Below are 56,741 nucleotides of genomic sequence, written 5' to 3'. Positions count from 1 at the left end.
GAGCCGGATCTGGGCACGGGCAATCGCCATGAGGCCCGCCTTGCTGTCCTTGAAGCCGCCGCCGACCACGATCCGCTCCGTGCCTTTCCAGGCCTCCTCCCTGAGATAGCGCGCAAGAATGCCGGCAAGTTCCGTCGCAAAGTCGTCGATTGCCGCCAGCACCAGGGAAGCGGCCTCCGTTTCCCCCTCTTCAAGCAGCGCGTCGATCTCCTTCTTGGAAAGACCGTCCGTCGGCACGTCGCCCAGCGGATCCGGGCCGCCGGTGCGGACCCGTTTGCGCCACGCCTCGATCGTGTTGCGGAAGGCGGCCTTGTTGGCCTTGTCGCCGATGAAGCCGTCCTTGTTGCGCAGTTCGAGATTGTAGCTCGTCACCCTGACGACCGGCAGGTCATCGGCTCCATGAGCGACGGGGGCGCTGTTTTCTTCGATCGGTCGCGGCTTCTTCTTCTGATTGTTCATGTCGGCTCCTCTGCCTGGTGCGAGGGCACAATGCGCCGGGGAAAGACTTGTTCCGGTCGCCGTTTAGGCGTCAGCCCTTGCCTCGCGGCGGTTGCGATCTACTTGCTTGCCGATGAACGAACTGGAGAAATTGCGGCCTTCGGATGTCGCAACCCGTCATCTTGTCCGCCGCCTCATCGACGAGCCCGAGCGCTGGGCGCTTTTCCTCGATATTGACGGGACGCTGCTCGACCTTGCCGCGACACCCGATGCCATTCAGGTCCCCCTGTCGCTGCCGGCGGACCTTGATGCCGTATCCGCCCGCCTTGGCGGCGCGCTGGCGCTGGTCACCGGGCGAAGCCTTCCCTTCGCCGATGGATTGTTTGCACCCTTCCGCTTTCCCATCGCCGGCCTGCATGGTGCGGAGTTCAGAGGCGCGGACGGAGCGACGTCGGTCGTCTCCGCGACACCGGCCTTCGCTGCGCTGAAGCAACGGCTCGTCGAGCAGACGGCGTGGATGGAGGGCGTGCTCATCGAGGACAAGGGCGCTGCCGTCGCGGCCCATTACCGGCTTGCGCCGGCCTATGACACGGCGCTCGAAAGGATCATGCGCGACTTTGCCGAGGAGGCGGGTTGCGCCTGGGTGCTGCAGCCCGGCAAGATGGTCTTCGAGATCCGTCCTTCGCGTGCCGACAAGGGAGAAGCTGTTGCCAGCTACCTGGAACAGCCTGCCTTTGCGGGGCGCCTGCCCATCGCGATCGGCGACGACCTCACGGATGAGAGCATGTTCGCGCTTGCCAATGCCCGTGGGGGCCAATCGATCCGCGTCGGCTCGCTCGCCACGGCCACCTGTGCGCTGGCAAAGGCATCGTCGCCATCGGCCATCCGCTCGGCGCTGACCACCATTGCCGGTGCAGGCAGGGACCGCAAGGCGGCGGCCACCTCCTGACCGTGCAGAAGGCAAGGGCGCTTGGGGCTGAAGGTGGCGGGGGACAATGATGACGAACTTCCGGCGAAGGATGTCGGCAGGCCGCTGCGTTTGAAGCAAGGCATGCCGCTCATCTGGCACGCTATGGGCGCAAATCGGTATCCCGGCACGGCCTGGGTGGTTATATCGACTCAACTGTTGAGTGAGATATTCATAAATAAGGAATAAATCCTGCAAAACATCTGTGAAGCTCTGTTCCTCTATTGTCGGAGGGCGCATCCCGGATAGTTTTCTCCTTCGTTAGGTGGGCGAGGGGAGAGCGGGTTCGCGGATGCACTACAATATTCGGTCGTTGCAGGTGTTCGAATGTGTCTACCGGCATGCCTCGCTGGCGGGCGCGGCACGGGAGCTGGGCATAACCTCGAGTGCGATCAGCCATCAGCTGCGCAGTCTCAGGGAGCAGATCGGCGAGGAGCTTTTCGTCAAGCAGGGCCGCAGCATCGCCTTCACCGATCGGGGGCGGCAGATCGCCGAAAGCCTGAAATATGCTTTCTCGGAGATCGATTCTTCCGTCCGAAACGGTATTGCAGCTTCCAGTCGCTTCCTGCGGGTCACCATGTGCAGCTGCTTCGGGCTCGGTTGGTTCATTCCGCGGCTGGAGGGCTCGGCACAGGCCGGCTGGCGCAACCATCTGCGGATCAAGATGGATGCGGAAGACGTGGATCTCAGCGACCGCATCGCGGACGTGTTCTTTTCGACCACTCCGCTGAAATCGGGTTACTGGTCCTGCAAGCTGTTTGACGAGACGTTGATCGCGGTTTCCCCCGAGCACGGGAGAGGAAGTCAGCTCATCACGCATGATGTCGAGGAGGCGGTCTTTGGAGACGACTGGCTGGCCTTTTCCCGCACGGCCGGCAATCTCTGGCCGACACCCGTGGATCGATCCACGTTCATCGGCTCCAGCCACTATGTCTTCGGGCTGGAAATGGCGATGGCCGGGGTTGGTAGCGCGCTGGTTCCGGATTTTCTCGCGGAACGGGCACTGGAAAAGGGACGGGTCGTGCTCGCCTCCCGCCACCGCATGCCCTCGGGACGGGCCTACTACATGAACATCAAACACGCCCGGCGTCATGAGCCGCTGATCGACGGGTTTTGCTCCTGGGTTCTCAAGACTGCACGCCGGTAGCGTCCCCACTCTGTATTCCCTGTAGAGGCGCGGTTGATACCCTTCATTCCCTCTTTTCGGGAATATGAGGTCGATTTTGATCGCATTGGTAGTGGAAACGGACAAAATGCGTGTATTTCTACAATAAATGCAATCCTAGGAAGTAAATTCCTGTTCTATACCGGTGAATTTGGTTCAGGTGAATGAGATAAACTCAATGTTCAATGAGATGTACAGTTAAATTTTTGCAATCTATGGTATTTTCCGAGTAATATTTCCTGTTTAAGCCCGAATTAACAAATGGATGTAATATTTTTCCTAGTCGATTACCCCATCTGCTCAGTCGGAGTTCCACATTTCCCGAAAACAATGTGGCATTGGTTGCCTGCCCGCGATGGGCCGGGCGGCTCGTTGATGCGCGGATGAGGCGGTTGCACCACCGTTTTTCCATCCTCGCGAGGCACTCATGTCCTTTCTGCAGAATGCCAAGATCATAACGAAAGTGCTGGTTCCAGTCGTCGCGCTAAGCGCGATCGTCATTGCCAGCGTTGCTTACCTGTCCTGGAGTTACCATCGCGCCGATGAGAGTTACAGCGCGTTTGTCTCGAGCGACAACCGTGCGACCCTGCTCCTGTCGCGGGCCAATACGAGTGTGCACACCGCGGCCTATGTCGCCTACAAGGTCCTCGCTTACGATGCGAAGGCACCGGAAATGCAGCAACTCCTCGGCAGTTTTGCAGACAGTTCGAAGCAGGCGATCGAGCGCTTCGAGGCAGCCAAGCAGCGCCTGCCGGAAGCGGCGACCGCTATTGATGGCATGATTGGCAAGGCTCAGGCGATTTTTGCAGAGTTGAGCAAGGCCGTTGAGTTCGGTTCGCGCAATGAGAATGACGCGGCCCGCCCCATCCTCGCCCAGCAGGACGTCGCGATTATCGAGCTTCGCAAGATGCTCGGCACATTCATCGATGAGAACACCGCATCCATTGATGCGCAGACCGAAGTCCTGGCGAATGGAACGGATTTCACGATCAAGTCGTCGCTCATAGCGCTCGGTTTCGTCCTGGTGGCCGCACTGGCCGCATCGCTCGCAATAACCATCTACGGCATTACCCGGCCGGTGGATGCCCTTCGTCAGCGCATGCTGGGCCTTGCCAAGGGAGAAACGGAAGCGCCGGTTTCGGGGCTTGGCCGCAAGGACGAAGTCGGCCAGATGGCCGCCGCCGTTGCGGTGTTCCGCGACAACGCCGTCGAGCGCATCCGGCTTGAGCAGGAAGCGGCATCGAACCGCAGCCTCTCGGAAAACGAGCGGCTGGAGCGCGAGGCCCAGAAGGCACGCGAGGCCGCCGCCATCCAGGCCGCCGTGGACGCGCTCGCCACGGGCCTCGAACAGCTGTCCAACGGCAATCTGACCCACCGCGCCCACGAGCCCTTCGGTTTCAATCTCGATGGCTTGCGCACCAACTTCAACGACTCGATGGTCAAGCTGCAGAACACCTTGAAGCGGGTCGAGGAAAGCACCCGCAGCATCAATGCCGGTGCAAACGAGATGCGCTCGGGCGCGGACGATCTCGCCCGCCGGACTGAGCAGCAGGCCGCATCCGTCGAGGAGACGGCGGCCGCGCTGGAGGAAATCACGACCGCGGTGAAGGATTCGGCCCGTCGAGCGGAAGAGGCCGGCACACTCGTGGCCCGCACCCGGGAAGGGGCGGAGCGCTCCGCCATCGTGGTGCGCGACGCGATCGAGGCGATGCAGCTGATCGAGAAATCCTCCGGCGAGATCACCAACATCATCAGCGTGATCGACGAGATCGCCTTCCAGACGAACCTCCTGGCGCTCAATGCCGGCGTCGAGGCTGCCCGAGCCGGGGAAGCCGGCAAGGGCTTTGCAGTGGTCGCGCAGGAAGTGCGTGAACTCGCCCAGCGTTCGGCGGCGGCTGCCAAGGATATCAAGAACCTCATTGGCGCTTCCAGCCAGCAGGTGCAGGCTGGCGTGCAGAAGGTCCGCGAAACGGGTGCCGCGCTTGGCACGATCGCGACGGAGGTACAGGAAATCAACCGCAATGTCGTCGCCATCGTCGAGGCGGCGCGTGAGCAGTCGATCGGACTTTCGGAAATCAACACGGCCGTCAATTCCATGGACCAGGGCACGCAGCAGAATGCGGCCATGGTTGAACAGACGACGGCGGCAACGCACAGCCTCTCCAGCGATGTCACTGCTCTTTCTCAGCTGTTGGCCCAGTTCAAGCTGCACGAGCGGGAGCATGCTCCGGTTGCCGTCGTTCCCTCTTCCGGGAGTTCTCCCGTCCGGGCGCTGACCCGCAAGGTCGCAAGTGCGTTCTCCGGCTCTGCCGCCCTCGCCCATGCTCCACAGGGCGATCAGTGGCAGGAGTTCTGAGATGTCCGGGACCGGCAAGCCCGAAAGGGATGCCGGTCCCGGGCTTCGTTGCAGGCCGCATCAGGCAGCGGATTGCCGGTTGGTGTCACCTCGAGCATGCACAGGATGGAGTTTTAGCGAATGTTGACGGTATATGGCTGCCTCGTGAACGAGCACGATCTGCGGCTCGTGCTCCTCGCCGGGCTGGTTTGCACCCTGGCCTCCTTCGCTGCGATCAGCCTCCTGCACCATGTGCTGCGTACGCAGGGGCCGCTTCGGACGATCTGGCTGTGGGTTGCCGCGACGGCGACGGGTTTCGGCATCTGGGCCACGCACTTCATCGCAATGCTCGCCTTCTCCCCGGCCATGCCGACCGGCTACAACATCGCGCTCACGGCGGTCTCGCTGCTGGATGCGATCCTGCTGACGCGCCTCGGGCTTTCGGTCGCGCTGGCCCGTATCCGGTTCGCGCGCTGGCTGGGCGGGGCCGTTGTCGGCGGCGGCATCGCGGTGATGCACTACACGGGCATGGCCGCCTTCGAAATTCCCGGCCGCATCGAGTGGGACCCGATGCTGGTCGCCGCCTCAATCATACTCGGTACGGTGATCGGGGCCTGTGCCCTGCCGGTCGGTCTGCGCGAGCGCAGCAAGGCGGCACTCGCCGGGGGAGCGTTGTTGTTGACCCTTGCCATCGTCAGCCATCATTTCACGGCCATGGGCGCGGCGGCGATCGTTCCCGATCCACGCTATCAAGTCTCCCCGCTGGCTATCCCGACGGGCTGGCTGGCCGTGCTGGTCTCGATCGCGGCATTCACCATCCTGCTTCTGACCTTCGCCGCGCTCGCGCTCGACATTCGCGACCGCCGGCTTGCCGAGCGGGAATCGGAGCGCATGCGGGCCCTGGCCAATGCCGCCTTCGAAGGCCTTCTGGTCTGCCGGCAGGGGGTGGTCGTTTCGGCCAATGCCAGCTTCGAGACACTCGTCGCCTGCCCGCAGGAGCAGGTGATCGGCGCCGCGCTTGCGACATTCCTGCCCGATGCGGCGGCCCGTCGCCAGCTCGCGGACAGGCCGAACACGGCTTTCGAAACGCGGCTGCGCGCGATTGACGGGGCAATGATCGATGTCGAGGTGGTTTCCCGGCCGATCGGCTTTGCCAACGCGCCGCACAGCGCCATCGCCGTCAGGGACCTGCGTGCCCGCAAGAAGGCGGAAAACAACATCCACTTCCTTGCCCACCACGATACCCTGACGGGCCTTGCCAACCGAAACAGCTTCAACAGCGAGCTCGACGAGCAGATCGCCGCCCATCAGCCGAACGGGCGTCTGGGCGGGTCGCATCTGGCGGTGCTCTGCCTTGATCTCGATCGCTTCAAGGAGGTCAACGATCTCTTCGGCCATGCCGCTGGCGACAAGCTGCTACAGAAGGTGGCGCAGTCGGCTTCAAGGGTTCTGCGCAAGGGCCAGCTGATGGCAAGGCTTGGCGGTGACGAATTCGCCATCATCGCGCCTGGTCTGAGCAATCCCATGCAGGCGGGGCGGATCGCCGAGAGCGTGCTTGATGCATTGCGGACGGAAAATGAGAATGCTTCCGCCACGGACGGCCTGATCTCGACGAGCATCGGTATCGCGCTCTTTCCGGCGGACGCGGCCGACCGGACGTCGCTCATGAGCCATGCCGACACTGCACTCTATCGCGCAAAGGCGGACGGGCGCGGCATCTACCGTTTCTTCGAGAGCGCCATGGGCGAGCAGGTGCGCGAACGTCGCCGCATCGAACACGACCTGCGGCACGCCATCGTGCGGGGCGAGCTCTCTCTCGTCTACCAGCCGCAGGCCCGTACCGCGGACCGGGAGGTCGTCGGCTTCGAGGCGCTGCTGCGCTGGAACAGCCGCGAGCGGGGTCGTATCGGACCGGACGTGTTCATTCCCATCGCGGAGGAATGCGGGCTCATCCTGCCGATCGGCGAATGGGTGCTGCGTGAGGCCTGCCGGGAGGCGGCGGGCTGGGCGCATCCGCTCGGCATTGCCGTCAATGTCTCGCCGATCCAGCTCCACAGTGCCCATTTCGCCCAGCTGGTGCACGAAACGCTGCTCCAGACAGGCCTTGCGCCCCATCGCCTGGAACTGGAAATCACCGAAACCGCTCTCATCCGTGACTTCAACCGGGCCCTTGCGACGCTACGCCAGTTGAAGGCCCTCGGGGTCCGGATCGCCATGGACGATTTCGGAACCGGCTATTCCTCGCTTTCCAACCTGCGGGCGTTTCCCTTCGACAAGATCAAGATCGACGCATCGTTCATCCGCTCGGTCGACGGAAACGGGCAGGCGGCGGCGATCGTGAAGGCCGTGCTCGGCCTTGGCCGCGGCCTCGACTTGCCGGTCCTTGCGGAAGGCGTGGAGACGGCGGAAGAACTCGCCTTCCTCAGCGCCGAAGATTGCCAGGAGGTGCAGGGCTATCTCGTCGGCCGGCCGCGACCGATCGGCGAGTTCTCCAAGCATACCGGCTCGATGCCGGCCGTGCGCGGGCCTGCCTATGCCGAAAAAGGTGCAAACACCTGACGAGGCCGTCTATCGAGACAACTGTCCACTTGGACAGAGCGGGGCGACGTCGGCACCCGGCCCTGCACAGGCGGCCGCTGCCTGCTGTTCCCGCAGGAAGGTCGAGATACGTTTCAGCCCTTCCGCCAGCACCGTGCCGTTGTTGGTGAAGCCGATCCGTACATAACCTTCCATGTCCATGGCGCTTCCGGGCGTCAGCATCACGCCGGTGCGCGCCAGCAGCCCTTCACAGAACTCCACGGAGGAGAGAGGCAGGTGGTACTTCAGGAGGGCGGTTGTGCCGGATTTCGGCTTGATCCAGGAGACCAGCGGCTCGCCGTCGACCCAGGCCGCAAGTGTTGCGAGGTTGCTGCGGGTGATGGCGCGGCTGCGGGCAAGGATCTTGTCGCGGTTCTCCAGCGCGATGGCGGCGAAGTGGTCGTCCAGCATCCCGACGCTGATCGTGTTGTAGTCGCGGTGGATCGAGACGGCGTGCAGCAGGTCCACCGGTCCGGCGATCCAGCCGAGACGCAGACCCGCAAGCGCGAAGGTCTTCGACATGCTGGCAGTGCTGATGCCCTTTTCGTAGAGATCGGCGATCGAGGCGGTCATGCCGTCGCCCTCCTGGTCCGTGCCGCGATAGACCTCGTCACAGAGGATCCAGGCGCCGGCGGCCCGGGCGATCTCGACGACCTTCTCCAGATAGGCGCGATCCATCAGCGCGCCGGTGGGATTGTTGGGGTTGTTGATGGCGATGAGCTTCGTGCCCGGCGCCGCCAGCCGCTTCAGTTCCTCAAGATCGGGTAGGAAACCGGTCGCCTCCGTCAGCCGGAGGATCTGCACGTCGGCGCCGATGCTCTCCGGGATGGAATAGTGCTGCTGGTAGGTCGGCAGCACGGAGATGACGCGGTCGCCGCGCTCGACGAGCGTGCCGTGCACCAACGCGTTCGCGCCGATCGCACCATGCGTGATGACGACGTTTTCCAGCGCCTGCTTCTCGTAGAGGGTGGCGACCAGCTTGCGCAGGCGCTCGCTGCCCTCGATTGCCCCGTAGGTCAGCTTCATCGGCAGAAGCTCGGAGAGGATCGTGTCGGTCTTGCCCGCCATCTCCAGGAGCTCGGCGACGGTCAGAGATTCGACACAGGTCTCGGCGATGTTCAGTTCGCAATTGTTTTCATGGCGGTTCATCCAGATTTCAACGCCGAAATCACGAATCTTCATGGGGCAACTCCTTTGGTGTCTCGGACATCGGCAGCAGGCGATGGAGAGCGTGCGGTTTGCTGTCTTCAGGACAGGGATGATTACACAGGATATTATGAGCAGTATATTGCTCAGTCAAGGATGCCCGATGTCTTCGCCCCGTTTCAGACGCCCGTCTTTGGTCGCGAGCCATCCTCTATCGGGACGGACCGGCACCGCCGCGCGCGAGCATCCTTGGCAGGTCGTACCCGCCTGCGGCCTTTTCTTGGAAAAGGTCACGTCTGTCGCAAAACCTGGATCAGCGCGCCATCAGCTGCAAGGCGTCCTGAAGGCCCGGCATGGCGATGCCTGCGCCCTTGCGCGTCACGGCGACGGCGCCGAAGGCGTTGGCGAGGCGGCAGCAGTCGGGGCCGCTGAGGCCGGTGAGGCTGCCGTGGATATGGCCGGCGGCGAAGGCATCGCCGGCGCCGGTCGTGTCCACTGCCGCGGTGGAAAACCACGGGGCACTGTCGGTGCCCTCGCGTCGGCAGAGGCGTGATGCGGCTCCATCCCCCTTGAGCGCGATGTGTCGCACGCCACCCGCCAGCAGCGCGGCGAGCATCGGCTCAAGGTCGCTCCCCTGCGGCCGATGCAGGAGGCGGGGAAGGTCGGCGCCGTCGAGCAGGATCATGTCCAGCTTCGGCAGAAGGCTCAGCACCTTGCCGGCGATTGTCGAGGCGACGCCGCCGGGCACGTCGAGGCTGACGGGGATGCTCCGCGCTGCTGCAATATCGATGGCGCGGCAGGCGGCCTGCGATTGCGGGGCTTGAAGCAGCGCATAGCCGGAGAGATGGAACAGCGCGGCGCCTTCGAAGGCGCTTTCGGCAATGTCGTCCGGCACGAGATGGGCATTGGCGCCACGATAGGCGAACATGGTGCGTTCGCCGCTCGCACCCACCGTCACCACGTTGATCTGCGTCGGCTCGGCCGGATCCTCGCCGATCCAGCGGGTCGCAACGCCGGCTCCGACAAGATCCGAAAGCGCCTGCCGGCCCCAGGCATCCGCACCGATACGCCCGATCAGGCGGGCCTCGTGGCCGGAGCGGGCAAGGGCAATCGCCGTGTTGGTGGCCGAACCGCCGAGTGCCACGGTCTGGTGCGTGGCGATGCCTTCCCCGCCCTCGGGCGGGTAGAAGGGAATATCGAGCACGAGGTCGATATTGATATCGCCGAGCAGGACGACCGCGGCCATCGGGCGGCCTCAGAGATCGACGTGCATCAACGCGATCGCCTGATCCACATCGGCGATGATGTCGTCGATATGTTCGATGCCGACCGAGAAGCGCACCAGGCCGTCGACCACGCCCATCGCCTCGCGTTCCTGGCTTGGAATGTCGAGGAAGGCCATGGTGGCGGGAACCTGCGTGGTGGTGCGAAGGCCGCCGAGGCTGGCTGCGAAGGAGCACAGTTTCAGCCGCTTGAGGAGGCGTGCGCCGGAGGCTTCGTCGGCGACCTGGAAGGAGAGCATCGCGCCGCCGCCCTGCAACTGCTCGCTGGCTGCAGCGTAGTTCGGATGCGAGGGCAGGCCGGGATAGAAGACACGCTTGACGCGCGGATGAGCCTCCAGGTGCTTTGCCAGCGCCAGCGCGTTGGCGCATTGCTTTTCGAGGCGCAGCGACAGGGTCTGGGCGCCGCGCAGAAGCAGCCAGGCGTTGAAGGGAGAGAGCGGCGCGCCGAGCTTGTTCAGCGTGTTCCAGCGCACATCCTCCAGCCAGTCGGCGGGCAGGATGTCCGATTTCAGTGTGATGACGCCGCCGACGGCGTCGTTGTGGCCGCCGATGAACTTGGTGGCGCTTTCGACGACGACGTCGACGCCGAATTCATGCGGGCGGCAGACGGCGGGGGAGGCGAAGGTGTTGTCGCAGATGACGACGATGCCGCGGGCATGGGCGATCTCGACCAGCTTTCTGAGCGGCGGCACCTTCATCGTCGGGTTGGCGATGGCCTCGACATAGAGGACCTTGGTTTCGGCGGTGAAGGCGTTCTCGACGGCACGAACATCCGTGCAATCGACGAGGCTGACCTTCAGGCCGAAATCCTGGGCGCGGTGGTCGAAGAATTCATGGGTCGAGGAATAGGTGGTGAGGTCGGCGACGATATGATCGCCGGCCTTCAGGATGCCGAAGAGCGCATGCGAGATCGCTGCCATGCCGGATGCCGTGGCAAGGCAGCCGGTGCCGCCTGTGAGCTGCGCGATATGCTCTTCGAACTTGTACTCTGTCGGATTGCCGCAGCGCGAATAGATGTTCACTTCCTTGCGCGCGCCGGCCACGATCTGGTCGTAGATGTCGCCGGCATACTGGAAGTTTGCCGACATGTAGATCGGGTAGCTGATCGACTGGGAGTGTTCCTCCGGCTCGTAGAAGACGGCGCGGCTGGCGAACTGGTAATCCTTGGCAGACATTGTGTTACTCCTTCACGGCGCCGCCGATGAGGGCGGCCGTGATCTGGCGTTCGAAATAGACAAAGAGGATGAGCGGGGCGATGGCCGCGATCAGGATCGCCGCCAGCATCACCGGATAGTTGGTGATGTGCTCGCCGACGAAATCGGTAAGACCGACGGGCAGGGTCTTGCGCGCCGGATTGTTGATGAAGACGACGGGGAAGAGGAAGTCGTTCCACACCCAGATCATGTTGACGATGGCGACGGTGAACATGGCCGGCCTTGCGATGGGCAGGGCGACCTTGCGAAAGATCTGCCATTCGGAAGCGCCGTCGACGCGGCCGGCGTCGAAGAGTTCGCGCGGCAGCGTGTTGAAGAAGGCCTGCATGATGAAGATCGATACGGGCACGTTGAACGCCGCCGTCGGCAGGATGACGCCGAGATGGGTGTCCAGCAGGCCGGCTCCGCGCAGCATCACGACGAGCGGCACCAGCGCCACATAGGCGGGGATCGCCATGGCGGCGGTGAGGGACAGTTCCACCGCCGGCATCCAGCGGGGCCGGTAGATGGCGAGCGCGTAGCCCGCGAGCGTCGAAACGAGGACGGTGATCAGTGTCGCGCCGGCCATGACGATCAGCGAATTGACGGCGTAGCCGCCGAGCGCCCCGCCGCTCCACGCCCCGATATAGGCGTCGAAATTGAGGCTGGTCGGGAAGGACCAGACGGAGCGCATGAATTCCTTGTTCGTCTTGAAGGTGCTGTAGATCATCCAGATGAAGGGGAAGATTACCATCAGCACATGCAGGGTGAGGAGCGCGAGCACGACGCTGTTCGTGCGGTTCCAGCGGTGGACGACCGTCGTCATGCGTCCCCCTTGCGCTTCATGTAGCGGAAGATGATCCAGGCGGCGAGGGCCGTCAGCACCATCTGGGCGAAGCCGATGGTTGCGGCATAGCCCATCTCGAAGCTGCCGAAGCCCATCTTGTAGAGGTAGGTGGAAACGACCTCGCTGGCGTGGCTCGGCCCGCCATTGGTGAGCACGAACACCAGAGAGAAGGTTTTGAGCGAGCCGATGATGGCGAGCAGTGAGTTGGCGCGCACGGCATCCCAGACCATCGGGATGGTGATCGAGACGAACTTGCGCAGATGGCCCGCGCCGTCGATCTCCGCCGCCTCGTAGACGCTTTCCGGCACGGAACGCACGGCCGCGGTGAAGAGCAGCACATAGAGCCCGAGATAGGTGAAGCTCATGACCACGACGACGGCGAGGAAGGCGGTGTCGGATTCGCCGAGCCAGCCGCGCTTCAGGCTGTCGAGGCCCACCACTTTCAACGCCGCGTTCACCAGCCCGAAATAGGGATTGTACATGAAGCGCCAGAGCAGGCCGATGCAGATCTCGCTGACCATGACGGGCACGAGATAGAAGAACAGGAAGATGCGGCTGAAGGCCGGCACGATGCGCACCAGGCAATAGGCGATGACCAGCGCCAGAAAGACCTGGAAGACGATGGCCGAGAGCGCGACGAGCAGGTTGCGGCCGAGCGAGGCCCAGAAGATCGGGTCGGCGGCAAGCCTGAGGACATTGCCGGCGCCGACGAAGAGCGGCGGGGAGGCGCCGTCCCACTGGAACATCGACAACCAGCCGGCATAGACGACGGGATAGGCGACGAAGGCGAAGACGAAGACGAGAGCCGGCGCCAGGAAGACCAGCGCCGCCCGATTGTGTCTCTTCGCAAAGCCGATGTCAGCGCGCATCATCCCGCCGGTTTCCTGGAGGTATCGGCCCGCCGACGTTGAAGCGCCGGCGGGCTGTTTTTCCTACTTGTTCGCCTTCAGCGCCTCTTCGAGGCGCTTGGTACCGTCGGCGGGCGCAACGGAACCGTCGAGCACGCCCTGCAGCGTCGTGTAGTAGATGTTCGTCGCAGCCGGCGGCATGGCCGTATCGTAGAAGGAATCGAGATGGCCGGCGGCGTTCATCAGGTCGTTGCTGATGCCGTAGAGCACGGGACCGGCAGCGGCCTCGGTGGTGGCGCCCTTGACGGTCACCATCGTCTTGCGCAGCTCGACATATTTGGTCATCACCTCGGGCGAGGAGAGGAACTTCAACAGCGTGACCGCGTCGGCCTTGTTGTCCGTCTTCTCCGAAATGCCGAAGGAGGCGGCAACACCAGCCAGCACGTCCGTCTGGTCTCCCGCGCCGCCGGAAACGCTCGGGAAGGCGAAGTAGCCAAGCTCGAAACCCTCGGGCGCATCGGCCGATGCGCCGATCTGCCAGGTACCGTTGAGCAGCATGGCGGCCTGGCCGTTGAGGAAGAGCATGTTGGCCTCCTGGTCGCTCATGCCGTTGAAGCCGATCGGGAAATACTCCTTCTTGGCGATCTCGGCGACCGTCTGGAAGGCCTTCTCGCCCTCCGCGCCGAGCGTCGCAGCGGCGTCGCCATTGACGAAGGACGCGACGACACCGGAGCCCTTCAGGCGCATTTCCATGTACTGGAACCAGAAGGTGGCCGGCCAGGAATCCTTGTTGCCGAGCGAGAAGGGCACGAGGCCCTCTCCCTTGACCTTCTCGGCGAGCGCCATCAGCTCGTCATAGGTCTTCGGAACGGTCCAGCCCTTTTCGGCGAACAGCGCCTTGTCGTACCAGAAGACGACGGAATCGACGTCGACGGGCACGGCATAGGTCTTGCCGTCCTTGCTGGTCTGGGCGATGGCGCTTTCCAGGAAGCTGTCGCGCCAGCCGTCCTTGGCAAGATCGGCATCGAGCGCATACATCTGGCCGCCCTTTACGAAGGCATTCAGGAAGCCGCCGGGCAGGGTGTAGAAGACGTCCGGCGGGTTGCCGGACGCCATGGCGGTGTTGAGCTTCGTCTTGTAGGCCGATTGCTCGGCCGCGACGACATCCAGCGTAATGTCGGGATGTTTCTTGGCGAATTCGTCGAGCGCGAAGGTGATGAAATCGATCTTGTCCTGCTGCCCGGCATAGGCATGCCAGAAGGAAAGCTCGCCGGCCGCGGCCGGAAGTGCGGTGAGCGCAAGCGCGGCGCCGGCAATGAGAAGACGTTTCAGCTTCACGATATCCTCCCGAAACGATGGGGCAGCGCCCTCCGCCGCCATATGAAGTGATGCCACAACAAAAACTAGCTGTCCATAGTGACACCACAACATGCCCATGCTAGCGTCACCGCTATCGACCGTGTCAGACCGCGAAAGAGCCGCCATGACCGTTGACCTGCGTGGTCCGTCCAATCCCGCGAGCAGCCGGCTGCGCAGCGTGCTGCCGAAACTGTCGGACTCCGAGCGTCGCGTTGCGCTCTGGGTGCTCGACAATGTCGAGGCGACCATCCGCAATTCCATGTCGGCCATCGCCCAGGCGGTGGACGTCAGCGACACGACCGTGCTGCGCATGTGTCGCACCGCCGGCTTCGAGGGCTTCACCGATCTAAAGCTGGCCTTGGCCCAGGAGCCGCGCCAGAACCAGGACACGAACGCCAGCGAGCCCCATGCGAGCGACCTTCAGGCTGCCGGCCGCTTGTTCCGCGCCGTGGCGCAGGCGATCAACGATACGCAGGGCGTGCTTTCCGAGGCGACCTTTGCCGGCGCGCTCGATCTCATCGCCGGCGCGCGCCATATCCTTGTCGGCGGCGTCGGCGGATCAGGCATCGTCGCGCAGGCTTTCTATCAGCGCTGCATCCGGCTCGGTCTCCGGTGCGATGCACCCGTCGATTCCCAGTTGCAGATCATGCATTCGGCGCTGACCGGGCCGGAAGACCTCGTCGTCGTCATCTCCTACTCTGGCATCACCAGCGATCCGGTGCTCGTGCTTCAGGAAGCGAAGTCGCGCGAGGCAAAGACGCTCTGCATCACCGGCAACAGCGCCTCGCCGCTGGCGCGGCTTGCCGATGTCGTCCTCGTCAGCGTCTCGCACGAGCAGGGCAGCGAGCCGATGGCCGCACAGATCGCCCAGATGGCGCTGATCGACGCGCTCTATTCCGCCCTCGTCGCGCGCAATGCCGAGCGGGCCCAGCTCACCGAGGAGCGGATGGTCAACGCCATCCTTCCCAAGTCCATCTAGTTCCAAGACAGGGAATGCCGTGAAAATTCAGATCTACACCATGCAGACCGTTTCCGAGGCGATCGCCGCGGCAGAGGCGGGCGTCGACTATCTCGGCCTGACCCCCTCCAATCGCGGCCTGCCGGGCGAAATCAGCTTCGCGACGGCGCGCGAGATCGCCGATGCGCTGAAGGGCCGGGCGTCGCGCGTCGCGCTGTCGGTGGAGAGCGATCTTGGCGCCATCGCCGACATGGTCGCCGCCGTCCGGCCGGACGTGCTGCATCTGTGCGGCGACATCACGCTTGTGACGCCGGATCATGTACGCCAGCTCCGCGAAACCCTGCTGCCGCTCTATCCGGACCTCGGCATCCTGCAGGCCATCCCGATGACCGGGCCGGAAGCGCTTGATCATGCCGCCGCCTTCGAGCCCTATTGCGACAGCTTCATCCTGGATTCCGTCGCCGCCCATATCGGCGGCATCGGTGCGGCGGGCGTCACCCATGACTGGTCGCTGAGCCGCGCGATCGTCGAGCGCAGCAAGCTGCCGGTCATTCTTGCCGGGGGGCTCGGACCGGACAATGTCGCGGCCGCCATCGCCGCCGTCAAACCCTGGGCCGTGGATTCGCTGACCCACACCAACAAGCCGCTGCCCGAAGGTGGCTTCCGCAAGGACCTCGACAAGATCAAGGCCTTTGTGACGGCTGCAAGGGCGGCCTGAGCGGTATCCTTTAAGGAAGAAAAGGGGCGGTACCATTGGTGTCGCCCTTTCTTTTTAGATCGCTGCGTTGCCTCTTATGGCTCCATTGGAACTTCTAATTTTCCAGCGACAGCGAAGATTTCTACCTTGAATCCCGTCAACCGGCGCGATTGGCCGCGGTCAAGGGAGTTTTTCGAATGAACATGTTTGCGCGAGGGATGCCGAACCAGCTGCTGCGGCTGCAGGAGATGCACAATGGCGAGAAGGTGCGGCCGACATTTTCGGCGGGCGAGATGGAGCGGCGGCAGAATGCTATGCGGCGCATCCTGGAGGAGCTGAAGCTCGATGCGGCGGTCCTCACCTCCTACCACAACATCTGCTATTTCTCCGATTTCCTCTACTGCTCCTTCGGCCGTCGTTATGCCTTCGTCATCACGCCGGAAAAGGCGACGTCGGTTTCCGCGGGCATCGATGCGGGTCAGCCCTGGCGGCGCACCTTCGGCGACAACATCACCTATACCGACTGGCAGCGCGACAATTTCTTCCATGCCCTGCAGACGCTGCTGCCGAAGGTCTCGCGCATCGGCATCGAATTCGACCAGGTCAATCTCGACCTGCGCCGGCTGCTGGAGGAGGCGTTCCCGCATGTCGAATTCGTCGATATCGGCGCGCCGACCATGTGGCTGCGGACGATCAAGTCGGCCGAGGAGATCGTGCTCATCAAGGAGGGTGCCGCGACGGCCGATATCGGCGGGGCGGCGGTGGCAAACGCCGTTCGCGCAGGCGTGCCGGAATACGAGGTGGCGCTGGCGGGAACGCAGGCCATGGTCCGCCATATCGCGAACCGTTTTCCCCATGCCGAGCTGATGGACACCTGGGTCTGGTTCCAGTCGGGCATCAACACGGACGGCGCGCACAATCCGGTGACCGCGCGCCAGGTGGAGAAGGGTGACATCCTTTCGCTCAACTGCTTCCCGATGATCGCGGGCTACTATACCGCGCTGGAGCGCACGCTGTTCCTCGACCACGCCAGCGACGAGCACCTGCGCATCTGGGAGATCAATTGCGCCGTCCATCGCCGTGGCCTCGAACTCCTCAAGCCCGGCGCGCGCTGCGGCGACGTCGCGACGGAACTCAACGAGATCTACCGAGAGCACGGCCTGCTCGGCTACCGCTCGTTCGGCTACGGTCATTCCTTCGGCGTGCTCTCGCACTATTACGGCCGCGAGGCGGGCGTGGAACTGCGCGAGGACATCAACACGGTGCTGCAGCCGGGTATGGTCGTCTCCATGGAGCCGATGCTGACCATTCCGGAGGGCATGCCGGGCGCCGGCGGCTACCGCGAGCACGATATCCTCGTGATGACCGAGACCGGCAGCGAGAACATCACGGGCTTTCCCTTCGGTCCGGAGCATAATATCCTCCCCGCCTGACCCGTCCGCGGGCAACTTGGAACGGGCCGCCCGATCAGCCCGTTTCCTTTTGGAGCGGTGCCGATCCCGTGAGAAACATTCCGACCGATCTTCTTCGCACCTTCCTCGCGGTCATCGACCTGCGCAGCCATACGCGCGCCGCCGAGCAACTCGGCCGCACCCAGCCGGCCATCAGCCTGCAGATGAAGAAGCTCCAGGAGCTTCTCGACGTTTCCCTCTTCGCCAAGGATGCCAGCGCCCAGCCGACCGAGGCGGGCGAGCTCGTGGCGAGTTATGCCCGGCAGATGCTGACGCTCAACGACGAGATGGTGCTGCGGCTCTCCAGGCGGGACCAGCACGGCAAGATCCGCCTCGGCATTCCCAACGACTATGCGGACCATTTCCTGCCGAAGCTAATGCCGCGTCTTGCCCGCAGCGGCCACGATTTCCGCTTTGAGGTGGTCTGCGATCTCTCGCATGTCCTGCTGCAGGGGCTGCGCAACGGCCTCTACGATCTCGTCGTGGCGATGACGCCGGACGGGCCGGCGGAAGGCGCGTTCATGACCTGGAAGGAACCGCTCGCCTGGGTCGGCGATACGCCGACCTCCGTCGTGACGGATGGAAGCGCGAACCTGCGCATCGTCTGCTATCCGGAAGGCTGCCTCTATCGCCGCGCCATGCTGACGGCGCTGCAGCGCGACGGGCGCGGCTACGATCTCGTCTATACCAGCCCCAGCCTTGCCGGGCTGGAGGCTGCCGTCGGCTCCGGCTTCGGCAACACGGTGCTCGCCCGCCGCATCGTGCCGAGCAAGCTGAGGACGCTCGACGAGGCGCTCGGTCTGCCGCGCCTCGCCGACGTCGTCGTCGGCATCTATCTGAGTTCGGATCGCAAGCGCTCGCCGGTTGCCGAAAGTTTTGCGGCGCATTTCGCCGATGCATTCCTCGCCAGCAACCGGGACGGCTGATCAGGCGCGGCGCGCCCGCCCGATCAGGCTCAGCACCACGAAGAGTGCGATGGAGACGGTGGTCAGCAGGCTGGCCGCCGCCATGATCGTCGGGTTGATCTGGTCGCGGATGCCGGAGAACATCTGTACCGGCAGGGTGCGCTGGTCGGCCCCGGTGAGAAACAGGGCGACGATTACCTCGTCGAAGGACACCGCGAAGGCGAGCAGCGCGCCCGAAACGATGCCGGGCAGGATGAGCGGCAACGTGACGGCGAAGAACACGCTGACCGGTCCCGCCCCGAGGCTTGCGCCCGCCCGGCTGAGATTGGTGTCGTAGGTCGACAGCGCCGAGAGCACGGTGACGACCACGAAGGGGATGGCAAGCGCCGCATGGGCCAGCACGAGGCCGGTGCGCGTGTTGGTCAGCCCCAGTGAACCGAAGAACATGTAGGCCCCGACGGCGACGATGACGACCGGCATGATCATCGGCGAGATCATCAGTGCCATCACGGCCTTGCGCGCGGGGAAGCCGGGGCGGCTGATGCCGAGGGCGGCGAGCGTGCCGAGGACGGTCGCGATCAGCGTGCTGAGGGCGGCGGCGGCGAGGCTATTGACGAGGCTCTGCATCCAGCGTGCGTTCTGGAAGAAATCCGCATACCAGCGCCACGAATATTCCCGGATCGGGAAGGTGAAGAACGGATCCTTCGAGACCGAGAGCGGGAAGACGACGAAGAGCGGCCCGATCAGGAAGGCGAGCACGGCGAAGGCGAAGAGGACGACGGCGATGCGGCAGAGCCGTTCGCTGCGGGTCGCGTAAGCGGGAAGCCACATGGTTCTATCCAAGCTTGATACGCTCCGCGCCGACGAGGCGCAGGAACAGGAGATAGATGGAGATCGTCATGACGAGAAGCAGGCCGGCCAGCGCCGCCGCCATGCCCCAGTTCAGGTCGCGGTTGATATAGGTGGCGATGAAGTTCGAGAGCATCTGGTCGCGCGGGCCGCCGACCAGCGCGGGCGTGATGTAGTAGCCGAGCGACAGGATGAAGGTCATCAGGCAGCCGGCGGCGACGCCCGGAAGCGTCTGCGGCGCGTAGACCCGCCAGAAGGCGAAGAACGGCGGGGCACCGAGCGAACGCGCCGCCCGCATCTGTCCCGCGGGAATGGATTTCATGACGCTGAGGATCGGCAGGATGGTGAAGGGAAGCTGGATATGGGTCATTGCCGTCACCGTGCCGAAGCGCGTCAGCATCAGTTGCAGCTTTTCGGTGGTGAGGCCGAGCGCCAGGAGCGCCTGGTTGATGACGCCGTCCGTCTGCAAAAGCACGACCCAGGCGGTGGTGCGCACCAGAAGCGAGGTCCAGAGCGGCAGCAGCACCATCAGCAGCATGAAGCCGGCAATGCGCGCGGGCGCCAGCGAAATGACATAGGCCGTCGGGAAACCGAGAAGAAGCGTCGCCGCCGTCACGAGGCCGGCGATCCAGAGGGTGCGCCCGAGGATGCCGAGAAAGACGGCCTGGTCGTCCTTGACGCGCGTGACGGCGCCGGACGCGTCCTGTTGCAGGTCAACCGCCGTCAGCAGGTAGTAGGGCGTCACGGGCGCGGCATTGCGCTTGATGATCGCCCAGAGGTCCGGGCTTGCCCAGACGGGATCGAGCGCGGCAAATTGCGGGGCGAGGGCACCGTCCTGAAAACCACCGAGATGGCGCACGACGGACATGATGCGGCTGCGCATGCCGGCGCTTTCGTAGTTCAGCCGTTTTCCAAGCGCGGCGGCAGTGTTTTCCTCCTTGGCGTGGGTCAGATCGCCGAGAAGCGCGGCGTAAGCTGCCTCGCCCGGCGTCGCCAGCCCATCCCAGTCGGCAAGGATCGCGGCGGTTTGCGGCAGGGTATCGCGCACCTCCGGGTTTCGCACGGCCGTGGTGAGGAAGAGCCCGATCGGCGCGGCGAAGGTGACGACGAGGAAGAGCAGCGCCGGCAATGCCAGTGCGAGCGCGCCGAGCCGGCCCGGCAGTTCGGCTCGCCGGAGTGCGGCGCGCAGGTTCGGGGCGGCGGCTGGGGAGGGGAGGGAAAGGGTCTGTGTCACGGTCACCTCGCCAGCAATCTGCAATCGGCGGCGGAAAAGGCCATGCCGACCTCGCTTCCGGGCAGGGCCGTCGCGCCTTCGGCTGCCGGCAGGCTGGCGACGAGGCGTTCGGTGCCGAAAGCTTCGAGGGTGAGACGCACCCGGTCGCCGAGGAAGGTCTTGTCGAGCACCCGGGCCTTGATGCGGTTTTCCGCACTTGCGTTCCCAGCGCCATCAAGCGTGAGCCTTTCGGGGCGCAGCGAGACGGTGAGGTCCTTTTGCGCGGGATACGCCGGCCCGCTCGCTGCAAGGCGCGTTCCGTCCTTCATCCGCACGAAGGCGAGGCCGTTCTCGCTGCCGAGGAATTCGCAGGAGAGCGTGTTGTTGTCGCCGATGAAGCCGGCGACGAAGCGGTTCTCCGGCCGGTCGTAGAGTGTCACCGGATCGGAGAGCTGCTGGATGCGGCCGTCGTTGAAGACGGCGATCCGGTCGGACATGGTCAGCGCCTCCGACTGGTCGTGCGTCACATAGACCATGGTGATGCCGAGCTGCTGCTGGATCCTGCGGATCTCGATCTGCATGTGCTCGCGCAACTGCTTGTCGAGCGCGCCGAGCGGTTCGTCCATCAGGATGAGCTTTGGCTTGAACACCATGGCGCGGGCGAGCGCCACGCGCTGCTGCTGGCCGCCGGAAAGCTGCGCCGGGCGGCGTTCGCCAAGCCCGTCGAGCTTGACCATGGCAAGCGCCTCCGCAACCCGCCGTGCCGCATCCGCCCCGCGGATCCCGCGGTAACGCAGCGGAAAACCGACATTGTCGGCCACCGTCATATGCGGGAAGAGCGCATAGTTCTGGAAGACGAAGCCGATGTCGCGCCGCTCGGGCGGCAGGCGTTCTACCGCCTGCCCCTCCAGCAGGATGCGCCCGTTCGTCGGTTGCTCGAAGCCGCCGAGCATCATCAGTGTCGTCGTCTTGCCCGAGCCGGACGGGCCGAGCATGGTGAGGAACTCGCCACGCCGCACGGCAAGGTTCAGGTCCTCCACCACCAGCGTGCGCCCGTCATAGGTCTTCTGCACTCGCTCGAAGGCGACCATCGGATTGGCGGCAGGGGATGGCGACGGCTCGTCGCCGAGCCGCCTCCTTTCCAGCGTCATCGTGTTCATCCGCCCGTCCTTCAGTTGGAAAGCCAGGTGGTGAAGCGCTTGCGGATCTCGTCGCCATGGTCGGCCCAGAAGGCATTATCGAGCGTGAGCGAGGTCGTCAGGTTGGCCGGGCTCGTCGGCAGGTTTTTTGCGTCTTCTGCGGCCACCTCGGCAGCCGCCGTCGAGCGAACGGGGCCGTAGGGGATGTATTTGGCGATGCCGGCCAGCACCTTCGGCTCGACGGCGAAGCGGATGAAGGCAAGCGAACCTTCGATGTCCTTCGCGCCCTTGGGAATGACCCAGTAGTTGGAATCGAGGATCTGGTTGTCCCAGACGATGCCGAAGGCGCGGCCTTCCTTGTTGGCGTTGAAGATGCGGCCGTTCCAGGCCGTCGTCATGGTCACCTCGCCCGAGGCGAGCAGTTGCGGGGCCTGCGCGCCGGCCTCCCACCAGACGATCTGCTCCTTGATCGTATCGAGTTTGGCGAAGGCGCGGTCGAGGCCCTCCGGTGTCGCGAGCACCGTATAGACATCCTGCGGCGGCACGCCATCGGCAAGCAGCGCGAATTCGAGATTGGTCGCGGGGTTCTTCCACAGGCCCCGTTTGCCGGGGAAGGCGGCAAGGTCGAAGAGGTCGGCAAGCTTCGTCGGCACCTTGTCGAGCTTCGCCTCGTCATAGGAGAGCACCGTCGCATAGACGATCGTGCCGACGCCGCAATCCGAGGTCGTGCCGGCCAGCCATTCTGATTTCGGCCCGATCTTCTCCCAATCGATCGTTTCGAAAATGCCCTCGTCGCAGCCCTGTAACAGCGTCGGCGCATCGACGTCGACCACGTCGATCGTCGTGTTGCCGCTGTCGATCATCGCCTTGATCTTGGCGATCTCGCCGCCGTATTCCTGCTCGGAGACGGCCCGGCCGGTTTCCTCGGCATAGGCGCTGAAGACGGCCTTGCGCTGGGCGTCCTGGTAGGCGCCGCCGAAGCTCATGACGGAAAGCGGTTCAGCGGCGTTCGCCGCACCGAGAAGCAAACAGGAGGCAAGCGCCGTCGCTGCCAGAAACATGGGTTTTCTGAACATGGAAATTCCTCTCTGGAGACAGATTCAAATGCCCGTCGCGCCGCCCGTCTTGATTGCGGGCTGTGAGGAAAGCCTATGTTGCGCCATGCTGCGGCGCAAATAAGTAGGTATGATGGAGACATGAGCGCCGCTTATCGGCATGCGCCGGACAAAAAAACGCCCCGTAAAACGGGGCGTTGTATCTTTCGTTTCGAAACGCCGGTCAGGCTGCTTCGCGGTTCTCGACGTCGGTCGGGACGGTGGAGATCGTCTTCAGGATCTGCGAAGCGATCTGGTAGGGGTCGCCCTGGGAGTTCGGGCGGCGGTCTTCCAGATAGCCGCGGTAGCCGTTGTTGACGAAGGAGTGCGGCACGCGGATCGACGCGCCGCGGTCTGCCACGCCATGGCTGAACTGGTGGATCGAGGCCGTTTCATGCTTGCCGGTCAGGCGCATGTGGTTGTCCGGTCCGTAGACGGCGATGTGGTCGGCACGGGCTTCTGCGAAAGCGCCCATGAGGGCTTCGAAATAGTCCCTGCCGCCGACTTCGCGCATGTAGGCGGTCGAGAAGTTGGCGTGCATGCCCGAGCCGTTCCAGTCGGTGTCGCCGAGCGGCTTGCAGTGATATTCGACGTCGATGCCGTACTTTTCGGTCAGGCGCTGCAGCAGGTAGCGGGCAAGCCAGATCTCGTCGGCAGCCTTGCGCGAGCCCTTGCCGAAGACCTGGAATTCCCACTGGCCCTTGGCGACTTCCGCGTTGATGCCTTCATGGTTGATGCCGGCGGCAAGGCAGATGTCGAGATGCTCTTCGACGATCTTGCGGGCGGTGGCGCCGACATTGCTGTAGCCGACGCCGCAATAGTACGGGCCCTGCGGAGCCGGGAAGCCGGCATCCGGGAAGCCGAGCGGCCGGCCGTTCTGGTAGAAGAAGTATTCCTGTTCGAAGCCGAACCAGGCGCCGTCGTCATCGAGGATGGAGGCGCGCGTGTTCGACGGATGCGGCGTCTTGGCGTCGGGCATCATGACCTCGCAGAGGGCGAGAACGCCGTTCTTGCGCTCGGGGTCAGGATAGACGGCGACCGGCTTCAGCACGCAGTCCGAGCTCGAGCCTTCGGCCTGCATCGTGGAAGAACCGTCAAAACCCCAGAGCGGAAGCTGTTCCAGCGTCGGGAAAGCGTCGAATTCCTTGATGAGGGTCTTGCCGCGCAGGTTCGGGCTGGGCTTGTAACCGTCGAGCCAGATGTATTCGAGCTTGTACTTTGTCATTTCGTTCTCTCACGTGACGCTGGTTTTACGAGGCTGCCGGACGCCTGGGGCGCTCGACAACCGGATAGCAGATGAAATGCATCAAACGTGCCAGATCGAAGCGAGCGCGGATATCTGCGGAAAATTCATCGTCCTGCGGAGGTCTGCCCGCAAACACGGCGATACTTTCGCTGAAAGAAGGGGCGCGTTGCACAAAAAATGGGCGGAACGAGGCGGGCTTTAAGGCATTGCTCGTTCTTGAAGCCAGTGGCGTAACCTTCGGCCCCCTGGAACTCCGGGCAGATGGATCGCCGGACCTCCGGTGAGGTGAAAAATTTCACGATGCCGCGACGGTGCGCGAAGAATATCTCCGGTGACTGGCAATCGCAGCGATTCATTGCCTATAAAATCTATGGATTATATCTTCTAATAGTCTCGTTGGCTTGCCAGGAGGATATCATGCCCAAGACCGAATCCAATCCCATCACGCTGGGGACCCGCGCTCCGGACTTTGTTCTGTCCGATGCCGATGGCGCCGCGTTCAGCCTCAAGGATTTCGCGGATAGCCCGGCACTGCTGGTCGCTTTCATCTCGAACCGCTGCCCCTTCGTGGTGCTGATCCGCGAGGCGCTGGCGCAGTTCGCCCGCGATCATGCCGGGCAGGGGCTTGCCATCGTCGCGATCAACAGCAACGACGCGGAGGCGCATCCGGAGGAAGCGCTCGAACGGCTCGGCATCGAGGCGAAGACCTATGGCTATGATTTCCCCTACCTGAAGGATGAAACGCAAGGCGTCGCCAAAGCCTATGGCGCAGCCTGCACGCCGGACTTCTTCCTCTACGACCGCGAGCGCAGGCTGGCCTATCACGGCCAGTTCGACGACGCCCGCCCGGGCAACGGCAAGGATGTCACCGGCGCGGATCTACGTGCGGCCGTGGAAGCTGTGCTGATCGGGGGTGCTGCAGCAGCGGCACAGGTTCCCTCCATCGGCTGCAACATCAAGTGGACGGCCGGCAACGAGCCCTCCTGGTTTCCCACCGCCGCCTGAACCGGCCGTCATTCTCCTCGTACCAGGCCGGAACATCATGGCATCGCGTCGCAAGGAACAGCCCACCCTGGAGGGGCGCCTCATCGAAACGGACGTGCTCGTCGTCGGCGGCGGGCCGGCCGCCGGCTGGGCGGCGCTGTCGGCGGCCGAGGCCGGCGCCCGCGTCGTCCTGGCCGACAAGGGCTACCATGGCACAAGTGGCGCCACCGCGCCGTCGAACACGGGGACCTGGTGCGTGCCGCCGGGCGAAGGGCGGGCGGCCTCCGTCGAGCAGCGTTTCAAGCGCACGGTCGGCCTTGCCGACCGCCGCTGGATGCTGCGCGCCGCCGACCAGGCCTACGAGAACCTCCAGAAGCTGGTGGAATGGGGGTATCCGTTCCCGAGCGAGGAGGACGGCAGCCTCTACATCGCCAATCTGCGCGGGCCGGATTACATGCGCTTCCTGCGCCAGCGCGTGCAAAAGGCCGGCGTGACGATCCTCGATCATCACCCGGTCCTCGAATTGCTTGGCGACGACAATCATGTCGCTGGCGCCGCAGGGCTTGCGCGCCGCACCGGGGCAAGTTTCCAGGTCCGGGCGGGGGCCGTGGTGCTGGCCACGGGCGGTTGCGCCTTTTTCGAACGCATCCTTGGCGGTACGGGGCTGACCGGCGACGGCTATCTCTTCGCCGCGGAGGCCGGTGCATCGCTGTCCGGCATGGAGTTCACCGGCAAATACACGCTCGCCCCGCATGGCACGTCGCTGAACAAGGGCCTGCCTTTCCGCTGGGCCACCTTCTACGGCGCGGACGGTCAGGTGCTGCGCGACGCTCGCGGCGAGCCGGTGACGAACGGCATCGGCGGCGGGGAGCGGCTGGTGGCAGAAGCGCTTCTGTCCGGTCCGGTCTACGCCCGGCTCGATCTTGCCGAACCCGCCATGCAGGATTGGCTGCGGCGCGGCCAGCCGAACTGCTTCCAGCCCTATGAGCGCATGGGCATCAATCCGTTCGAGGATCTCTTCCGTGTCGATCTCAAATACGAGGGCACGGTGCGCGGCACAGGTGGCATCCGCATCGTCTCCTCCGATTGCGGCACCGGTATTTCCGGCCTCTATGCCGCCGGCGACGCAGCGAGCCGCGAGAACGTGACGGGCGGCATTTCGGGCGGCGGCGCAATCAATGCCTCCTGGGCGATCGCCAGTGGCTGGTGGGCCGGCCATGGCGCGGCCCGGCACGCCCGCCGTTGGCAGGGACGTGATGGAAACCGCCTGCGCCCGCTCGGCAGGACAGGCCTTCGCGGCCCGGCCGGGGAGGCCATCGATCTTGCCGCCGCCGCCCGCACGGTGCACGACGAGATCGCCCCGCTCGACAAGAGTTACTGGCGCACGGCTGCCACGCTTGAAGCGAGTGGCAGGACGCTGGAGGACCTCTGGTCCCGGCTGAACGGGGCCTCGCCTGCCGCGGGCCTTGACCGCCTGCAGACCCGCGAGGTCGCGGCCGTCACCGCCAGCGCCCGCTGGACGGTTGCCGCGGCCGCGCTGCGCACGGAAAGCCGCGGCGTGCACCGCCGGCGCGATTTTCCGGGCGAGAGCGAGGCGCAGGCAAGCCGCATCATCGTCTGAGGCCTCGATCGCGTGACGGCGGTGCGGGAGACCCTTTCCCTCGAAACGGCGCAGGAGGGCTGAGGATGATCGAAGTCGTCTCCGCCGACCGCTGCATCCGCTGCGATATCTGCGAGCGCATCTGTCCGGCCTTTGTCTTCGATCGGGACGAGACGGGGCTTCCCGTCATCGCCCGACAGGACGACTGCCAGACCTGTTTCCTCTGCGAAATCTACTGCCCGACCGATGCGCTCTACGTCGCCGAGCAGGCGGATGGCCCGACCGGCATCACCGAGCCCGACGTCCTCGAGCGCGACCTCTTCGGCGCCTATGCCCGCGCGCTCGGCTGGAACCGCGGCCGCGCCGGGGGAACAAGGAATGATCCGACCCGCCACATCCGCGTGGCACAGGTCTGAAAAGGAGATACCCATGGAACGCATCGCCGTCAGCGCTGTGCGCAAGTCGTTCAACCTGAAGCCCGGCCAGACCGTGACCGTCGACGGTGTCACGTCCAGTCGTATCGCGGTGCTGGATGGCGTGGACCTCACCATCAACAGCGGCGAGTTCATCACGCTCGTCGGGCCCTCCGGCAGCGGCAAGTCGGTGCTGCTCGACGTGATCGCCGGGCTGACCGAGGCGACCTCGGGCGTCGCCCGCATCGATGGCATCGAGGTCACCAAACCCCATGCCCGCACGGCCTATGTCTTCCAGCAATATGCGCTCTTTCCCTGGCGCACGGCCTTGCAGAATGTCGAATATGCGCTGGAAGTGCGTGGCGTTCCCGCAGCCGAGCGGCGCGAGCGGGCGAAGGACTTCCTGCATCTCTTCGGTCTCAAGGGCTTCGAGGACCGTTTCCCCTCGCAGCTTTCCGGCGGCATGCAGCAGCGCGTGGCGATCGCCCGGGCGCTTTCGACGGATCCGCAGGTCCTCTTGATGGACGAGCCCTTCGCCGCGCTCGATGCGCAGACCCGCGATATCCTGCAGAGCGAGCTCCTTCGCATCTGGGAGCAGATCAAGACGACGGTGGTTTTCGTCACCCATTCCATCGACGAAGCGATCTATCTTGCCGACCGCGTCGTGGTGATGACCGCCCGGCCGGCGAGCGTGAAGGAGATCGTCGAAATCGACCTGCCGCGCCCGCGTGATCTCGATATCCGCAACAGCGAAGCCTTCAACGCCTATCGCGGCCGCGTCTGGGAAAGCCTGCGCGACGAAGTCGGCAAGGCCCAGCGCGACTGGACCCTTGCTTCCACCTACGCCAATTGAGGGAGGATCCGATGAGCCTCATCGTCGACCGCAACCTGCCACTGCGCACCGCCTTTTCCTTGCGCCGCAAGCGTATCCCTTCCAAGGCGCCGAGTGCTTTCGGCGAGACCGTCTCCACCATCACGCTCGGCCTGCCGGCACTCGTCGCCTTCGCGCTGCTCTGGGAGGTCGCTCCGCGTATCGGCTGGATCAATGCCCTGTTCTTCCCGCCGCTGAGCCAGGTGCTTGCGGTGCTCTGGGAGATGATCGTCTCCGGCCAGCTTGCCGACCACATCGGCATCAGCCTGCAACGGGCGGCGATCGGTTTTGCGCTGGCCGTCGTCACCGCCGTGCCGCTCGGCTTTCTGATGGGGCGCTATTCGCTGTTTGAGAAAGCCTCCGACTTTCTCGTCCAGACGCTGCGCAACACCTCGCAATTCGCGCTGCTGCCGGTCTTCATCCTCGTTCTCGGCATCGGCGAAGCCTCGAAGATCGCCATCACCTTCTATGCCGCGGTGTTCTTTCTTCTGATCAACACGATCGTCGGCGTGAAGTCCGTCGATCCGCTGCTCGTCAAGGCGGCACGCTCCATGGGCACCTCGGACTGGGACCTCTTCAAGAAGGTGATCTTCCCTTCCGCCATTCCCTCGATCGTCGCCGGTGCCCGGCTCGGCGTGAAGACCTCGCTCTTCTCGGTGATCGCGGCCGAGATGCTCGCCGCTCAGTCCGGCATTGGTTACCTCATCCAGAATTCGTCGCTGATGCTGGAAACCGATCGCATGTATGCGGGCATCCTGACGCTGACGATCATCGGCCTGCTGCTCAACTACCTGCTCGTTGCTGGTGAACGGCGCGCGACGCACTGGCGCGGCAGCGGCGAAAGCGGCCCGAACTGATCCCGATCGCATCGCTTCCTCAATCAACGATCCATCCCGAAAGGATTTGCCCATGACATCGTTTCCGCTCCTTCCGCTGCGCCGGACACTCCTGAAAATCGCACTCGCGCTGTCGATCCTGCCCGGTGCTGGCCTTGCGACGGCCTCCGCCGACGAGGCGAAGCCCGACGTCATCCGCATCGGCTCCACGGCGCCTGGCCACCTGAAGTTCATCCTCTACCGCAACAAGAAGCTCTTGGAGGACGAGTTCGCCAAGGACGGCATCAAGGTTGAGCTGACTACCTTCGACGGTGGCTCGGCGGCGACCGTCGCCCTCGGCTCCGGCGCAATCGACTTCACCTATATCGGCAACAACCCCTCGCTGCGCCTTGCGGCCACCGGCGCCGACGTGAAGCTGATCGGCCTGTCGAGCTGGAACCGCTCCAACGAGACGCAAATCGTCGTGAAGCCGGATTCGCCGATCCAGAAAATCGAGGACCTCAAGGGCAAGAAGGTCGCCTATCTCGCCGGCACGGTGCGCCATTCGACTTTCGCCAAGGCGCTGAAGACGGTGGGCCTTTCGCTGGGCGACGTCGAGAGCCTCAATCTCGGCATCGAGAGCTCCGGTCCGGCCCTGTCGCGTGGTGACGTCGATGCCCTCGTGGAGAGCACCGGTCCCGTGCAGAAGCTGGTCGAGGAAGGCGAAGCCCGGGTGATCTTCGATGCCGGCGTTTCCGGCAGCCCGGAGTGGGCCGTGCCGCATCTCCTCAGCGTCAATGGCGATTTCGCCCGCAAGTACCCCGACATCGTGACGCGCCTTTTGGCCGTCGATATCGCGGCGGCGCGCTGGGCCGACGCCAATCCGGAAGAGACGATCGCGATCTTCGTCAAGGAGACCGGCAACAGCGACAAGGCCGTGCGCGCGACCTATCCGGACGGCAAGTTCTTCCAGGATCCGCAGGTGACCGAGGAGGCGGTGCGTGCGCTTCAGGGTGAGGAGGTGTTCATGGCCGATGCCGAGCTTTTGAAGGGCAAGGTCAACTACGACACCTGGATCGACCGCTCCTTCTACGATGCCGCCGTCAAAAAGCTGGATGCCAGCAACTGATCTCCGGGCGCTTCCGCTTGTCTCCGGATTGCGGAAACGCTCTCTTCGTTTGTCTCCTTGCACGTCCGGCAAATCCGCTTCGCGCTCTCGCTGGAATTGTTCTATAGGATCGGACGGCGGCGTCTTGAACGCCGTCGCTTTTTTGTGATTGCGATGTCTTCCATTCCCTCACAGCCCATACCGCTCCACCGCACCCGCATCGTCCCGGCCGTCGTCGCCGTGGCGTTCTTCATGCAGATGCTCGACAGCACGATCATCGCGACGTCGCTGCCGGCGATGGCGAAGGCCTTCTCGACAGATGTCGTGGCGCTCAACATCGGCTTCACGGCCTATCTGCTTGCCATGGCCGTGTTCATTCCGCCGGCCGGCTGGCTTGCCGACCGGTTCGGCACCCGCGAAGTTTTCGTGACGGCGATCGCACTTTTCACGCTTTCTTCCGTCGCCTGCGGCTTTTCCGGTTCGCTTGGCGAGTTCACCGCGGCGCGGCTCGTCCAAGGCGCATCCGCCGCACTGATGACGCCCGTCGGGCGCCAGCTCGTGCTGCGCGGCGCGCCGAAGGCGGAGTTGGTGCGAGCGATCGCCACCATCACCTGGCCGGCGCTGATCGCGCCGGTGGTCGGGCCGCTGATCGGCGCCTGGGTTACAACCCATGCCGGTTGGGAGTGGAATTTCTTCATCAACCTGCCGCTCGGCCTGCTCGGCGTGGCGCTCGTGCTGTTCTTCGTGCCGCAAGTGCCGGCCGAGGGCGCGCGCCCCTTCGATCTCAAAGGCTTCCTGCTGACGGGAAGCGCGCTCGCCCTCACGCTTGCCGGCCTGGAGCTCTCCAGCGCGCCGACGGGCGGCGCCGGCACGCTTGCCGTTCTCGCCCTCGGCCTCGTCGCCGGCTGGGCTGCCGTCCGTCATCTCCGGTGCGCGCCGCATGCGCTGCTCGACATGGCCGTGCTCAAGGTTCCGACTTTTGCCTTCGCGACGCTCTCGGCCGGTACTGCCGGGCGGCTTGCGGTCAATGCCACGCCCTTCCTGCTGCCGCTCCTGTTCCAGGTCGGCCTCGGTATGGACGCCGTCGAGACCGGCTCGCTCGTGCTCGTCTATTTCCTTGGCAACCTCCTGATGAAGAGCGTGACGACGCCGGCGCTGCGCCTTTTCGGCTTCCGTACGCTGCTCGTCGTCAACGGCCTTGTCGCTGCGCTGACGATCGGCGCCTTCGCTTTCGTCGACGGTAACACGCCGTGGCTGCTGCTCTTCGGGCTGCTGATCGTTTGCGGACTGTCCCGCTCTATGCAGTTCACCGCGCTGACGACGATCGCCTTTGCCGATGTCACGCCCGCCCAGCGTAGCGCGGCGACCACCATCTCCGCCATGCTGCAGCAGCTCGCGCAGCTTCTCGGCGTCGCCGTTGCCGCCGCCGTCATCCGCCTTTCGGCCGCCCTTTTCCCCGAGGCCGCTGGCGGTGGCATGCTGGTGGATATCCGTGCCGCCTTCCTGTGCATCGCCGCCATCGGGCTCGTCTCGGCCCTGCGTTTCCTCGCGCTGCCTGCCGGTGCCGGGGCGGAAGTTTCGGGACATCGTCATCGCCCCTCTTGATTCTCCTCAAGATTGCGGTAGCCTGCGCGCGTTCGACAAGACTGCATGGGAGAGACCGGCTGCAAGGCCGGCGCCGACGGAGCAACCCCCCAGGAAACTCTCAGGCACAAGTGACCGTGCAGTTGAACGATCTGGAGAGAGACGCTGTGAGCGTCCACCGAAGGGGAAAGCCGCCGCGGCCGTGCCGTGCGGGTAAACTCTCAGGTACCGTGACAGATTGGGGAAAACGCGGGCTCCGGCCCGTACCCTGATGTCATACGGAGCGAGAGACCTATATGCCCCATATCGCCGTTATCGGCGCCGGTATTACCGGCGTCACCACTGCCTATGCCCTTCTTGAACGTGGCTTCGACGTCACCGTGCTCGAAAGCCAGCGCTACGCTGCCATGGAAACCTCCTTTGCCAATGGCGGTCAGCTTTCCGCCAGCAATGCCGAGGTCTGGAACCATTGGTCCACCCTGTTCAAGGGTGTCAAATGGATGATGCGGAACGACGCGCCGCTGCTGATGAACCCGCGGCCGACCTGGCACAAATATTCCTGGCTTGCCGAGTTCGTCTCGAACATCATGCGCTATCGCGACAACACGGTGGAAACGACCCGTCTGGCGATCGCCGCCCGGCAGCACCTCTTCTCCATCGCCGAGCGCGAAAACATCGATTTCGACCATGTGCGCCGCGGTATCCTGCACATCTACTGGGACAAGGCGAGCTTCGACCACGCCGCGAAGGTCAACGCCATGCTGACCGAGGGCGGACTCGACCGCCGGGCGGTGACGGCCGAAGAGGTCAAGTCGATCGAGCCGACCCTGCACGGGGCCTTCCACGGCGGCTTCTACACGCCGTCGGATTCGACCGGCGACATCCACAAGTTCACCTCGGGCCTTGCGAAGGCCTGCCAGCGCCGGGGCGCCCGGTTCCTTTTCGATGCCCGCGTGACGGCGATCGGCAGAAACGGTGCATTCCGCATCAGCTATGCGACGGGTGAGGGCGCGGAGCGCCAGGTCGAGACGGATGGCGTCGTGGTCTGCGCCGGCACGGCCAGCCGCCAGATTGCCGCCATGCTCGGCGACCGGGTCAATATCTATCCCGTCAAGGGCTACTCGATCACCGTGCATCTCGATGACGAGCGCAGCCAGGCGGCAGCCCCCTGGGTGAGCCTGCTCGACGACCGGGCGAAGATCGTGACCAGCCGTCTTGGCCCCGACCGTTTCCGCGTTGCCGGCACGGCCGAATTCAACGGCATGAACCGCGACATCCGCCACGATCGCGTCAAGCCGCTCGTCGACTGGACGCGCATGCTGTTTCCCGAGGCCGATACCAATCGTGTCGTGCCCTGGGCGGGCCTCCGCCCGATGATGCCCAACATGATGCCGCGGGTCGGCAAGGGGCGTCAGCCGGGTGTGTTCTACAACACCGGCCATGGCCATCTCGGCTGGACACTTTCGGCAGCGACTGCGCAGATGGTGACGGATACGATTGCCGGCGAAATGGCAGCAGACCGCGCCATCGCCGCCTGATAGAAGGGCAGCGAAGCTTTCGACAGTTCGGGTTCCGGCGATCCTTCGCCGGGACCTTTCGGAAAACAGGACCCTACGAGGACAGACATGGCCGAACTTACCCTTGCCGTCGCCAACAGCATCATCGCCGCCGCCCTGGAGGCGGGCGCTCAGGCCGGCCTCAAGCCGCTCACCGTGGCGGTGCTCGATGCCGGAGGGCACCTGAAGGCCTTCCAGAAGCAGGACGGTGCCTCCATGCTGCGCTATGAGATCGCTTTCGGCAAAGCCTATGGTTCGCTCGCCGTGGGCATGGGCTCACGCTGGCTGGACAAGAACGCGAAGGAGCGCCCGCACTTCATTGAAGGCCTGACCGCCGTCTCGGGTGGCAAGATCGTCGCCGTTCCCGGCGGCGTGCTGATCCGCGATGCCGCCGGGGCGCTGCTTGGTGCGGTCGGTATCACCGGAGATACCTCCGACAATGACGAGATCTGCGCGGTTGCCGGTATCAAGTCCGCGGGCCTCGTCGCCCAGGTCGATTGAGGCTTGCATCCTCAACGGTTGCCAAGTGGACGGTGGAGAGCGGAGATTGGCAAAGCGGGAAAAGAATGACGTTCTCCACCCGCATCCGTGCTGATTTCAGGGTTCTCCGAAATGACCGACCTGCTTGTAACCAATGTCCGGCCCGATGGCGGTGAGACTGCCGACATCCTGATCAAGGGCGGCAGGATCGTCGCCATCGGCGCGAACCTGCCGCGCGAGCCGGGCGTTCCCGCGCATGATGGCGGCAATGCCGTCGCCATCGCTCCCTTCGTCGAGCCGCACGTGCATCTCGACAAGATCCTCTGGGGCCTGCCGTGGCACAGCATCAATGTGCCGCCCTCGCTGCGTGCGATGATCGACAACGAGGTCGAGATCCGCCAGAACCTGCCCTGGAGCACGGAGGAGCGCGCCGGCAACCTCATGCGGCAGTGCGTTGCCATGGGCTCGACCCATATCCGCAGCCATGTCGACATTTCCAGCGGCTACAAGCTCGACAACCTGCATGCGGTGCTGCGCGCCCATGAAAGGACGCGCCACGCCGTGGGTCTCGAACTCGTCGCGTTTCCGCAGCTCGGCATGATGATCGATCCCGGCACGGCGGATCTGATGGAGGCGGCGCTCGACGAGGGGGCATCCATCATCGGCGGCATCGATCCGACCGATATCGACGGTGATCCCAAAGGGCATCTCGACACGGTCTTCGACATCGCCAGCCGCAAGGGGGCGAAGATCGACATCCACCTGCACGAGGCGAGCGAACTCGGCCTGGCCACCTTGAAGATGATCGCCGAGCGTACCAGGGCGAACGGCATGCAGGGCCGCGTCGTTGTCAGCCATGCCTTCTGTCTTGGCGACGGGGCGGCCGATGCGGTGGACAGGATGATCGACGTCCTTGCGGAAAACGATATCGGCATCATCTCTGCCGTTCCGGGCGAGATCGATTTTCCGCCGATGTTCGAGCTGGCTCGACGCGGCGTCAGATGCGCCGTCGCCTCGGATTCCCTGCGTGACACCTGGAACCCGCACGGCAACGGCGACATGCTGGAGCGCTGCTGGCTGCTGTCCTACCGCTCCTATTGCCGCACCGATGACGAGCTGGTCGCTGCGCTCGACATGGGCACGGCGCGCGGCGCCGCCCTGCTCGATCTTGAAGGCTACGGCCTCGATGTCGGTTGCGAGGGCAGCCTTGTGCTGATCGAGGGCGAAAACCGGGCGCAGATCCTCGTCGACCGGCCGAAGCGCAGCCTCGTGGTCAAGCGCGGCCGTATCGTCGCGCGCAACGGTGCCTGGGTGGAGTGAGGCCGCGCGTAGCGCGGCACTCGTGCGATGATCAGCGCGGGCTCAGTTTCCAGTAGAGCGTGAAAGCGACCGCAATCAGCATCGCCACGGCGACGCCGACAACGCCGACAAAGGCATAGTCGAAGGCGGACTGGGCAAGGGTGATGACCTGTTGTGCCTGGTCCGGTTTGAGGCCGTCGGCAAGAACCAGCGCCTCGTCGAGGCTGTCGCGGGCCTCGTCGGCAAGCGCTATGCCTTGCGGCACCACCATCGCCTTCGAGTAGAGGGCGGACATCAGGCTTCCGAGCAGTGCAATGCCGAGCGCGCCGCCCAGTTCGAACGAAACCTCCTCCACGGAGGCGGCCATGCCGGCCTGCTCCTCCGGTGCCGAGAGCATGATCACGGCCGATGCCGCCGTCATGGAGGCGCCGACACCGACGCCCATCGCGGCGAGGGCCGCGATCCAGTAACCCGTCGGTCCCTGGTGCGTGGCGAGGAAGGCGGCAAGCGCAAGCCCGGACAGCAGCAGTGCGGCCCAGAGTACCCGTTCACCACCGAGGCGCGGCAAGGCGAGCCCGGTGAGCGGCCCGGCGAAGAAGGCGGCTGCGGGGATCGGCAGAATGAGCAGGCCGGCCTCAAGCGGGGAATAGCCGAGCACGAGCTGAAGCCGCTGGCTGAAGACCAGCTCCACGCCGATGAGGGCGGCGGAGGCGACGAGTGCGGTGACGACGCCCGCGGTAAAACGCGGATTGGCGAAGAGCGCGAAATCGATCAGCGGTGCCGTGCTGCGGCGCTGGCGGCGGATGAACACCGTCATCGCCGCAAGGCCGATGGCGAGCGCGATGGCTGCGCTTTCCCAGGAAGGATCACGTTTGCCCGCTTCCTTGACGGCATAGGTGAGGCCGACGAGGCCGAACATCACCTGCACGGAGCCGAGGAGATCCCAGGGCCGGTTGCGGTCTCCCGCGCGGCGGGCGAGCAGGACGGCGCTTGCCGCGAGCGCGACGAGCACGACCGGAACGTTGATCAGGAAGACGGAACCCCACCAGAAATATTCGAGCAGCAGCCCGCCGACGACGGGGCCGAGCGCTGCCCCGCCCGAGGCGACCGCAGCCCAGATGCCAATGGCGAAGGCGCGCTCCTTCTCGTCGGTGAAGGTGAGGCGGATGAGCGACAGCGTGGCGGGCATCATCATCGCGGCCCCGGCGGCCAGGACGACGCGTGCGGCAATCAGGAGGGCGGAGGAGGGGGCGAAGGCCGCGCCGAGCGAGGCGAGACCGAACACGATGAGGCCGGCCATGAACATCTGCTTGTGGCCCAGCCGATCGCCCAGCGTGCCGAGACCGGGCAGCAGGCCGGCGACAACTAGTGGATAGGCGTTGACGATCCAGAGCTTTTCCGCGGCTGTCGCTGACAGTGCGTGCGTCAGTTTGGGCAGGGCCGTGTAGAGCACCGTCATGTCGATGACGATCAGGAAGAGGGCACTGGAGACGACGGCGAGAACGAGCCAGCGTTTACCACGAGACATGGGTATGATCCTTGGGCATGGTGTTTAGAGGTTGCATGCGCGTGGGGCGCTATATAAATACGTTCGTATTGAAATGGAAGGGGTGAAATGGCAGGACGACCGCGCAGTATAGATCGCGACCGTGTTCTGGACGCCGCGGAGGCCATCGTGGCCTCGGACGGTGCGGCGGGCCTGACCTTCGATGCCGTCGCGCGCGCCGCGGGCATCACGAAGGGCGGCGTGCAATATTGCTTCGGCACGAAGGAGAATTTGATCCGCTCGATGATCGAGCGCTGGGGCAGCACGTTCGAGGGGGAGGTGATGGCGCATGCGGGCGATGACCGCTCGCCGCAGTCCGTCATCCGCGGACATCTGCTCGCGACCCGCGACAGCGACGAGGCGGAGTACTCTCGTTCCGCCGTGATGATGACGGCCCTCTTGCAAAGCCCGGAGCAGGTGGCGTCGAGCCGGGTCTGGTACACACATCGCCTGGCGGGGCTGGATATGGACAAGGCGGAGGACAGGCAGGCGGCGCTCGCTTTCCTCGCCGGTGAGGGCGCCTTCCTGCTGAAGGCCTTCGGCCTCATCGATATCACAGAGGCCCAATGGACGGCCCTGTTCTCCGACATGCTTGCCCTTGCAGGCGGGCGCGGTGGGAAAGGAAACGAGGACCCGTCGAAATAGGCCACTATCGTCTTGGGGGTGTTGCCGCATCCCCGCGACGAATGCTTCAGGACTGTCGGCGAAGCCTCGCGGAGAGGATCGCCGGGATCATGCCGCCGGAAACCAGGATGGCGGCCTCCCGGTCCGTTTCCACTGCGGCGTGGGCCTGCAATTGCTGGCGGGTGCCATCGGGCCGCAGCAGGGTCACGCTGATCGGGCCACGCGGTACCACCTGCGTGGCGTCGATCTCGATACGGTCCGTCGGCCCCGGGGAAAAGGGCGTCGCGCGGTCGATCACGATGGGAAGCACGCCCATGCCGACGAGATTGGTGCGGTGGATGCGCTCGAAGCTGCGGGCGAGCACCGCGCGCACGCCGAGCAGCGCCACGCCCTTGGCGGCCCAGTCGCGCGACGAGCCGGTGCCGTAGCGTTCGCCGGCGACGAGGACGATGGAACGGCCCTCCGCCCAGTATCGTTCGGCCACGTCCCAGAGCGGGCCTTCCTCCAGCGTCGGCGCATGGATGGTCCGCGAGGCCGGCCGGCCGCCGATCAGGACGTTCGCGGCAGTCCGGTTGTCGAAAAGGCCGCGCACCATGGCCTGCCAGTTGCCGCGCCGGGCGGCGTAGACGTTGAGGTCGGCCGGGGGATCTCCGCGTTCGATGAGGTGTTGCCCGGCAAGACTGCCGGTCGCGATCTGGCCGGCCGGTGAGATGTGGTCGGTCGTCATGTCGTCGCCGAGGACGAGCAGGGGATGGGCCGTATAGGCGCCCAGCCGGTTTTCCTGTCCCGCGGCGGCAAAGGGCGGCCGGCGGAGATAGGTGGAGGTCTCGGACCACGGAAAGCGCACGGATCGCGGCGCATCGAGCTGTTGCCAGGGTTCGTATTGCCGGGCCTGCGCAAAGGCTTCCCTGAAGGCCTGCGGTTCGGAAAACTGTCGCACCACAGCATCGATTTCCGCGTCTGACGCGAGCAGTTCGCCAAGGCGGATCGGGTTGCTGCCGGCCCCGCGGGCGATCTCTACATTCATGGGATCGGGCACGATCCTGCCGACAAGCGACAGGGCGACGACGAGTGGCGGAGACGCAAGAAAGCCGAACTGCAGGGCCGGATGCACACGCCCCGGAAAGTTACGGTTGCCTGAAAGCAGCGCCGTTGCCACCGTTCCACCGGCAATCGCCTCTGCCATGTCCGGCTGCAGCGGCCCGGAATTGCCGATGCAGGTCGTACAGCCATGGCCGACGATGCCGAAGCCCAGCGCTTCCAGATCGGCAAGCAGTCCGCTGGCCGAGAGAAACTGCTCGGCGGAGGGTGAGCCGGGCGCAAGGGAGGTCTTGACCCAGGTGGGCGGGCGAAGGCCGAGGCAGCGGGCCTTGCGTGCGACGAGGCCTGCGGCGGCAAGCAGCCGACGGTCGGAGGTGTTCGTACAGCTCGTAATGGCGGCGATGGCGATCGCGCCATCCGGTATGTCCTGTGTTCCCTGCCGGAACGGTTGGCCGCTCGCCGCCTCCAGTGCCCGTGCCGCCTCGTCAAGTGGCAGCTTGTCCTGCGGCCGACACGGGCCGGCGAGAAGCGGCGCAACGTTTGCAAGATCGAGCTCGACGACGCGGGTGTAGCGCGGTTCCGCGGCGGGATCGAACCAGAGGCCGAGCGCTCTTGCCGCCGTCTCCACCAGCGCGCAATGATCGGCCGAGCGCCCCGTTTCACGAAGATAGGCGATCGTTTGTGTATCGATCGGAAAGAAGCCGGTCGAGGCGCCGTATTCCGGCGCCATGTTGGCGACGACCGCCCGGTCGCCGCCGGTCAGCGTGGAGACGCCCGCGCCGAAGAATTCGACGAACTCGCCGGCGATGCCGTGCCGGCGCAGCAGGTGGGTGACCTCGAGCGCGAGGTCCGTCGACAGCACGCCGGGCCTCAGTCGCCCGGTGAGGTGGACACCGACCACGTCAGGAATGCGCAGCGTCACCGGCATGCCGAAAAGCACGCTCTCAGCCTCGAGCCCGCCGACACCCCAGGCCAGAACACCGATGCCGTTGATCATCGGCGTGTGGCTGTCCGTGCCGACGAGCGTGTCGGGCGCAACCCAACGCTCACCGTCGCGCCCCTCGATCCCGATGACCGTGGCGAGCTGTTCGAGATTCAGCGTGTGCATGATTCCGGTGCCGGGTGGATGGACCCGGACGCCGGGCAGCGCGGTGGTCGCCCATTTCATCAGACGGTAGCGCTCGCTGTTGCGGTCCATCTCGCGGCGCATGTTGTGTTCGCGCGCGCCCGGGCGACCATACCAGTCGACGGCCACGCTGTGGTCGACCGAAACGTCGACGGGCAGCGCGGGGGTCAGGGACGAAGGGTCGCCGCCAGCCTCGGCGATGGCGTCGCGCATGGCGGCGATATCCACCAGTGCGGGCACGCAGGTCGTGTCGTGCATCAGCACGCGGGACGGATGGAAATCGACCTCCCCCTCGCTCGTGCCGTCCTCGATCCAGCGGTCGAGCGCGGCGACGAAGGCCGCCAGCCGGCCAGGGTCGCGCCGTGCCACGTTCTCGAGCAGGATGCGCAGGACGACGGGCAAGCGTTCGAGCCGACCTTCGAAGACCTCGTTCAACGGGACGAGCCGGGCGGTTCCCTGCGCCGTTTCGATCTGCCGCATCGCCGAAAGCTCCAAGAAAATGATTTTTAGAACTTAAAAAGCCAATTATATGGATGTGTCAATCGGAATCTGGCCTCTCATTGGCTTTTATCCGGCAGGATATGCAAAAAATCTGGGCTATTGTTTCTTTTGCCCCACCCGTGGAATAACCTCTGCCCGACACGCCCCTCCGGAAGACCAGGGACACCGAAGACATGCGCTCCAGCCAACTGGCCCAGACCATCGCCAACGAAATCACCCTTCTCGTCACCTCCGGGGAGTTGACGGTGGGCGACCATGTGAAGACCCAGCAGCTGGCGGACCGCTTCGGCGTCTCCCGTTCGCCTGTGCGTGAGGCGATGGACATGCTGGCAAGTCAGGGATTGCTGGAGCAGAAGGAAAACCGTGGCTTCTTCGTGCGGGAGACGGCCGGAGGCATCGTCGAGCGGGTACGCGACGATGCCGAGCCATTCGAGATCGCGAATGACTACCAGAGGCTGGCAGAGGACTGGCTGACGGACCGCATCCCCGCCGAGGTGACCGAGCAGATGTTGCGCGAGCGCTATGAACTGACCAAATCGCAGCTCAACGATGTCCTGATGCGTGCTACCCGCGAGGGCTGGGCGGAGCGCAAGCAGGGATACGGTTGGCGTTTCCTGCCGGTGGCGAAGACGCCGGAGGCCTTCGAGCAGATCTATCGGTTCCGCATGCTGATCGAGCCGGCCGCCATGCTGGAACCGGAGTTCCGCCTCGACCGGAAGATCATCGAGGAGCAGCGGCGTATCCAGCAGCGGATGCTGGACACCGACATCGAGCGCCTACCGGCCGAGCGGCTGCTGCACAATGGTGCGTCCTTCCATGAGGAGCTGATCAAGATGTCGAACAACCCGTTCTTCCATCTTTCGCTCGTGCGCGTGAACCGCATGCGCCGTCTTCTCGAATACCGCTCGCGCGTCGACCGCAGCCGCACTGTGCGGCAATGCCAGGAGCACCTCGAAATTCTCGATCTTCTCGAGCGCGGCGAGATCGTCGAGGCGTCCTACACGATGCGCCGGCATCTCGGCGGTGCGCTCTCCAAGAAGTCGCCCGTTGCCTGGTCCTGGTCGCACCAGGCGCGTGAAAAAGAAGGTCCCGAAAAATAGAGATTGCATTTATGAATTAAAAAAGCCAATACTTCTCCCGTGACATTGCGCGGCGCTATCGCTCGTCGCCTTATGGGAGATGGATCTGATGAAACTGTTCGTGACGCCGTGTGACGGGATTGGCCCCGAGATCACCGCGGCAACCATGGAGGTCCTGAAGGCTGCGGATGCGGCCTTCGGTCTCGGCCTCGAATACCACTTCGAAGACACCGGCTTCACCAGCCTGGAAAAGTTCGGCACGACGCTGCGGGACGAGACGATCGAACGGGCGCGTACCTTCGACGGCATCGTCCTCGGCCCGCAGTCGCACATGGACTACCCGCCCCGCGACAAGGGGGGTGCGAACGTCTCTGCCGGTTTCCGTGTCAAGCTCGACCTCTATGCGAATGTGCGCCCGGCCCGCTCGCGTCCCTTCCTCAACAACGCCAAGACGATGGATCTCGTCATCATGCGCGAGGCGACGGAAGGGTTTTACCCCGACCGCAACATGTTCGCCGGCACGGGCGAGTTCATGCCAACACCGGACGTGGCGCTGTCGGTCCGCAAGATCACGGCTTCGGCCTGCGAACGCATTGCGCGCCAGGCATTCCTGCTCGCCATGAAGCGGGGCAGGAAGGTGACTGCGGTCCACAAGGCGAACAACTTCATCCTGACCGATGGCCTCTTTCTGCAGCAGGTCCACAAGGTTGCCGCCGAGTTTCCGGAGGTGACGCTCAACGACGTCATCATCGATGCGATGGCGGCCCATCTGGTGCGCGATCCCTCGCGCTTCGACGTGATCGTGGCGACCAACTTCTATTCGGACATCCTCTCGGACCTTGCAAGCGAGCTTTCCGGCAGCCTTGGCCTTGCCGGCTCGATCAATGCCAATGCCGAGACCGGCCTCGTCTGCGCTCAGGCCCAGCACGGTTCGGCGCCGGACATCCAGGGCAGGAATATCGCCAACCCCACCTCGCTCATCCTGTCGGCAGCGATGATGCTGAGCTGGCTCGGCGAGCAACGCGACCTGCCGCAGTTCGAGGCGGCGGGTGCGGAAATCGAGCGCGCCGTCGACGAGATCCTGGCTGATCCGGGTTCGCGCACGCGCGATCTCGGTGGCGCCACCAACACAGACGTTTTCGGCTCTCGCGTGGCGGGTGCGGTTCGGAACGGTGGCGGCGAGCGTAAGCGCGCCTGACGGTACTGTTTGTGTTTTTATTTTCTAAAAACCAAAACTCAAATGGGGAGGATGCGGGGGCAGGGAGTGGCCCTCGCGCATTGCCCGCGGCTGTTTTCGCGACGCGGGTTCAATCTATGGGAGATGAGATGATGAACAGGATCCTATCCGCCCGCGCGGCTGCCCTTGTGTTCGGCACTGCGCTCATGACCACCTTCGGTGCATTCGCCGAGGAGCTTCCTGCCGGATATCCGGCCGACTATGCGGCCATCGTGGCTGCTGCGAAGGAGGAGGGCACGGTCTCGATCTATACCTCGACCGACGCCGCCCAGTCGCAGAAGCTGCAGGACGGCTTCACCAAGAAATACGGCATCAAGATCGCCTATAACGATCTCGGCACGAACGGCGCCTACAACCAGGTGATCTCCGAGGCCGCCGCGGGCCAGACGACTGCCGACATCGTCTGGAGCTCGGCGATGGACCTCCAGATGACGCTGGTGCAGGACGGCTATGCCGGCGACTATGCCTCGCCGGAAGCCGGCAACATTCCCGCCTGGGCGAACTACAAGAACGCGCTCTACGGCACGACCGTCGAACCGGTCGGCCTGATCTACAACACCAAGGCGCTTTCGGAAGACAAGTTGCCGAAGACCTATGCAGACCTGATCGTCTTCCTCAAGGACAACAAGACGGAGCTTCAGGGCAAGGTTGCAACCTTTGATCCGGAAAAGAGCGGTTCCGGTTTCCTCCACCACTCCAATGACGCGCGCAACCGCCCGGATTTCTGGGATCTCGCCAAGGCCATGGGCGAGAACGGCGCAAAAATCTATTCCAGCTCCGGCGGGATGAAGGAGACGGTGGTCTCGGGTGAGAACGCCATCGCCATCAACATCATCGGTTCCTATGCGCTGGACTGGGTGAAGGAGAGCCCTAACCTCGGCGTGCATTTTGCGATCGACTATACGCCGGCCTTCTCGCGCCTTGCGCTGGTGACCAAGGATGCGCCGCACCCGAATGCGGCCAAGCTGTTCATTGATTTCATGCTGTCCAGCGAAGGTCAGTCGCTGCTCGCCGAGGGTGGCCTGCCTTCCGTGCGCGAGGACGTGACGGCCGGTCTCAACATCAAGACGCTGAACGAGCGTGTCGGCGGCGGCCTGAAGCCGATCGCGGTCGATGAGGGCGTGCTCGAGTATATGGAGCCGACCAAGCGCGTCCAGTTCCTCAACGACTGGAAGGCAGCCCTCGGTCGCTGATGCTCCGCCGGCCGCAGCGCGCGCTGCGGCCGGCCCCGCCACCATTTGCGAGAGGCTAGGAATGTCTACCCATGCTCAAGCGCCAGCTGCGCTCGACCTGTCCAAGGCCGCGGCTGAAAAGAAATATCCGGCCAGGATGCCGCGCCACGGCAATGCCGGCCTGTACCGGCGCATCGTCATCGGGCTCCTTGCCCTCGCCGTCCTGGCGCCGGTCGGCCTGATCGTCTACCAGAGCTTCCTGACGGCGGCCTTCTTCAGCCCGCGGGCGCAGTTCGGCCTCGATGCCTATAAATACGTCTTCACCGACCGGAACTTCTACAAGGCGCTCGCCACCACCGCGATCTTCTCCTTCGGTATGGTGGCCATCGCCGTGCCGCTCGGCGGCCTGCTGGCCTTCCTGATCACGCGAACGGACATCAAGGGCAAGCGTCTTCTCGAAATCCTGGTTCTGGTGCCGATGTTCATCTCGTCCATCGTGCTGGCCTTCGGCTACACGGTGTCCGTCGGGCCGACCGGTTTCGTCTCGCTCTTCATTCGCGGCATTCTCGGCTTCGTGCCGTGGAACATCTACAGTCTGCCGGGCATGATCCTGATCGCCGGTCTCAGCCATGTGCCGCATGTCTATCTCTACGTCTCCTCGGCCATGCGCAATCTGCCATCGGATCTCGAGGAGGCAGCCCGTACCACCGGCGCGTCCATCTGGCAGGTCTCCCGCGATGTCACGCTGCCGATGGTGCTGCCGGCGCTGATCTTCGCCGCTGCGCTCAACATCCTGCTCGGCTTCGAGACCTTCGGCATTCCTCTGGTCCTCGGTGATCCCAATGGCATCATGGTGCTCACCACCTATATCTACAAGCTCACGACGCTGTTCGGCACGCCCACCTACCAGCTGATGGCCGTCGTCGCCGTCGTTCTCATCCTCATCACGCTGCCGCTCGTCTGGATGCAGCGCAAGCTTCTGCGCAATACGCGCAAATATGCCGCGATGGGCGGCAAGGGCGCACGCGTCGCCACGCTGAAACTCGGCACCAGCGGCCAGGTCATCGCGCTCTCCATCATCGGTTTCTGGCTGTTCGTTTCCGTCGTCCTGCCGATCGGCGGCATTGCGGTGCGCGCCTTCGTCGATGCCTGGGGTGAGGGCGTCAATCTCTGGGACCAGCTGACCTTTTCGAATTTCGACCGCATGCTGGAAGTTCCAAGCCTGGTGCGTGGCATCATCAATACCGTTCTGCTCTCCGTCGTCGGCGGTGCGGCGGCGGTTGGCATCTACCTGATGGTCGGCCTTGCGGGGCATCGCAACTGGGGCCTGTCGAACACCGTGCTCGATTACATCGTGCTCCTGCCGCGCGCCCTGCCGGGTCTCGTCATCGGCCTTGCCTTCTTCTGGGTGTTCCTCTTCGTGCCACTCCTGACGCCGCTTCGCCCAACGCTCGTCAGCCTCTTCATCGCCTATGTTGTCGTCGGTCTGTCCTATGGCCTGCGTCTGCTGCAAGGCACACTCATCCAGGTTGCGCCGGAGCTGGAAGAATCCGCCCGCACCACCGGTGCCACGATCGGCCGCACCTGGAAGGACGTGGTGATCCCGATCGTTCGGCCGGGCCTTGCCGGCGCCTGGGCGCTGATCATGATCATCTTCCTGCGCGAATATGCGACGGGCGTCTATCTCATGGGTGCCGGCACGGAGGTCATCGGCTCGCTAATGGTCTCGCTTCTCCAGACCGGCGCCATGAACACCATTGCCGCCCTTTCCCTCATCAGCATCGTCTTGACCGGCGCCGGCCTTGCCCTCGCCCTTCGTCTGGGAGCAAAAATCCATGACTGAACTCGTCGTCAGCAATGTCCAGAAATGGCTGGGCGGTTTGCAGATCCTGAAAGGGGCATCGTTCACCGCGCAGCGCGGTTCCATCGTCGCCCTGCTAGGCGCCTCCGGCAGTGGCAAGACAACGCTTCTGCGCTGTGTCGCCGGCCTCGAACAGCCGGAAATCGGCCAGATCGTCATCGGTGGAAAGACCGTGCTCGATGGCGAAAGGAAGCTCGCGCTGCCTCCCGAGCAGCGCAATATTGGCCTCGTCTTCCAGTCCTACGCGCTCTGGCCGCACCGCACGGTGAGGGAGAATGTCGGTTACGGCCTGAAGCTGCGTGGCGTCACGCAGGCCGATATCGAAAAGCGTGTCCAGGCGATCCTGGAGCGCATGGGCCTCGGCCATCTTGCCGACCGCTTTCCCTCGCAGCTCTCTGGTGGCCAGCAGCAGCGCGTCGCGATCTGCCGGGCGCTGGTCTATGAACCGCGTGTGCTGCTGCTCGATGAGCCGCTGTCCAACCTTGATGCGAAACTGCGCGAGGAGGCCCGCTACTGGATCCGCAAACTGATCCTCGACCTCGAAATCTGCGCCATCCTCGTGACGCACGATCAGAGCGAAGCGCTCGCCGCTGCTGACAACATCCTGCTGTTGCAAGATGGCCGGATCGTCCAGCAGGGAGGACCGCAGGAGATCTATTCCAACCCCAACAGCTTCTATTCCGCGGATTTCCTCGGCGCGAACAATATCGTCAAGGCGAAGGTGAAGACCATCGATGGCAAGGCGGCCATTATCGGCGGAGACGACTGGAGCCTCGACGGCACGGTGCGCGAGGCGGGCGGCCTTGCGGCTGCGGAAGATGCCCGTGCTGTCATCCGCGTCGAACAGATCCGTGTCAGCGACCAACCCGAGGCGGGCAGTCTGGAGATGACGCTTGATGACAGCATCTATCTCGGAGACCGCTGGGAGTACCGCCTGCGCCGGGGCGATTTTGTCGCCAAGGCGCACGGTGCCCGCCAGCTGTCCTCGGGCAGGGTCTGGGCGCGTGTCCCCCCGGAAAGTGTCTGGGTGTTTTCGGCGGGCCAGCGGTAGCGGAGCATCAGGCCGGTGGCCGCTGCAGTCGAAGGGAAAGTCATGTCGAAACCGCCCCGGATCACCCTCATCCACGCGACGCCGATCGCCATGGATCCGATCAGGCTGGCCTTTTCGTCCGCCTGGCCCGAGGCCGATGTCGTCAACCTGCTGGAGGACAGCCTTTCCCCCGACCGGGCGCGGCAGGAGGAGATCACGGATGTACTGATGGCGCGGATCGCTGCACTGACCGCTTATGCCCGGCAGATCGGTAGCGATGCGGTGCTCTTCACCTGCTCGGCTTTCGGGCGGGCGATCGAGCAGGCGGCGACAACGGTGGACATTCCTGTACTCAAGCCGAACGAGGCGATGTTTGAGGCGGCGATCCGGCACGGTGGCAGAACCGCCATGCTCTACACCTTCCCGCCGGCCCGTGCGGGCATGGAGGCGGAATTCCGGGAGGAGGCCGCGCGGATGGCCCCCGGAGCGATGCTGGAGAGTTTCCTTGTGGACGGCGCTATCGAAGCGGTGCGGGCCGGCGACGTTGAAACCCACAACCGGCTTGTCGCGTCGGCCGCTGCCGGGCTGGAGGGGTTCGAGAGCATCGTTCTTGCGCATTTCTCCACGGCGCGGGCCGTGCCGGCGGTTCGGGCGGTGACGGACATCCCGGTCCTGTCCAGCCCGGATGCCGCCATCGACAAGTTGAAGCGCCTTCTCGGCGCGGCCTGATATTTCGCGGAAGGATCATTCATGCTGCTGGGCGTCATTGCCGATGATTTCACGGGGGCGAGCGATATCGCCAACACCCTCGCCAAGGGACTGCCGGGGGAGGGCGGCCTGCGCACGGTGCAGTATCTCGGCATCCCCGAAGAAAAGGCCGACCCTGCCGTCGAGGCGGGTGTGATCGCGCTGAAAAGCCGGTCGATCGCAGCCGCGGCGGCGGTCGAGCAGTCGCTTGCCGCCCTTTCCTGGCTGCTCGCCCAGGGCTGCCGGCAGATCGTTTTCAAATACTGCTCGACCTTCGATTCCACGCCGGGAGGCAACATCGGCCCAGTCGCCGAGGCGCTTGCCGATGCGCTGGGCGTCAAGGGCGTAATCGCCTGCCCGGCCTTTCCGGGGGCAGGACGGACCGTCTATCAAGGGCATCTCTTCGTCAGGGACCAGCTCCTGCATGAATCCGGCCTCCAGAACCATCCGCTCAACCCCATGACGGATGCGGATATCCGTCGGTGGCTGAGGCTCCAGACGACAAAGGACGTCGGACATGTCGATATCGCCGCGGTGCGGACCGGCCCCGCGGCGATCGCTGCGACGTTGGAGGCGCATGGGAGGGACGACCGCACCCTCGTCATCGTCGATGCGATCACCGATGACGATCTTGTCGCCATCGGCCGCGCTGCCGCCGAACACCGGTTGATCACCGGTGGCTCGGGCATTGCGATTGGTCTTGCCGCGAATTTCATCGAGAAAGGCCTTGCACGCGGTACAGGGGCCGACACGGTCGGTATTGCGGGGCCGGAGGCGATCCTTGCCGGCAGCTGCTCCGGCGCAACGCGCGAACAGGTTGCGGTGCATAGCCGCAACCATCCGACGCTGGCCGTGGATGTCGCCGGCGTTCTGGACGGCACGGTCACGACGGCGGACCTCACCTCCTTCCTTCTCGTCCATGCCGGCCAGGCGCCGCTGGTTTACTCTTCGGGTACACCCGAGGCGGTGACGATGATGCAGGCCCGCTTCGGGCGTGATCGGGTCGCTGCTGCGATCGATGCGCTCTTTGCCGAGACGGCGCGGAGCTTGGTTTCGGCGGGCATTCGCCGGCTGGTGGTCGCCGGGGGGGAAACTTCCGGTGCGGTCGTCTCGGCGCTGGATCTCGGCGCGCTGACGATCGGCGCAGAGATCGACCCGGGCGTGCCTGTGCTCGTCTCCGGCGGGGAGCGGCCCGTAGCGCTGGCGCTGAAGTCCGGCAATTTTGGTGCGCCCGACTTCTTCAACAAGGCACTGGAAAGGCTTGCCGGACGATGAAAGCTGAAAACAGGGTGCGCGAAGAAATCGTCCGCCTGTCGAAATCACTGTTCGATCGTGGTTACTCGGTCGGATCGGCGGGCAACATCAGTGCTGCCGTCGAGGATGGGATCCTGATGACACCGACCAATTCCTGTCTGGGATTCCTGGATCCGGCACGGCTTTCGAAGCTCGATCGCGACGGCAACCACGTTTCCGGTGATAAGCCGTCGAAGGAAGTGTTCCTGCACAGGGCGTTCTACGAAACGCGGGAAGGGACGGGCGCGGTGGTGCATCTCCATTCGACCTTCGCCACCGCGCTGTCCTGTCTTGCCGATACGGACCCCGACGACTGCATCCCGCCGCTCACCCCCTATGTCGTCATGCGCGTCGGCGCGGTGAAGCTGCTGCCCTATGTGAAGCCGGGTGACGCGCGGATGGGGGAGATGATCTGCGATCTCGGCGGGCGTTATGCTGCCGTGCTGCTCGCCAATCATGGGCCGGTTGTCACCGGAACGGACATCGTCTCCGCCGTCTATGCCGCCGAGGAGCTGGAGGAAACCGCCAAGCTCTTGGTTCTCCTGCGCGGTGCCCCCCGGCGCATGTTGTCGCCGGAGAATGTCGCGGAGCTGAAAGCCGTCTTTGGCAGGGCCTGAGGGGCGTCGTACTCAACGAAGGGGAGGCCGGGGAACCGAGCGACGAGAAGGGCCCGTGTCGGCATCGCGGAAGATGGCGCAGCGTACAATGCTGGGGAGTTGAGGCTGGGGATCACGTAGTCGCTGGCGGCAGCGGCATGAAATGCCCCGCCCGCCCGGTCATGCCGGCGGTAGTCAGCTCCTTGCTGCCGTAAAAGTGCACGAAGGTAACGGAGCGATGTGCCGCGCGGACGGCGGACGTGCCGCAGCCGGAGACGCCCATCAGGACGGTGCGCCTGTTTTCCTCACAGGGAGGCCGTGATGCCGCCGTCGACATAGAGCGTGTGTCCGTTCACGAAGGAGGAAGCATCGGAGGCAAGGAAGATGCACGCGCCGACAAGCTCCTCCACCTTGCCCCAGCGGCCCGCCGGCGTACGCTTTTCCAGCCAGGCGGAAAAGGCGGGATCGGCGACGAGGGTTGCGTTGAGCGGCGTGTCGAAATAGCCGGGGGCGATGGCGTTGCATTGCAGGCCATGTTTCGCCCAGTCCGTCGCCATGCCCTTGGTGAGATTGCCGACCGCACCCTTGGTGGCGGTGTAGGGGGCGATGCCGGGGCGGGCGAGTGCGGTCTGGACGCTCGCGATGTTGATGATCTTGCCTTTGCCGCGGCCGATCATGTGGCGGGCGACGGCCTGACCGACATTGAAGACGGTGGAGATGTTGGTCTTCAGGAGCTGTTCGAAGGCGTCGGCGGGAAAGTCCTCCAGCGGCGAGCGGTGCTGCATGCCGGCATTGTTGACGAGGATGTCGACAGCGCCGACTTCTGCTTCGAAGGCGTCTATGGCCTCACGCACGGCCGCGTGGTCGGTGGCGTCAAAGGCGAGCGTATACCTGGCCCCGAGCACTTCCGCTGCCGCCCGCAACTTGGCGGTGTCGCGGCCGTTGAGGACGATGTCGGCGCCGGCATCGGCAAGGCCCTTGGCCAGCGCAAGGCCGATGCCCTGCGAGGATCCGGTGACGAGGGCGCGTTTGCCCGTGAGGTCGAAGAGTTGCGTGCTCATGGCTCTTTCCTAGCTGAATATGATCTTCATCGACTGGCCCTTGCCCGAGGCGATCCCGAAGGCCGAGGCGCATCGGCGTGCGCTCCGGCCGCCCCATCCTCGATCCGCACGATGAGCGCCCGGACGTACCGCATGTCACCATCGAGCCGCGGCTGACGCTCTTACCCTGCCTTCAACTGCGCCCGGAGTTTTCCGGCGGCCAGATCCATGAAGGCCTGGATTCGTGGTGTGCGGCGCAGGTCCGGATGGACGAGGAGCCAGACTTCCGATTCCAATGTGTCGATGAAGCCGCCCCGCCGTTCAAGATCGAACGACCGGTGCAGATAGTCCGGCAGCAGTGCCTGTCCGAGGCCGGCTGCCGCGGCCTGGGCGGCGGCCCACATGCTGTTCACTCGCAGTACGGTCTCCTCTTCCGCTACATGGACGGCCAGCCAGCGGGCGGCGGGAATGGCCGAAAGACTGTCGTCGAGTGCGATCCACGGCAGATCCGTCGCGCTGCCGGTTTTCGCGTAGATTGCGTAGCGGAACGCGCCCGCCCGCTGGCCGACCAATGTCTCCGGCGGGGACCGTGTGGGGCGGATTGCGACTTCCGCCTCGTAGCGCGCCATGTCGGCAAAGGCGTTGGAGACCACAAGGTCGAAGCGGATGCCGGCATGTTTCCGGCGGACCAGCGGGAGCAGCGCGGTGACCAGAGGCACCAGGGAATCGGGCGTCGTGAGGGTGATGCGGCCCTCAAGACGCTGTTCGCCGCCCGCAAGCTGCCGTCGGGCCTCGGCAAGGCTTGCCGCGACGACCGTCGCGGCGCGGACCAGCTCGCTGCCGAGCGGGGTCGGGATATATTGCCCGCCGAGGCGCTGGAACAGCGGTGCGCCGGCCTCCTGCTCCAGTTCCTTCAGCCGGCGATAGACCGTTGCAAGATGCACATTGAGACTGGTGGACGCCGCGGCGGGCTTTCCGCTGCGTGCGAGGGCCGCGATCAGAAGAAGGTCGTCGGTCGAGAGCATTTTCGCGCCAATGCGAACTGGTTTCGTAATTCATGCAGAAGAATTCGCGCAGACGCAAATTTATATGTCGATCCAGCAAAGGAGATCGACATGACCGAACTGCTGCATATCAAGGCGTCACCCCGTGCGGACCTCTCCCATTCCGGCAAGGCGGCGGCGGGTTTCATAAAGGCGCTTGAAACGCATCGCCCGGGCCTTCAGGTCCGAGAGATCGACGTCTGGCAGGCCGACCTGCCGGCCTTCGACGGGCCTCTGCTTGCTGCGAAGTATGCGCGTCTAGCGGGCCGCTCCTTCACGCCGCAGGAGGCCGAGAGCTGGGCGGCGATCGAGGATCTGGTGCAAAGGCTCGATGCAGCGGATGCGGTCCTCATTTCCACGCCGGTGTGGAACCTCTCAATCCCCTACCGGCTCAAGCACTATATCGACCTCGTGACCCAGCCGGGCCTCAGCTTCCGCTTTGATCCGCAAACCGGCTACACGCCGCTTCTGCGGCCGCGCCCCGTTGTCGCGATTCTCGCAAGCTCCGGCGATTTCTCCGAGGGCCCGTCCTGGGGCCGGCCCGATCTTGCGACGCCCTATCTGCGGCAGGCGCTGGCGTTCATCGGTCTGGGTGACGCGGACATCGTTCCCGTCGGCCCGACGGCTGGCAAGCCGGAGGGCGTGCTCGCTGCGGCAGGAAAGGCGCAGGTGCAACTGGCGGCCCTTGCAGAGCGCTTCGCGGGGGCGGATGCATGAGTGCCGCGGCGGGGTGGACCTTGCTGGTTCTGTCCGGCGTGCTGGACGTGCTCTGGGCGCTGGCGACCAAGAAATCGAACGGCATGACCCATTGGGGCTGGGGCTTTCTTTCCATCCTCCTTCTGGCGGCTTTCGTGTTTTCGCTCGCCAGAGCTCTGTCCGTCCTGCCCCTCGGTATGGCCTATGCGGTCTGGACGGGCATCGGAGCGGTCGGCTCGGTTCTCGTCGGTGCCGTCGTGTTCGGCGAACCGCTGGGCGCCCAGCGCATAGCCTATGTGGCGATTATCGTGATCGCCATTGTTGGTCTGCATCTCGGCACAGGGCAGGAAGGCGCAAGCTAAAGGACGAGGCCGGGCTGCGCTTGGTGACGGGATCGCCCTGTGCCTCTCGCACGCATGCCCGGACGGACAGCGCCTATGCCAGCGTCTCCCGGCGAAAACCGGCCGGGCTCGTCGCCGTCCACTTGCGGAAGGCGCGGTGGAAGGCGCTGGGTTCGGAGAAGCCGAGCCGGGTGGCGATCTCCCCGACGCCGAGCGCCGTCGTCTGCAGCATCTCGATGGCGAGGTCCCGGCGGATTTCATCGCGGATCGTCGCGTAGTTCTGGCCTTCCGCATGAAGGCGATGCCGGAGGGTCGAGGGGGACATGCGCAATTGCGCGGCGAGATCGTCGAAGGCGCTCCAGGCGGTGGGTGGCACCTGCCGCAGGCGCTTGCGTACGCTCGCCGCAAGGCCGGCATCGTAGCGATAACGGACAAGGATGTTGGCGGGCGCGTTGCGCAGGAACTGTTTCAATGCCTGCTCGCTACGGGCAATCGGCAGTTTCAGCACGGAGGCATCGAAGGCGAGACGGCTGACCGGCTGCGAAAAACGCGCGGGAGCGCCGAAGAACAGCCGGTAGTCGGCGCCGTGGCCCGGTTCTGCGCAGCGGAAGTCCACCATACGCAGCGGAATGCGCCGACCGACGAGCCAGCAGGTGATGCCATGCAGCAGGATCCAGTAGGTCCGGTAGGCGAAGGCGGTGCGCGGGCCGATGGCGTCCTTGAGCACGATCTGGGCAAGCCCGTCGGAAATGTCGAGATGGCCTTGCGGATCCTCCAGCATTGCGTTCAGAAAACGCAGCGCGCGCCGCAGCGCCTGGTCAAGGGTCTTGGCGTGCAGGACGCAGTGGCAGAGCAGGGTGAAGCTGCCGCTGGGCATCGGCCGGCCGCCCATGCCGAAGAACTCGTCGTCCATCTCGGCCGCGATTGCCAGCCACAGGGCACCGTAGCTTTCCGCGGAGATCGGCGCTGTGATCCGGGCGGGTAGGCCGACGGAGGCAAGCACCTTTTCAGGTGCTTTTCCCTGTCGTTTCAGACAATCGATCGCCTCTTCCACAAAGAAGGGTGATATCATTCGCCGTCCGGTTTCCGTCATCGTCATGCCCTGCAGGATATGGTAAAACTGGCCGAAAAATCGAGACGCTTTGGTCATCGCATGCAATACCGCGCCATCGTAGAGTGATGCAAGACGGATGGGCAGGCCCGTCGAGGGTGTGCGACCCATTCGCGGTTCACGACACTTCACGCTGGCCCAACGGACAAGAACTGTGCTGAGGGAGAGCAGCCATGTTGATCCGCGCAAAGACCTTTGTCGTCACCGGAGGCGGTTCGGGCCTCGGTGCCGCCGTGGCCCGCATACTGGCGGGCGAGGGCGCCAATGTCGTGATCGCCGATGTCAATGCGGAGGCCGGCGCGGCCATCGTCGGCGAACTTGGAGGCAGCGCCGCCTTCATCCAGACGGACGTGACGCAGGAGAGGGACGGCCAGGCCGCCGTCGACCTCGCGCTCGAACGGTTCGGCCATCTGCATGGGCTGGTCAATTGCGCGGGCGTCGCGCCCGGTGAAAAGGTGATCGGCCGTGATGGACCGCACCGGCTCGACAGCTTTGCCCGCACCGTCGGCATCAATCTCATCGGCACCTTCAACATGATCCGGCTCGCCGCCGCCGCCATCGCCCGGCAGGAGCCGGGGGCGGACGGCGAGCGCGGCGTCATCGTCAACACGGCCTCGGTCGCCGCCTTCGACGGGCAGGTCGGCCAGGCGGCCTATGCGGCCTCCAAGGGCGGCGTTGCGGCGATGACCTTGCCGATTGCGCGGGAGCTGGCGCGCTCCGGCATCCGGGTGGTGTCCATCGCGCCGGGCATTTTCGAGACGCCGATGATGGCCGGCATGCCGCAGGAGGTGCAGGATTCGCTAGGACGCAGCGTGCCCTTTCCGACGCGCCTCGGCAAGCCGGTGGAATTTGCAGCCCTGGTGCGCCACATCTGTGAGAACGTCATGCTGAATGGCGAGGTCATCCGCCTCGACGGCGCGTTGCGCATGGCTCCGCGCTGAGATCGGTTTCGGGAGGTTTCGATATGATGTTGCAGGATCCCATCGTCATCGTCGGTTCGGCCCGCACGCCGATGGGCGGTTTTCAGGGCGATCTCAGGGACGCCACCGCGCCGGAACTCGGCGCGGCCGCGATCCGCGCGGCGCTCGAGCGCAGCGGGGTCAATCCGGAAACTGTCGAGGAGACGGTGTTCGGCTGCGTGCTGCCGGCCGGTCAGGGGCAAGCGCCGGCCCGGCAGGCGGCCATCGGCGCGGGCCTGCCCTTCGCCGCCGGGGCCACCACCGTCAACAAGATGTGTGGCTCGGGCATGAAGGCCGTCATGCTGGCGCACGATCTCATCGCGGCCGGCAGCGCCTCGGTCGCCGTCGCCGGCGGCATGGAGAGCATGACGAATGCGCCCTATCTGCTCGATCGGGCGCGCGGCGGCTACCGGCTCGGCCATGGCCGGGTCGTCGACCATATGTTCCTCGACGGGCTGGAGGACGCCTACGACAAGGGCCGCCTGATGGGAACGTTTGCCGAGGATTGCGCCGAAGCCTACCAGTTCACCCGCCCCGCACAGGACGACTATGCCGTCACCTCGCTCAGCCGCGCCCGCGATGCCATCGAGAGCGGCGCTTTCGATGGCGAGATCGTTCCGGTCACCGTCAAGGCCGGACGGTCGGAAACGGTCGTCAGTCGCGACGAACAGCCCGGCAAGGCAAAACTGGAAAAAATCCCGACGCTGAAACCGGCCTTCCGCGAAGGCGGCACGGTGACGGCGGCGAACGCTTCCTCGATCTCCGACGGCGCGGCGGCGCTGGTGCTGATGCGGCGCTCCCAGGCCGAGCGCGAGGGTTTTTCACCGCTCGCCACCATCGTCGGCCATGCCACCCATGCGCAAGCACCCAATCTTTTCGCGACCGCGCCGATCGGCGCGCTCAAAAAGCTCAGCGAGCGCACCGGCTGGAATTTTGCCGATGTCGATCTGTTCGAGATCAACGAGGCTTTCGCCGTCGTCGCCATGGCGGCGATGCGCGATCTCGACCTGCCGCACGACAAGGTGAACGTGCATGGCGGCGCGTGCGCGCTCGGCCACCCGATCGGGGCCTCCGGCGCGCGTGTGCTCGTCACGCTGCTTGCCGCGCTGCAACGCTACGATCTGAAGCGCGGCATGGCGACGCTCTGCATCGGCGGCGGCGAGGCGACGGCGGTGGCGATCGAACGGCACTGAACGGTTTGGGGGGAGACCGGACATGATCCTGACGGAACAGCAGGCCCAGATCCGCGACATGGCGCGGGATTTTGCCCGCGAGAGGCTGGCCCCCGGCGCGGCGGAGCGCGACAGGCAGAGCCGTTTTCCGCGCGAGGAACTGAAGGAGATGGGCGAACTCGGCTTCCTCGGCATGCTGGTGCCGGAAGCCTATGGCGGCTCGGAGACGGGCGCGGTCGCCTATGCCGTGGCGCTGGAGGAAATCGCCGCCGGCGACGGCCCCTGCTCGACCATCATGAGCGTGCACAGTTCCGTCGGCTGCGTGCCGATCCTGAAATACGGTACTGAGGCGCAGAAAGAGCGCTTCCTGCCGAAGCTCGCCTCCGGCGAATGGATCGGCGGCTTTGCGCTGACCGAGCCGCAGGCCGGCTCCGATGCTTCCAACCTCAAGACCCGCGCCCGCCGCGAGGACGATCACTACGTCATCGACGGCGCGAAACAGTTCATCACTTCGGGCAAGAACGGCAACCTGATCATCGCCTTCGCCGTCACCGATCCGGAGGCGGGCAAGAAGGGCATTTCCGCCTTCCTCGTGCCGACCGATACGCCCGGCTACGAGGTCGTGCGCGTGGAAGAGAAGCTCGGCCTGCATTCCTCCGACACCTGCCAGATCGCCTTCAGCGCCATGCGCATCCCCTCGGAAAACAGGCTCGGCGGGGAGGGGGAGGGCTATCGCATCGCGCTGTCGAACCTCGAAGGCGGGCGCATCGGCATCGCGTCGCAGTCCGTCGGCATGGCGCGCGCGGCCTTCGAGGCGGCGCGCGATTATGCCCGCGAGCGCACGGCCTTCGGTTCGCCGATCATCGAGCATCAGGCCGTCGCCTTCCGGCTCGCAGACATGGCGACGCGGATCGAGGTGGCGCGCCAGATGGTGCTGCATGCCGCAGCGCTGAAGGAGGAGGGGCTGCCCTGCCTCACCGAGGCCTCGATGGCAAAGCTGTTTGCATCGGAAATGGCGGAAAAGGTCTGCTCCGATGCGATCCAGATCCATGGCGGCTACGGCTACATGGCGGATTACCCGGTCGAGCGCATCTATCGCGACGTGCGCATCTGCCAGATCTACGAAGGAACGAGCGACGTCCAGCGCATCGTCATCGCGCGCAATCTATAACGGCGACAAGCCGACAAGGGAGGTATGACAGGGCATGACCGAGGTTCCGCATCTGAGCCTGCACGTCCCCGAGCCGGCGGTCCGGCCGGGCGGCCAGCCGGATTTCTCCAGCGTCAAGATCGCCAAGGCGGGCTCGGTGCCCCGGCCGGCGGTCGATGTCGCGCCGGAGGATATCCGCGATCTCGCCTATTCCATCATCCGCGTGCTCAACCGTGATGGCGAGGCGGTCGGCCCCTGGGCCGGGCTGCTCTCCGACGAGGAGCTGCTGACGGGCCTGCGCAACATGATGAAGCTGCGCGCCTTCGACGCCCGCATGGTGATGGCGCAGCGGCAGGGGAAAACCTCCTTCTATATGCAGCATCTCGGCGAGGAGGCGGTCGCTTCCGCCTTCCGCAAGGCGCTCCAGAAGGGCGACATGAATTTTCCGACCTACCGGCAGGCGGGTCTGCTCATCGCCGACGACTATCCGATGGTCGAGATGATGAACCAGATCTACTCGAACGAGGCCGATCCCCTGCGCGGCCGGCAATTGCCGATCATGTATTCCTCGAAGGCGCACGGCTTCTTCACCATCTCCGGCAACCTCGCCACGCAATATGTGCAGGCCGTCGGCTGGGCCATGGCCTCGGCGATCAAGAAGGACACGAAGATCGCCGCGGCATGGATCGGCGACGGCTCGACGGCCGAATCCGATTTCCACTCCGCCCTCGTCTTCGCCTCCACCTACAAGGCCCCGGTCATCCTCAACATCGTCAACAACCAGTGGGCCATCTCGACCTTCCAGGGCATCGCCCGCGGCGGTTCCGGCACGTTTGCGGCCCGCGGCCTCGGCTTCGGCATCCCGGCGCTGCGCGTCGACGGCAACGATTACCTCGCCGTCTACGCCGTCGCGAAGTGGGCGGCGGAGCGGGCGCGGCGTAATCTTGGGCCCACGC

Annotated in this window: 50 protein-coding genes and 1 riboswitch (2 of these 51 cut by a window edge); of the genes, 33 read left to right on the top strand and 17 right to left on the bottom strand. The window is 64.8% G+C overall.

Features of this window, described 5'->3' with window-relative positions; translation table 11 throughout:
- Positions 1 to 459 carry the 5' end (the start) of an ROK family protein gene (locus tag P9A16_RS25425; RefSeq protein WP_023516389.1) on the bottom strand. It extends 621 nt beyond the left edge of the window, so the window shows 459 of its 1,080 coding nt (coding positions 1-459); it begins with the start codon at positions 457 to 459; the stop codon falls past the left edge of the window.
- A 112-nt stretch (positions 460 to 571) separates the two neighbouring features.
- Here P9A16_RS25425 and otsB point away from each other — a divergent pair, with 112 nt between their 5' ends.
- The 4 genes from otsB (at position 572) to P9A16_RS25405 (ending at position 7,464) form a co-directional block, all read left to right on the top strand.
- Entirely contained in the window at positions 572 to 1,387 is an 816-nt protein-coding gene (gene otsB, locus P9A16_RS25420; RefSeq protein WP_023516388.1) for a trehalose-phosphatase, read from the top strand.
- Positions 1,388 to 1,697: 310 nt separating this feature from the next.
- A complete protein-coding gene (locus P9A16_RS25415) occupies positions 1,698 to 2,552 on the top strand; it encodes a LysR family transcriptional regulator (RefSeq protein WP_023516387.1) in 855 nt (284 codons plus the stop codon).
- 445 nt (positions 2,553 to 2,997) lie between these two features.
- Positions 2,998 to 4,926, top strand: coding sequence for a methyl-accepting chemotaxis protein (locus P9A16_RS25410; protein ID WP_024270272.1), 1,929 nt, complete (start codon positions 2,998 to 3,000; stop codon positions 4,924 to 4,926).
- 120 nt (positions 4,927 to 5,046) lie between these two features.
- The gene (locus P9A16_RS25405; protein WP_278026017.1) at positions 5,047 to 7,464 is read left to right on the top strand and encodes a bifunctional diguanylate cyclase/phosphodiesterase; all 2,418 of its coding nucleotides are present in this window, start codon (positions 5,047 to 5,049) and stop codon (positions 7,462 to 7,464) included.
- Positions 7,465 to 7,473: 9 nt separating this feature from the next.
- Here P9A16_RS25405 and P9A16_RS25400 read toward each other — a convergent pair whose 3' ends face one another.
- From P9A16_RS25400 to P9A16_RS25375, 6 genes are all read right to left on the bottom strand, one after another.
- A complete protein-coding gene (locus tag P9A16_RS25400) occupies positions 7,474 to 8,664 on the bottom strand; it encodes an aminotransferase (protein WP_023516927.1) in 1,191 nt (396 codons plus the stop codon).
- Between the two features lie 277 nt (positions 8,665 to 8,941).
- Positions 8,942 to 9,874 (bottom strand): carbohydrate kinase family protein, encoded by a 933-nt coding sequence (locus P9A16_RS25395; protein WP_023516926.1) that lies wholly within the window; start codon positions 9,872 to 9,874, stop codon positions 8,942 to 8,944.
- A gap of 9 nt (positions 9,875 to 9,883) precedes the next feature.
- A complete protein-coding gene (locus tag P9A16_RS25390; RefSeq protein WP_023516925.1) occupies positions 9,884 to 11,086 on the bottom strand; it encodes a trans-sulfuration enzyme family protein in 1,203 nt (400 codons plus the stop codon).
- 4 nt (positions 11,087 to 11,090) lie between these two features.
- On the bottom strand, positions 11,091 to 11,930 hold the full coding sequence (locus P9A16_RS25385; protein WP_023516924.1) for a carbohydrate ABC transporter permease: 840 nt from the start codon (positions 11,928 to 11,930) through the stop codon (positions 11,091 to 11,093).
- Positions 11,927 to 12,823 carry a carbohydrate ABC transporter permease gene (locus tag P9A16_RS25380; protein WP_023516923.1) on the bottom strand — a complete coding sequence of 299 codons (897 nt, stop codon included), beginning with the start codon at positions 12,821 to 12,823 and terminating at the stop codon, positions 11,927 to 11,929. Before P9A16_RS25380 ends, P9A16_RS25385 begins: the two co-directional genes overlap by 4 nt.
- A 60-nt stretch (positions 12,824 to 12,883) precedes the next feature.
- Positions 12,884 to 14,137 (bottom strand): ABC transporter substrate-binding protein, encoded by a 1,254-nt coding sequence (locus P9A16_RS25375; RefSeq protein WP_023516922.1) that lies wholly within the window; start codon positions 14,135 to 14,137, stop codon positions 12,884 to 12,886.
- Between the two features lie 145 nt (positions 14,138 to 14,282).
- On the opposite strand from P9A16_RS25375, the gene P9A16_RS25370 reads away from it, so the two are divergent.
- The 4 genes from P9A16_RS25370 (at position 14,283) to P9A16_RS25355 (ending at position 18,190) form a co-directional block, all read left to right on the top strand.
- Complete coding sequence (locus tag P9A16_RS25370; RefSeq protein ID WP_023516921.1) at positions 14,283 to 15,137, top strand: MurR/RpiR family transcriptional regulator; 855 nt, start codon at positions 14,283 to 14,285, stop codon at positions 15,135 to 15,137.
- 19 nt (positions 15,138 to 15,156) lie between these two features.
- Complete coding sequence (locus P9A16_RS25365; RefSeq protein WP_024270273.1) at positions 15,157 to 15,834, top strand: phosphoribosylanthranilate isomerase; 678 nt, start codon at positions 15,157 to 15,159, stop codon at positions 15,832 to 15,834.
- Between the two features lie 197 nt (positions 15,835 to 16,031).
- Complete coding sequence (locus tag P9A16_RS25360; RefSeq protein ID WP_037406120.1) at positions 16,032 to 17,246, top strand: M24 family metallopeptidase; 1,215 nt, start codon at positions 16,032 to 16,034, stop codon at positions 17,244 to 17,246.
- A gap of 68 nt (positions 17,247 to 17,314) precedes the next feature.
- Entirely contained in the window at positions 17,315 to 18,190 is an 876-nt protein-coding gene (locus P9A16_RS25355) for a LysR family transcriptional regulator (RefSeq protein WP_024270274.1), read from the top strand.
- Here P9A16_RS25355 and P9A16_RS25350 read toward each other — a convergent pair whose 3' ends face one another.
- The 5 genes from P9A16_RS25350 to P9A16_RS25330 all read right to left on the bottom strand — a co-directional run bounded on the left by P9A16_RS25350 (position 18,191) and on the right by P9A16_RS25330 (position 23,689).
- The gene (locus tag P9A16_RS25350) at positions 18,191 to 19,000 is read right to left on the bottom strand and encodes an ABC transporter permease (RefSeq protein ID WP_050745042.1); all 810 of its coding nucleotides are present in this window, start codon (positions 18,998 to 19,000) and stop codon (positions 18,191 to 18,193) included.
- 4 nt (positions 19,001 to 19,004) lie between these two features.
- The gene (locus P9A16_RS25345) at positions 19,005 to 20,252 is read right to left on the bottom strand and encodes an ABC transporter permease (RefSeq protein ID WP_024270275.1); all 1,248 of its coding nucleotides are present in this window, start codon (positions 20,250 to 20,252) and stop codon (positions 19,005 to 19,007) included.
- A gap of 2 nt (positions 20,253 to 20,254) precedes the next feature.
- A complete protein-coding gene (locus P9A16_RS25340) occupies positions 20,255 to 21,391 on the bottom strand; it encodes an ABC transporter ATP-binding protein (RefSeq protein ID WP_024270276.1) in 1,137 nt (378 codons plus the stop codon).
- An 11-nt stretch (positions 21,392 to 21,402) separates the two neighbouring features.
- Positions 21,403 to 22,446 (bottom strand): ABC transporter substrate-binding protein, encoded by a 1,044-nt coding sequence (locus P9A16_RS25335; protein ID WP_023516649.1) that lies wholly within the window; start codon positions 22,444 to 22,446, stop codon positions 21,403 to 21,405.
- Between the two features lie 202 nt (positions 22,447 to 22,648).
- Positions 22,649 to 23,689 (bottom strand): glutamine synthetase beta-grasp domain-containing protein, encoded by a 1,041-nt coding sequence (locus P9A16_RS25330; protein WP_023516650.1) that lies wholly within the window; start codon positions 23,687 to 23,689, stop codon positions 22,649 to 22,651.
- Positions 23,690 to 24,127: 438 nt separating this feature from the next.
- Here P9A16_RS25330 and P9A16_RS25325 point away from each other — a divergent pair, with 438 nt between their 5' ends.
- From P9A16_RS25325 to P9A16_RS25280, 10 genes are all read left to right on the top strand, one after another.
- Complete coding sequence (locus P9A16_RS25325; protein ID WP_023516651.1) at positions 24,128 to 24,715, top strand: thioredoxin family protein; 588 nt, start codon at positions 24,128 to 24,130, stop codon at positions 24,713 to 24,715.
- A 37-nt stretch (positions 24,716 to 24,752) separates the two neighbouring features.
- Positions 24,753 to 26,315, top strand: coding sequence for an FAD-dependent oxidoreductase (locus tag P9A16_RS25320; RefSeq protein WP_278026016.1), 1,563 nt, complete (start codon positions 24,753 to 24,755; stop codon positions 26,313 to 26,315).
- Between the two features lie 65 nt (positions 26,316 to 26,380).
- On the top strand, positions 26,381 to 26,710 hold the full coding sequence (locus tag P9A16_RS25315) for a 4Fe-4S dicluster domain-containing protein (protein ID WP_023516983.1): 330 nt from the start codon (positions 26,381 to 26,383) through the stop codon (positions 26,708 to 26,710).
- Positions 26,711 to 26,723: 13 nt separating this feature from the next.
- Positions 26,724 to 27,560 carry an ABC transporter ATP-binding protein gene (locus tag P9A16_RS25310; RefSeq protein WP_023516982.1) on the top strand — a complete coding sequence of 279 codons (837 nt, stop codon included), beginning with the start codon at positions 26,724 to 26,726 and terminating at the stop codon, positions 27,558 to 27,560.
- A gap of 11 nt (positions 27,561 to 27,571) precedes the next feature.
- Positions 27,572 to 28,435, top strand: a complete 864-nt coding sequence (locus P9A16_RS25305) for an ABC transporter permease (RefSeq protein ID WP_023516981.1) — start codon at positions 27,572 to 27,574, stop codon at positions 28,433 to 28,435.
- 52 nt (positions 28,436 to 28,487) lie between these two features.
- Positions 28,488 to 29,522, top strand: a complete 1,035-nt coding sequence (locus P9A16_RS25300) for an aliphatic sulfonate ABC transporter substrate-binding protein (protein WP_023516980.1) — start codon at positions 28,488 to 28,490, stop codon at positions 29,520 to 29,522.
- Positions 29,523 to 29,675: 153 nt separating this feature from the next.
- The gene (locus P9A16_RS25295; protein WP_024270278.1) at positions 29,676 to 31,106 is read left to right on the top strand and encodes an MFS transporter; all 1,431 of its coding nucleotides are present in this window, start codon (positions 29,676 to 29,678) and stop codon (positions 31,104 to 31,106) included.
- Between the two features lie 36 nt (positions 31,107 to 31,142).
- Positions 31,143 to 31,233, top strand: a riboswitch (glycine riboswitch).
- A 148-nt stretch (positions 31,234 to 31,381) separates the two neighbouring features.
- On the top strand, positions 31,382 to 32,623 hold the full coding sequence (locus tag P9A16_RS25290) for a D-amino acid dehydrogenase (protein WP_130518362.1): 1,242 nt from the start codon (positions 31,382 to 31,384) through the stop codon (positions 32,621 to 32,623).
- Between the two features lie 87 nt (positions 32,624 to 32,710).
- Positions 32,711 to 33,142 (top strand): GlcG/HbpS family heme-binding protein, encoded by a 432-nt coding sequence (locus P9A16_RS25285; RefSeq protein WP_278026015.1) that lies wholly within the window; start codon positions 32,711 to 32,713, stop codon positions 33,140 to 33,142.
- A gap of 111 nt (positions 33,143 to 33,253) precedes the next feature.
- A complete protein-coding gene (locus P9A16_RS25280; RefSeq protein ID WP_278026014.1) occupies positions 33,254 to 34,441 on the top strand; it encodes an amidohydrolase family protein in 1,188 nt (395 codons plus the stop codon).
- 31 nt (positions 34,442 to 34,472) lie between these two features.
- On the opposite strand, the gene P9A16_RS25275 is transcribed toward P9A16_RS25280, so the two are convergent.
- Positions 34,473 to 35,948 (bottom strand): MFS transporter, encoded by a 1,476-nt coding sequence (locus tag P9A16_RS25275; RefSeq protein WP_278026013.1) that lies wholly within the window; start codon positions 35,946 to 35,948, stop codon positions 34,473 to 34,475.
- Between the two features lie 87 nt (positions 35,949 to 36,035).
- Here P9A16_RS25275 and P9A16_RS25270 point away from each other — a divergent pair, with 87 nt between their 5' ends.
- Complete coding sequence (locus P9A16_RS25270) at positions 36,036 to 36,611, top strand: TetR/AcrR family transcriptional regulator (RefSeq protein WP_278026012.1); 576 nt, start codon at positions 36,036 to 36,038, stop codon at positions 36,609 to 36,611.
- Positions 36,612 to 36,657: 46 nt separating this feature from the next.
- Here P9A16_RS25270 and acnA read toward each other — a convergent pair whose 3' ends face one another.
- A complete protein-coding gene (gene acnA / locus P9A16_RS25265; RefSeq protein ID WP_278026011.1) occupies positions 36,658 to 39,237 on the bottom strand; it encodes an aconitate hydratase AcnA in 2,580 nt (859 codons plus the stop codon).
- 194 nt (positions 39,238 to 39,431) lie between these two features.
- On the opposite strand from acnA, the gene P9A16_RS25260 reads away from it, so the two are divergent.
- From P9A16_RS25260 to otnC, 8 genes are all read left to right on the top strand, one after another.
- Positions 39,432 to 40,358 (top strand): GntR family transcriptional regulator, encoded by a 927-nt coding sequence (locus P9A16_RS25260; RefSeq protein ID WP_278026010.1) that lies wholly within the window; start codon positions 39,432 to 39,434, stop codon positions 40,356 to 40,358.
- A gap of 88 nt (positions 40,359 to 40,446) precedes the next feature.
- Entirely contained in the window at positions 40,447 to 41,535 is a 1,089-nt protein-coding gene (locus P9A16_RS25255; protein ID WP_023516909.1) for an isocitrate/isopropylmalate dehydrogenase family protein, read from the top strand.
- Positions 41,536 to 41,663: 128 nt separating this feature from the next.
- Positions 41,664 to 42,767: an ABC transporter substrate-binding protein gene (locus P9A16_RS25250; RefSeq protein ID WP_023516910.1), complete on the top strand. Its 1,104-nt coding sequence runs from the start codon at positions 41,664 to 41,666 to the stop codon at positions 42,765 to 42,767.
- A gap of 61 nt (positions 42,768 to 42,828) precedes the next feature.
- Positions 42,829 to 44,589 (top strand): ABC transporter permease, encoded by a 1,761-nt coding sequence (locus P9A16_RS25245; protein ID WP_023517444.1) that lies wholly within the window; start codon positions 42,829 to 42,831, stop codon positions 44,587 to 44,589.
- A complete protein-coding gene (locus P9A16_RS25240; protein WP_023517443.1) occupies positions 44,582 to 45,658 on the top strand; it encodes an ABC transporter ATP-binding protein in 1,077 nt (358 codons plus the stop codon). Before P9A16_RS25245 ends, P9A16_RS25240 begins: the two co-directional genes overlap by 8 nt.
- A gap of 42 nt (positions 45,659 to 45,700) precedes the next feature.
- A complete protein-coding gene (locus tag P9A16_RS25235) occupies positions 45,701 to 46,366 on the top strand; it encodes an Asp/Glu/hydantoin racemase (protein WP_023517442.1) in 666 nt (221 codons plus the stop codon).
- A gap of 21 nt (positions 46,367 to 46,387) precedes the next feature.
- The gene (gene otnK, locus P9A16_RS25230) at positions 46,388 to 47,659 is read left to right on the top strand and encodes a 3-oxo-tetronate kinase (protein ID WP_024270093.1); all 1,272 of its coding nucleotides are present in this window, start codon (positions 46,388 to 46,390) and stop codon (positions 47,657 to 47,659) included.
- Complete coding sequence (gene otnC / locus P9A16_RS25225; RefSeq protein WP_023517034.1) at positions 47,656 to 48,294, top strand: 3-oxo-tetronate 4-phosphate decarboxylase; 639 nt, start codon at positions 47,656 to 47,658, stop codon at positions 48,292 to 48,294. The genes otnK and otnC overlap by 4 nt, the downstream gene beginning before the upstream one ends.
- A gap of 284 nt (positions 48,295 to 48,578) precedes the next feature.
- Here otnC and P9A16_RS25220 read toward each other — a convergent pair whose 3' ends face one another.
- The gene (locus tag P9A16_RS25220; protein ID WP_272791816.1) at positions 48,579 to 49,334 is read right to left on the bottom strand and encodes an SDR family oxidoreductase; all 756 of its coding nucleotides are present in this window, start codon (positions 49,332 to 49,334) and stop codon (positions 48,579 to 48,581) included.
- A gap of 161 nt (positions 49,335 to 49,495) precedes the next feature.
- Complete coding sequence (locus P9A16_RS25215; RefSeq protein WP_023517031.1) at positions 49,496 to 50,338, bottom strand: LysR family transcriptional regulator; 843 nt, start codon at positions 50,336 to 50,338, stop codon at positions 49,496 to 49,498.
- Positions 50,339 to 50,428: 90 nt separating this feature from the next.
- On the opposite strand from P9A16_RS25215, the gene P9A16_RS25210 reads away from it, so the two are divergent.
- On the top strand, positions 50,429 to 51,073 hold the full coding sequence (locus P9A16_RS25210; RefSeq protein ID WP_023517030.1) for an FMN-dependent NADH-azoreductase: 645 nt from the start codon (positions 50,429 to 50,431) through the stop codon (positions 51,071 to 51,073).
- Positions 51,070 to 51,414 (top strand): DMT family transporter, encoded by a 345-nt coding sequence (locus P9A16_RS25205; RefSeq protein ID WP_023517029.1) that lies wholly within the window; start codon positions 51,070 to 51,072, stop codon positions 51,412 to 51,414. Before P9A16_RS25210 ends, P9A16_RS25205 begins: the two co-directional genes overlap by 4 nt.
- A 73-nt stretch (positions 51,415 to 51,487) precedes the next feature.
- Here the strand turns inward: P9A16_RS25205 and P9A16_RS25200 are convergent, their stop codons facing one another.
- A complete protein-coding gene (locus P9A16_RS25200) occupies positions 51,488 to 52,486 on the bottom strand; it encodes an AraC family transcriptional regulator (RefSeq protein WP_037407467.1) in 999 nt (332 codons plus the stop codon).
- 191 nt (positions 52,487 to 52,677) lie between these two features.
- Here P9A16_RS25200 and P9A16_RS25195 point away from each other — a divergent pair, with 191 nt between their 5' ends.
- The 4 genes in view from P9A16_RS25195 to P9A16_RS25180 are tightly spaced (at most 34 nt apart) and all read left to right on the top strand, a layout consistent with a single transcriptional unit that may run on beyond the window.
- Positions 52,678 to 53,445, top strand: coding sequence for a 3-hydroxyacyl-CoA dehydrogenase (locus tag P9A16_RS25195; RefSeq protein ID WP_024270620.1), 768 nt, complete (start codon positions 52,678 to 52,680; stop codon positions 53,443 to 53,445).
- 23 nt (positions 53,446 to 53,468) lie between these two features.
- Positions 53,469 to 54,656: an acetyl-CoA C-acyltransferase gene (locus P9A16_RS25190; protein WP_023517503.1), complete on the top strand. Its 1,188-nt coding sequence runs from the start codon at positions 53,469 to 53,471 to the stop codon at positions 54,654 to 54,656.
- Between the two features lie 22 nt (positions 54,657 to 54,678).
- Positions 54,679 to 55,806 carry an acyl-CoA dehydrogenase family protein gene (locus P9A16_RS25185; protein WP_024270621.1) on the top strand — a complete coding sequence of 376 codons (1,128 nt, stop codon included), beginning with the start codon at positions 54,679 to 54,681 and terminating at the stop codon, positions 55,804 to 55,806.
- 34 nt (positions 55,807 to 55,840) lie between these two features.
- Positions 55,841 to 56,741 carry the 5' portion of a 3-methyl-2-oxobutanoate dehydrogenase (2-methylpropanoyl-transferring) subunit alpha gene (locus P9A16_RS25180; protein WP_023517345.1) on the top strand. Its footprint extends 332 nt past the window's final position, so the window shows 901 of its 1,233 coding nt (coding positions 1-901); its start codon is at positions 55,841 to 55,843; its stop codon lies off the right edge, out of view.

Origin of the sequence: Shinella sp. 838, assembly GCF_029623935.1 — a bacterium.
GTDB lineage: Bacteria > Pseudomonadota > Alphaproteobacteria > Rhizobiales > Rhizobiaceae > Shinella.
Note: the sequence above shows the minus strand (reverse complement) of the source record. Positions and strands in the feature narration are given on the sequence as shown.

What these genes read in the sequence shown, in the direction of transcription:
- otsB (WP_023516388.1), top strand. Translation starts at nt 572, where the DNA reads ATGAACGAACTGGAGAAATTGCGGCCTTCGGATGTCGCAACCCGTCAT.
- P9A16_RS25415 (WP_023516387.1), top strand. Translation starts at nt 1,698, where the DNA reads ATGCACTACAATATTCGGTCGTTGCAGGTGTTCGAATGTGTCTACCGG.
- P9A16_RS25410 (WP_024270272.1), top strand. Translation starts at nt 2,998, where the DNA reads ATGTCCTTTCTGCAGAATGCCAAGATCATAACGAAAGTGCTGGTTCCA.
- P9A16_RS25405 (WP_278026017.1), top strand. Translation starts at nt 5,047, where the DNA reads ATGTTGACGGTATATGGCTGCCTCGTGAACGAGCACGATCTGCGGCTC.
- P9A16_RS25400 (WP_023516927.1), bottom strand. Translation starts at nt 8,664, where the DNA reads ATGAAGATTCGTGATTTCGGCGTTGAAATCTGGATGAACCGCCATGAA.
- P9A16_RS25395 (WP_023516926.1), bottom strand. Translation starts at nt 9,874, where the DNA reads ATGGCCGCGGTCGTCCTGCTCGGCGATATCAATATCGACCTCGTGCTC.
- P9A16_RS25390 (WP_023516925.1), bottom strand. Translation starts at nt 11,086, where the DNA reads ATGTCTGCCAAGGATTACCAGTTCGCCAGCCGCGCCGTCTTCTACGAG.
- P9A16_RS25385 (WP_023516924.1), bottom strand. Translation starts at nt 11,930, where the DNA reads ATGACGACGGTCGTCCACCGCTGGAACCGCACGAACAGCGTCGTGCTC.
- P9A16_RS25380 (WP_023516923.1), bottom strand. Translation starts at nt 12,823, where the DNA reads ATGATGCGCGCTGACATCGGCTTTGCGAAGAGACACAATCGGGCGGCG.
- P9A16_RS25370 (WP_023516921.1), top strand. Translation starts at nt 14,283, where the DNA reads ATGACCGTTGACCTGCGTGGTCCGTCCAATCCCGCGAGCAGCCGGCTG.
- P9A16_RS25360 (WP_037406120.1), top strand. Translation starts at nt 16,032, where the DNA reads ATGCCGAACCAGCTGCTGCGGCTGCAGGAGATGCACAATGGCGAGAAG.
- P9A16_RS25350 (WP_050745042.1), bottom strand. Translation starts at nt 19,000, where the DNA reads ATGTGGCTTCCCGCTTACGCGACCCGCAGCGAACGGCTCTGCCGCATC.
- P9A16_RS25340 (WP_024270276.1), bottom strand. Translation starts at nt 21,391, where the DNA reads ATGAACACGATGACGCTGGAAAGGAGGCGGCTCGGCGACGAGCCGTCG.
- P9A16_RS25335 (WP_023516649.1), bottom strand. Translation starts at nt 22,446, where the DNA reads ATGTTCAGAAAACCCATGTTTCTGGCAGCGACGGCGCTTGCCTCCTGT.
- P9A16_RS25330 (WP_023516650.1), bottom strand. Translation starts at nt 23,689, where the DNA reads ATGACAAAGTACAAGCTCGAATACATCTGGCTCGACGGTTACAAGCCC.
- P9A16_RS25325 (WP_023516651.1), top strand. Translation starts at nt 24,128, where the DNA reads ATGCCCAAGACCGAATCCAATCCCATCACGCTGGGGACCCGCGCTCCG.
- P9A16_RS25320 (WP_278026016.1), top strand. Translation starts at nt 24,753, where the DNA reads ATGGCATCGCGTCGCAAGGAACAGCCCACCCTGGAGGGGCGCCTCATC.
- P9A16_RS25315 (WP_023516983.1), top strand. Translation starts at nt 26,381, where the DNA reads ATGATCGAAGTCGTCTCCGCCGACCGCTGCATCCGCTGCGATATCTGC.
- P9A16_RS25310 (WP_023516982.1), top strand. Translation starts at nt 26,724, where the DNA reads ATGGAACGCATCGCCGTCAGCGCTGTGCGCAAGTCGTTCAACCTGAAG.
- P9A16_RS25305 (WP_023516981.1), top strand. Translation starts at nt 27,572, where the DNA reads ATGAGCCTCATCGTCGACCGCAACCTGCCACTGCGCACCGCCTTTTCC.
- P9A16_RS25300 (WP_023516980.1), top strand. Translation starts at nt 28,488, where the DNA reads ATGACATCGTTTCCGCTCCTTCCGCTGCGCCGGACACTCCTGAAAATC.
- P9A16_RS25295 (WP_024270278.1), top strand. Translation starts at nt 29,676, where the DNA reads ATGTCTTCCATTCCCTCACAGCCCATACCGCTCCACCGCACCCGCATC.
- P9A16_RS25290 (WP_130518362.1), top strand. Translation starts at nt 31,382, where the DNA reads ATGCCCCATATCGCCGTTATCGGCGCCGGTATTACCGGCGTCACCACT.
- P9A16_RS25285 (WP_278026015.1), top strand. Translation starts at nt 32,711, where the DNA reads ATGGCCGAACTTACCCTTGCCGTCGCCAACAGCATCATCGCCGCCGCC.
- P9A16_RS25280 (WP_278026014.1), top strand. Translation starts at nt 33,254, where the DNA reads ATGACCGACCTGCTTGTAACCAATGTCCGGCCCGATGGCGGTGAGACT.
- P9A16_RS25275 (WP_278026013.1), bottom strand. Translation starts at nt 35,948, where the DNA reads ATGTCTCGTGGTAAACGCTGGCTCGTTCTCGCCGTCGTCTCCAGTGCC.
- P9A16_RS25270 (WP_278026012.1), top strand. Translation starts at nt 36,036, where the DNA reads ATGGCAGGACGACCGCGCAGTATAGATCGCGACCGTGTTCTGGACGCC.
- acnA (WP_278026011.1), bottom strand. Translation starts at nt 39,237, where the DNA reads ATGCGGCAGATCGAAACGGCGCAGGGAACCGCCCGGCTCGTCCCGTTG.
- P9A16_RS25260 (WP_278026010.1), top strand. Translation starts at nt 39,432, where the DNA reads ATGCGCTCCAGCCAACTGGCCCAGACCATCGCCAACGAAATCACCCTT.
- P9A16_RS25255 (WP_023516909.1), top strand. Translation starts at nt 40,447, where the DNA reads ATGAAACTGTTCGTGACGCCGTGTGACGGGATTGGCCCCGAGATCACC.
- P9A16_RS25250 (WP_023516910.1), top strand. Translation starts at nt 41,664, where the DNA reads ATGATGAACAGGATCCTATCCGCCCGCGCGGCTGCCCTTGTGTTCGGC.
- P9A16_RS25245 (WP_023517444.1), top strand. Translation starts at nt 42,829, where the DNA reads ATGTCTACCCATGCTCAAGCGCCAGCTGCGCTCGACCTGTCCAAGGCC.
- P9A16_RS25240 (WP_023517443.1), top strand. Translation starts at nt 44,582, where the DNA reads ATGACTGAACTCGTCGTCAGCAATGTCCAGAAATGGCTGGGCGGTTTG.
- P9A16_RS25235 (WP_023517442.1), top strand. Translation starts at nt 45,701, where the DNA reads ATGTCGAAACCGCCCCGGATCACCCTCATCCACGCGACGCCGATCGCC.
- otnK (WP_024270093.1), top strand. Translation starts at nt 46,388, where the DNA reads ATGCTGCTGGGCGTCATTGCCGATGATTTCACGGGGGCGAGCGATATC.
- otnC (WP_023517034.1), top strand. Translation starts at nt 47,656, where the DNA reads ATGAAAGCTGAAAACAGGGTGCGCGAAGAAATCGTCCGCCTGTCGAAA.
- P9A16_RS25220 (WP_272791816.1), bottom strand. Translation starts at nt 49,334, where the DNA reads ATGAGCACGCAACTCTTCGACCTCACGGGCAAACGCGCCCTCGTCACC.
- P9A16_RS25215 (WP_023517031.1), bottom strand. Translation starts at nt 50,338, where the DNA reads ATGCTCTCGACCGACGACCTTCTTCTGATCGCGGCCCTCGCACGCAGC.
- P9A16_RS25210 (WP_023517030.1), top strand. Translation starts at nt 50,429, where the DNA reads ATGACCGAACTGCTGCATATCAAGGCGTCACCCCGTGCGGACCTCTCC.
- P9A16_RS25205 (WP_023517029.1), top strand. Translation starts at nt 51,070, where the DNA reads ATGAGTGCCGCGGCGGGGTGGACCTTGCTGGTTCTGTCCGGCGTGCTG.
- P9A16_RS25200 (WP_037407467.1), bottom strand. Translation starts at nt 52,486, where the DNA reads ATGACGGAAACCGGACGGCGAATGATATCACCCTTCTTTGTGGAAGAG.
- P9A16_RS25195 (WP_024270620.1), top strand. Translation starts at nt 52,678, where the DNA reads ATGTTGATCCGCGCAAAGACCTTTGTCGTCACCGGAGGCGGTTCGGGC.
- P9A16_RS25190 (WP_023517503.1), top strand. Translation starts at nt 53,469, where the DNA reads ATGATGTTGCAGGATCCCATCGTCATCGTCGGTTCGGCCCGCACGCCG.
- P9A16_RS25185 (WP_024270621.1), top strand. Translation starts at nt 54,679, where the DNA reads ATGATCCTGACGGAACAGCAGGCCCAGATCCGCGACATGGCGCGGGAT.